Source organism: Phytohabitans aurantiacus (assembly GCF_027923225.1).
GTDB classification, from domain to species: Bacteria; Actinomycetota; Actinomycetes; order Mycobacteriales; family Micromonosporaceae; genus Phytohabitans; species Phytohabitans aurantiacus.
The window spans coordinates 262,989-318,703 of record NZ_BSDI01000001.1; the positions used below are offsets into that span (position 1 = coordinate 262,989).

The window sequence follows — 55,715 nt, forward strand, 5'->3', positions numbered from 1 at the left end:
ACCGTCACCGGTTCGAAGGCCCCGTCGTCGGCACCGAGCGCGGCGAGCCGTACCGGCCGGTCGGGGCGCCGGGCGTGCGCGTCGCGGATCGTGTCGGCGGCGATGGCCAGCAGGTCGACGGGGCGCCGCTGCGGCTGCCGCTGCCTGTCGAGCTTGGCGAGCAGCAGCAGGTCTTCGACGAGCAGCCCCATCCGGGCCGCCTCGGACTCGATCCGGGACATCGTCTCGTCGAGCACGGGTCCGGCCGGCGTGCCGCCCCGGCGGTACAGCTCAGCGAAGCCACGGATCGACGTGAGCGGTGTGCGCAGTTCGTGCGAAGCGTCGGCGACGAACTGCCGCAGCCGTTGCTCGGAGGTCGTCCGCGCCGCGACCTCGGTCTGGATGCGGTCGAGCATGGAGTTGAGCGCGATGCCCAGCCGGCCGGTCTCGGTGTGCGGGTCGGCGTCGACGCGCCGCGACAGGTCACCCGCGGTGATCTCGGCTGATGTGCGTTCGATGCGGGTGAGCGGCCGCAGCCCTATGCGCACGACGTACGCCGACACCAGCCCGAGCAGCAGGAGCACCGCCACCATGACCGCAAGCTCGATGGTGAGCAGCAGGTCGACGGTCGCCTCGACCTGCTGGAGCGAGATCGCGGCAACCGTGATCCCGCCGTCTTCGCGGCTCGTGACCTTCACCCGCCACGAGCTCTCGCCGTCTTCCGCGCTGACGGTGTATGGCTTGCCGCCGGCACGCTTGACCAGCTCGTCGAACGGTTCCAGGACCGGCGGCGACATGTCGGTGGTGTACGACGGCTGGACCGTGCCGTCGGCGTTGTAGCGGATCAACGTCTTGTACTGGTCGAAGCGCCCGGGCGGGAAGTACCTGGTATCGGGCGAGGGCGCGTTGGGGCGGTCGTCCCTGACGGAGGCGGGCGGGCGCGGCGCTTTGAGCTGCTGGTCGATCGAGTCGGTCAGGTACCGGCGCAGCACGATCACGCCAGCCGCGTTGGCGACGACGAGTGCCACCGCGGCCAGCGCCGCGACCGCGAGGACGAGTCGCGACCGCAGCGTCCAGTGCCGCCACCGGGGAACCTTCATTCGTCCGGCGACCTGGGAAGGCGCAGGGCGTACCCCACGCCGCGCACGGTGTGGATCAACGGCGGCTCCCAGCAGTCGATCTTCTTGCGCAGGTAGTAGACGTACGACTCGACGATCCGGCCGTCGCCGCCGAAGTCGTAGCTCCACACCCGGTCGAGGATCTGCGCCTTGCTGACCACCCGACCGGCGTTTACCAGCAGGTACCGCAGCAGGTTGAACTCGGTCGGCGACAGTTCGACCAGCTTATTGCCCCGGCGTACCTCGTGGGCGTCCTCGTCGAGCTCCAGGTCGGCGTAGCGCAGGACGCCGGTGTCCGGCTCACCGTCCGGCTCGATGCGGCTGCGGCGCAGGATGGCGCGGATGCGCAGCACCACCTCTTCGAGGCTGAACGGCTTGGTCACGTAGTCGTCGGCGCCGACAGTAAGGCCGGAGATCCGGTCTTCGACGGCGTCGCGCGCGGTGAGGAAGAGCACCGGCACGCCTGGGCCGCCGGTGGACCGCAGCTTCTGCGCGACCTGGAACCCGTCCAGATCGGGCAGCATCACGTCGAGCACCACCAGGTCCGGTTCGAACTCTTCGGCGGCTACCAGGGCCTCCTGGCCGCAGTTGGCCACCCGTACATCGAACTCGATGAGCCGCAGCGTCGCGGAGAGGAGGGCGCAGATGTTCGGCTCGTCGTCGACGACGAGGACCTTGGTCAGGCGGGACGTCACGCAGTATCTCTACGATCGCTAGCTCGGAATTAGCTGGGAGCGACCTAAGAAGCGCCTATGACAATTTCGTCACCTTCGATGAGTCCCGACGTCACCTCGGTGTACTGATCGCCGCGTATGCCCAGCTCAACGGCCTTTGACTGGTCTCCGGTGGCGGTGCGCACCAGCACGGTACCGTCATCGCGCACCGCGCCGCTGGGCACCCGGAGCACGTTCGCGACCGACGACGTCGTGACCTTCACGTTGGCGCTCTGCCCGACCAGCAGGTCACTTGGCACCTTCTCGAAAGCCAGCACCACGCCGTACTTCACCATCGTGCCGCCGTCTTCGGTCGTGCCGACCGGGTCGACCTGCACCAGCTTGGCCGGGAACTCCTCGCCCGGCCGGTCGGCCAGCGTCACGGTGCCGGTCAGGCCGGTCGCCAGCCGGGCGGCGTCCGCCTCCGGAAAGCTCGCCGAGATCTGCATACCTGCCACGTCGGCGAGCGTGACGAACGCGCTGCCGCCGCGGACCTCGCTGCCCACCGAGCCCGAGACGCTCAGCACCTTCCCGGCGATCGGCGCGGTGATCTTCGTACCGGCCAACTGCTCCTTGGCCTCCGCCAGCGCCTTCTTGGCGCTGATGACCCGCTGCTCGGCGCTCAAGATCGTGTCCCGGCCCGACGAACGCGCACAAGTAGCCGAGGCCGACGGTGCGGGAGAGCGAGAGGGCGAGGGCGAGGGAGACCGCGACGGCGCGACCGTGCAGACCTGCGTCGACTCCGCCTCGTCCAACGCGGACTGCGCCTCGTCCAGCGACTCCGTGGCATCGTCGACCTTCTCCTGCGCGTTGGCGGCGTCGATCGTCGCCAGTACCTGGCCGGACGTGACCTGATCGCCCGCCCGCACCTTGACCTCGGTGACGGTGCCAGCGGCGGCGAAGCTGAGGCTGCGGGTCTGCGCCGGCTCCAGCGTGCCGGTGGTCGCGACCGCCGTCGCCACCTCACCCCGGTCGACCTTGACGGTGCTGGTCGTCGGGGCGGCCGCCGGCTCGCCACCAGTGAGCGCGTACGCGCCGGCCGAGGTCAAACCCACCGCGGCCGCGACCGCCACGCCGGCCACCACCCACCGCCGCCCACGCATACCCATGGACGGCGAGTGTCACGGGTACTCCTCACCGCTCGCTCGGCCACGCCTCGGAGTTCGCTGGGAGTCGATTTGAAGCTTTCTCCGAGCTTGGCCTGACGTGTCGCCGAGGTCCCACCGCTTGGCTGAGCCGTCGTGCCGCGGAGCACCCCCAGGCCCCGCGGCACGACCCCAACGATTTGGAGGCCCAGTGAACCGTCGACTGCGACTGCCCCTGGCACTGGCCGCCGGGTCCGCGGCGCTGCTGTTCGCAGCCGCCTGCGGCTCCGATGGCGGCGACAGCGGCACGAGTACCGCCAACGGCGGCAACGGCTTCACCGCGTACCTGAATTGCCTGCGCGAGCAGGGCATCGACGTACCCGACACCGCGGCGTCCGGCCAGCCCCGCCCGGACGGGTCGAACGGCCCGACGGCGTTTCCGTCGGGCCGGCCCACGAACCGCCCGTCGGGTGACCCGTCCACTCGCCCGACGGGCGGTCCGGGCGGTGGGATGGGCGGACCGGGCGGCGGCAGGTTCCGTCCCGAAGGGGTCGACGACGCGACCTGGGAGAAGGCGCAGGCGGCGTGCCAGTCGGTCATGCCGACCGGTGGCCCCGGTGGCGGTCAGGGCGGTCCGGGCGGCCAGCGCGGTGGCGGCCGGGCCGACACCGCCTACCGCAACTGCCTCGCCGACGCGAAGACCACGGAGGCGACCAAGGCGTGCGAGGTCCTGAAGCCAACCCCGACGCCAACAGCGTGATCAGGGCTGTGAACAGTCCGAGTCGCATCCGCCGTCGTGCGCGAGCGCCGCGCAGCGACTCGGACCGTTCATCCCTCAAGTCGTTAGGGCGACTTGAGGGACGCCCTGATCAGGGGGTGGCGTCCTCGACGTAGCGCGGGCGTGCCACCGCCAGGCCGGCCGCCGTCTGGACCACCGCCGCCGCGATCAGCAGCGCGATCGGTACCGTCCAGCCGGCGGTCGCCTCGTAGAGGGCGCCGACGAGCAGCGGCCCCAGCGCGGCGATCAGGTAACCCGTGCTCTGTGTGAAGGCGGACAGTGCCACGGTGCCCTCGGCAGTGCGGGCACGCAGCCCGATCGCGACCAGCGCCAACGGGAACGCGCCCTGCCCGATCGCCAGCAGCACCACCCAGAACAGCGCGCCGCCGTGCGGTGCCACGGCCAGCCCCACGTACGACGCGATCATCGCGGCGGAGAGGGTCAGCACGAGCGGGCGCAGGCTGGGCAGCCTGGTCGCCAGCGTCGGCATGGCCAGCGCCACCGGTACCCCGACCGCGGTGACCCCGGCGAGCAGCAGTCCAGCCGTCTGTGGCGAGTACCCGGAGTCCCGGAAGAGCTGCGCCAGCCAGCCCATCGTGGCGTACCCGCTCAGCGACTGCGTGCCGAAGTAGAGCGCCATGGCCCAGCCGACCCGCGTGCGCCCCGGCTGTATCCGGCTGGCCGGCGCGGGCAGGGCGGCGGCCCGGCCGGGCCTGGAGCGGCGCACGATCGGCAGCCACGGCAGCACGGCGACCGCCGCGAGCACGGTCCACGCGCCGAGCCCGGCCCGCCACGAGCCGAAGGCGTCCGCGATCGGCACCGCCGACGCGGCGGCCACGGTGGCGCCGGCGGTCAGCGCGACCGTGTACGCACCGGTGACAAGCCCCGCACGGTCCGGGAAGTGCTGCTTGACCAGCAAAGGGAGCAGGACGTTCGCGACCGCGATGCCAGCGAGCGCGAGCGCGCTGGTGACCACGAAGACGACCGTGGAGCCGGTGACCACCCGGATCGCCTCGCCCGCGGCCAGCGCCACCATGGCGACGAAGAGCACCCGGCTCGGCGCGAACCGGCGTACCAGCACCGGGGTGAGCGCACCGAACGCCGCGAACGCGATCGTCGGCATCGTCGTGACAGCGCTCGCCATCGCGCCGGAGAGCTGCAGCCCGGTGCGTACCTCGTCGAGGAGTGCGCCGAGGCTGGTGATGGCGGTGCGCAGGTTGACGGCGACGAGCAGGATGCCGGCCAGGACCAGCGCGGTGCCTTGAGTGCGGGTGGCGGCGGGGGCAGTCATGATTGTTCGAGTCTAGAATCATGGGATGATTTATGGTCGGGTGATGTAACCAATGCCACGGGGTGGACAGACACTGCCACCGGGTGGACGGACACAGCCACGAGGTGGGCCGACGCTCGTGCGCCAGGTCATCGACCAGCTCCGCGAGCAGGTCAGCACCGGTGCGTGGCCGGTGGGCGGCCGCATCCCGACCGAGCCGCAGCTCGTCGAGGCGCTCGGCGTGGGGCGCAACACAGTCCGGGAGGCGGTGCGGGCGCTGGTGCACGCCGGGGTGCTGGAGTGCCGGCAGGGCTCGGGCACGTACGTCGTCTCCGCCGACGAGCTGTCCGGTGCGGTGTCCCGCCGGCTCGCCAGCGCGCAGGTGGCCGAGGCTGTCGAGGTGCGCCGGGCGTTCGAGGTCGAGGCGGCACGGCTGGCGGCGCAGCGGCGTACACGGGAAGACATGGCGGCGCTCGACGGCGCGCTCGCCGACCGCGAGGCCGCGTGGCGATCAGGCCGGGTCGCCGATTTTGTCGAGGCCGACGCCGTGCTGCACGCGGCGATCGTGGCCGCCGCGCACAACGCGATGCTGGCGGAGCTGTACGCGTCGTTCGGCGCCGCGACGAGGGCGACGATCGCCGAGGGCGTGGGCGCCACGCTGCACCAGGACAGATACGTGGACCACGGGCGGCTGGTCGCGGCCATCCGAGCGGGTGATCCCGAGCGGGCGGCAGCCGAAGCCGGGGCGTTCCTAGAGGTCTAGCCCGATTAGGCATAGGTTGCTGGGCATGCTTAAGGGCTTCAAAGACTTCATCATGCGCGGCAACGTCGTCGACCTGGCGGTCGGCATCGTCATCGGCGCTGCGTTCACCGCGGTCGTCGGCGCCTTCACCAAGGCATTCCTGGAGCCGCTGATCCGCCTCGTTTCAGGCGGAAAAGGCGTCAAAGCGGGCGGATTCACGATCCGCGGGATCTACTTCGACGTACCGCTCTTCATCAACGGCCTCATCACCTTCTTCCTCACCGCCGCCACGCTGTACTTCCTCGTCGTGCTCCCCATGAACAAGCTCGCCGAACGGCGCCGACGCGGCGAGGAGCCCCCGCCCGCCGCACCCAGCGAAGAGGTCCAGCTGCTGACCGAGATCCGCGACGCGCTCGTGGCGCGCCGCAGCGTTCCCGAGCAGGTGGACCCGCGCAGATAGTCGAACATCTGTTCTATACAGTGCTGCCATGGAGCAGCGAAAGCACTGGTGGAACGGCAAATGGGGGCGGCTCGCGCGCCGGGATGTGTACCTGCGCGCGGACGCCGACCAGTGGTTCGTCGAGCAACGTGCGGGCGGAGCCGAGGGCGTGTCCCGCTTCTACGAGTTCGACAGCGAAGACGAGGCGTACGAGGCCGTCCGGTTGATGCTGGACGGCCCGGACGACTGGCGGCAACTAGATGGCAGCGCTACCTAGGTACCTGTGCCATCTAGATAGCTGTGCTACCTTCTCCCGTGTGGATCAGGAACGGCGGGGCCAGTGGCTGCGCGGCGTCCTCGACGTCTGCGTGATGGCCCTGCTGGGCCGGCGGGAGTCCTACGGATACGAGCTGGCGCAGGCGCTCGACGAGGCCGGATTCGGCCAGATTCAGGGCGGCACGCTGTATCCCGTGCTGTTGCGCCTCCAGCGCACCGGCCTGATCGCGGCCGAGTGGCGCGAGGGTGGCTCGGGCCCCGCACGCAAGTACTACCGGCTCACGGAGGACGGCAAGCAGGCCGTTGCGCGGCTTTCCGCCGACTGGTCCGTGTTCGCTGGCCACGTCGACGCGGTAATCCGGAGGTGACCATGGACAACGACAGATGGTTGTGGACGCTCGGGCAGGAGATGGCCCGGCACCAGCTAGCACCGGACGCGGTCCGGCACGTCGTCGCGGAGGCGGCGGCACACCTGCGCGACAGCGGGCAGCCGGCGCTGCGAGCGTTCGGCACGCCGGAGGGGTACGCGGCAGCGGTCGCGGAGAGCCTGGCGGCGCGGTACGGCCGGCCGGCCCGTCCAGCGCCCGGCCGGGTACGCCTGTCGGCCCGCGGCATCACCAAGCGGTACCGCCGGCGCACGATCCTGCGCTCGGTCGACCTGACGGTACGGGCCGGCGAGGTGGCCGCCGTGGTCGGCGCGAACGGCGCTGGCAAGAGCACCTTCCTGCGCATCTGCGCCGGGCTGCTCGCACCGGACTCCGGTGAGGTGACGCTCGACGGCCGCCTCGGATACTGCCCGCAGGACGCCGGCACGTATGACTTCCTCCTCCCCGACGAACAGTTCGTGCTGATCGGGGCCGGTCGCGGGCTCGACCGCGAGCGCTCCAAGCAGATCGGCCGGGCCGGCGCGGCCTCGCTCCAGTGGCGGCCAGCGGCCGGAGTCCAGACGCGTCACCTGTCCGGGGGCACCCGGCAGAAGCTCAACCTCGTCATGGCGTCCATGGGCGAGCCCGACGTACTGCTGCTCGACGAGCCGTACCAGGGCTTCGACCGCGGCACGTACCTCGACTTCTGGCAGCACGTCTGGCGCTGGCGCGACGAGGGCCGGGCGGTCGTCGTGGTGACCCACCTACTGAGCCAGCTCGACCAGGTCGACCAGGTACTCGACCTGACACCCGCGTCTGAAGGAGCGGCCGCATGAAGATCCTGACCGTGGCCGAGATGGCGATCCGCGAGATGGTGCGCCGCCGCGCGGTACTCGCTCTGCTGCTCGCCCTACCGCTGGCCTTCTACCTGGTGCGCCGCGGCGACCAGGTCGGCCAGTCGATCCGGTTCCTGCTGATCGGCCTCGCGTGGGCGGTCAGCACGGCGGCGCTGTTCGCCAGCGGCACCAGCCGGCCGATCGAGCCGCGCCTGCGGCTGTCCGGGTACGCCAGCCACCACCTCTATCTCGGCCGGCTCGCCGCGATGTGGCTGCTCGGCCTCGTGGTCGCGGCGCCGTTCTTCGCGCTCGTCGCGATCGACCACGGCGACCAGGTGCGGCTCGGCGCGGTGGCGCTGGCGATGCTGTTCGCCGTGACGGTGGCCGCGCCGTTCGGGCTGCTCATCGGGGCGATCGTGCCGCGCGAGCTGGAGGGCACGCTGCTTCTGCTGGTGGTGGTCGGTGTGCAGATGATGATCGACCCAGCCGACGCGCTGACGAAGGTGACGCCGTTCTGGTCCAGCCGCGAGATCGGCACCTACGCCGTCGACCACACCGGCGACGAGTACCTCGTCAGGGGCCTCGTGCACGGCCTCATCTTCACCATCCTCGCGACGGCTGTGGTAGCACTACTGTCGACTCTGCGTCTGCGCGTGCGGATGCGGGCGGCAACGTCAGCGTAAACGTGGTGCCGACACCCACCTGGCTGGTGGCGACGATCGTGCCGTGGTGGTCGGTCACGATCTGGCGGACGATCGCCAGACCCAGCCCGCTGCCGCCGGTACGCCGGCCGCGCGCCTGGTCGCCCCGCCAGAACCGGTCGAACACGTTCGGCAGCGCCTCGGGGGGAATGCCGGTGCCGGTGTCGGCCACGCGCACCACCACTGAGCCGCCCATATGGCCGGCGGTCAGGGTCACGCTTCCACCCGCCGCCGTGGCCCGGATGGCGTTGGAGATGAGGTTGCCGAAAACCTGCCGCATCCGGTCCGGGTCGACGTTGACCAGCACCGCTTCGTGCACCGCCACCGCCAGCCGTACCCCGGCGGTCTCCGCCACCGCCAGATGCGCGGTCCGAGCCGTCTCCAGCAGCTCGGCGAGGTCGATGACGACCCGGTGGTACGCCAGCGTGCCCGCTTCGGCGAGCGCCAGGTCCTGCAGGTCGTTGACGATCCGCTGTTGGAGCACCGCCTCTTCGTGCAGCGACGCGAAGAGCTCGGTATCGGGCGCGATCACGCCGTCCTTGAGCGCCTCCAGGTAGCCGCGCAGGTTGGCAAGCGGCGTTCGCAGCTCGTGCGCCACGTCGGCCACCAGCCGGCGCTGGCGCTCCTCGGCCCGCTGGAGCGAGTCGGCCATCCGGTTGAACGAGCGGCCGAGTTCGGCCACCTCGTCGCCACCGGATACCGAGACCCGGCTCGCCAGGTCACCGCGGCCGAGCCGGCCCGCGGCATCGGTGAGGCGGGCGATCGGCCGCAGTACCCGCCGGCTCAGCAGCGCGGTGCCGGCGATCGCGAGAATCGCCACACCGACCGCGGCGAGGAGCATCGGTCCGGCCGAGAGCGGGCGCGACGGTTCGCCGCCGACGCCTAGCGTGACCCGCAGCGGCACCGCCGACACGTCGCCGACCTGCTCGTTGAAGACCCGCGCCAGGCACGTGGTGAGCGTCTCCTCCCCCGGCGTCACGATTGGCTCGGGACGCACCGCGTTCGCCTGCGGCCGGCCGGACGCCGAGTCCAGGCAGGCGTTGACCCGCTGCTGATCCTGGGCCGTATCGCGCTGGGACTCGCTGGCGAAGTCGATGCACTGCGGAAGCATCTCGGTCGTCCGATAGGAGGGGACGCCGTACGAGTCGACGGTCATGTCGATCGGCGCGCTGTTACGGGTCTGGCAGGCCGCGAGCCGCACCCCGTAGCGGTAGTTGCTGATCAACTTGAGCGTCACGAGCATCGCGTTCTTCGGGTCCTCGCCATCCCGAAACGTCAGCACGGGACGCGGGTCGACGAGGGTCACGGTGGTGCCGAGTTCACGGGCCGTACGCCCACTGAGCTGGTCGGTGTCCGCCACCACCTCGCCGTACTCGGTCGCGAGATTCAGGCGCTGGCCGGTTCGCTGGCCGAGGTCCGACACCAGCGACGGCACCGCTTCCCAGGTGCCGTGGGTCCGCGCGTAGTTGAGCAGTTCCTCGTGGACCAGGTCGGTGACCTCCTGGTCAGCGGTGGCCGACTCGGTGATCTGCTCGGACGCCTGGCGCAGGGTCAGCCATGCCGTCGCCCCGATCGCGGTGATCGCGACCAGCATGACGAGCCCCAGTACGCGCAGGCGAAAGCTCAAGACTCCGCCAGCCTGTATCCCCGGCCGTAGACCGTCTGCACGTAACGCGGCTCCGCGGCGTCGGCCTCGATCTTGCGCCGCAGGTTCATGACGTGCGCGTCCACGGTGCGCTCCAGCACATAATGGTCGAACCCGAACGCCCGGTCGATGATCTGAGCCCGGGTGAACACCCGCCCCGGCTCGGCCGCCAGCACCTCCAGGATCCCGAACTCCTTCGCCGTCAGGACGATCGGCCGCCCCTCCACGCGTACCTCGAACCGACCGGCATCGATCTCCAGCTCGCCGACGCGCAGAATTTTTTGGTTACCGGCGGTGACGGTGCCCGCACGGCGCAGCAGCGCGCGCACCCGCGCGGTCAGCTCACGGGGGCTGTAGGGCTTGGTGATGTAGTCGTCGGCGCCCACGTCGAGGCCGAGCAGCAGGTCGTCTTCCGTCGAACGGGCGGTCAGCAGCAGGATCGGCACCTTCGACTCCGACCGCAGGATCCGGCACACGTCCATGCCGTCGACGACCGGCATCATGACATCGAGCACCACCAGGTCCGGGCGGCGCGATCGGGCCTGCTCAAGCGCCGTCCGACCGTCGCCGACCAGTAACACGCTGTGGCCGTCACGCTCCAGGTACACCCGGACCAGGTTCGCCTGCTTGGGGTCGTCTTCTGCGACCAGGATGCGCGCGCTCATAGGACTCCTATAGTGCCCGGCACCATGATGAAGATCCTATGAAGAAATTGTTCGCTACCGATCGGGTCGGCCGACTGACAGCAAAATCATAGGTTCTTCATTGCCCCATACATACCGTCCGGGCATGAAACGGGAGCAGACCCGTGCGTAGCTCACTGGCGGCCGCAGCCGCCGTCGCGGGCGGGCTCCTCTTCGGAGCCGCCGGCTTCGCGATCCGAGACAGCGATGGTACGCAGGCAGCCTTGCCGCCCCCACCGTCAGTCACGCCTTCCGAATCTCCGACGCCGCCCCCGATTCCGCAGAGCGGCGAGGGCACGTTCCGGAAAGCCGGCGGCAGCGCGCCTCGCGTCGGCACCGGCAAGGTCCTGCGCTACCGGGTAGAGGTCGAACGGGGGATCGACGAAGACCCGGCGGAGTTCGCCGAGTGGGTCGACAAGATCCTGGCCGACCCCGGAGGCTGGACGGGACGCGGCCGATGGGCGTTCCAGCGCCCGCGCGCCGGATCGGTCGACTTCGTGGTGCGACTCGCCACCCCCGACACCGTCGACGAGGTGTGCGGCTCCTACGGCCTGGACACGGGCGGCGAAGTCTCCTGCCGAGGCGGCCCCAACGTGATGATCAACCTGAAACGGTGGGAACTGGCCATCCCCTCCTACAACGGCGACACCTACACGTACCGTCACTTGGTGGTAAACCACGAGGTAGGTCACTTCCTAGGTCACGGCCACGTGAACTGTCCCGGGGAAGGAAAACCCGCCCCCGTCATGCAGACCCAGATCTACGGCATGCACGGCTGCGTCCCCAACGGCTGGCCCTACCCCGACCTCCACTAACCCCCCGCCGCGCCCCCGCGCACTGCGCCCCGTACTCGCGCTGCGCCCCGCGCGGCGCGCCGGCGCTGCGTTACGGCGTGTCGCCACGCCCCTCGCGTCGATCAAGGGCGAATGCACGCGGTTGGATCTCTCTTCCGCGTGTATTCGCCCTTGATCCATGGAGATCTCCTTGATCGACGCCGCCGAGAGGGCGGCTCAGCGTCGCGTCGAGGTCCATCGCCGTCGGTCGGGCACCGCTGGCGCCCGACCGACGACCAGTTTGTCCCCTTCGCACCGCTGCCGCCTGGACAGAGTGCCGCAATGCTCAACTCAACGGCGTTGTCTCCTTGATCACGAAGACCACAGAGGCCGCTCGAGGGCGCATCTTCCCGGGATCGTGCCGGTACACATGGAGTTACCCGTCGTGTCGCCACGCCTGGCGACGTTGCGGCTTACGGCAGCCGTGAGACGGCGACTAGCCGGGGTCGCCGTGGGCCTCTATGCTCCGAAAACGTGTCAGGCGACGGCGGGGGGCCGGGCGCGGGCCCGAGAGGGCTGGGCGCTCGGTTAGTTGCGATACCGCTCCGGTGGCTGGGAGTCAGCACCGGTGCTGCTGCGTTGGCGGCTTCTGGGCTCTTCGGTGGCTTGGAAGTCGCCGAAAAGCCGGAGGTGCCACCGGCGGTAGTCAACGAGGTCAACCGCGGCGAGCCGTGGAACGTGACCGTGGTGCGCGCCCGCCTGCTCAGCGAGCTGGGCGATCTCCGGCTGGAGAAAGAAGGCGACCGCTGGTTCGCCATCGTGGCCGACATCGAGGTGACGGCTCCCGAGAGCCGCAACGACGTCAGCGACATCTTCAGCGTTTCCGGCGTGGAAGGGCTGCTCGGCGACAAGCCCCAGCACATCCTCAAGCCCCAGCACATCGTCGCGGTCCGTGACGCCAGCCGGGTCCAGTACCTCAACCCGAACATGCCGGAAAGAATCGGCTTTGTCTGGGAGCAGTCGGGCAATGCCCCGATACCGACAAACGTGACTATCACGATCTACAAGAAGACGTACCGGGCTTCCTCGCTCACCGACCACATGGAATGGCTCGACCATGAGCCGCGAGCCCAGCTCGAAGTACCCGTCGAAGACAAGCGGTCACCATGACGGAGACGCCGCAGCCGCCACCCGTCCCAGAAGAGGTACGCAGCCACCGGGCACCGCCCGGTCCCGTGCAGCGCGCCGGCACCAAGGCGAGCGTGGGAACCTTGCTCATCGCCGCGCTGGCGATCGGGGGACTCATCGCGAGTTGGCGCCCGCTCGGTGGCGGCGGCACTGACGACCGCGAGCGGCCGTTCATCCGCGCGGGACAGGCAGGCGAGACCGTGTCGGCCCGCGTCTTCGACGCGAAGGTGGTCGACGTCCGCGGTGCGGGCAAGGTCAGGCTCAGAGGCGCGGCGCTCGACACGGGCGGCGTCTGGATCCTGGTCCGGACCCGGATCACGGCCACCGACGAGGAGACCTCGGTCGGGTACGCCGCGCTGCGGGACGCCCGCGACCGAGTCTTCCTCGCGTCCACTCGGGTCGAGCAGGAGATGATCGGCGGCCGCTCCTTTCAGCCCAGCATCCCGGTCGAGGGTGTGTTCGTGTTCGAGGTACCGCGTGACGCGGCCACCAACCTCACGCTCGTACTCGCCAGGCAGTCGATAGACCAGCGAATGGACGCCGTGGCCGAAATCGAGCTGTCCACTTACGACAGTCCGACGATCGACAAGTGGGCCGCCACGGCAGAGCCCGTCACCATCGACGAGCCCCAGGTCGTCCCGTGAGCCAGCCACCGTCGCCATGGGCGCCACCGCCGGACGCCACCGCCGTGCCGCCTGGCCCGGATGGCACCGCGCCGCCGTCCAAGCCTGCGCCGCAGCCCGACGAGGCCGACACCGCCGTCTTCCAGCGGCTGGATCCGGACACCGCCGCTCTGCCCCGGGTAGCTCCGCCCACCGCACCCGCCTCCGCCGCCCCGCACGCGCCGGCGCTCCGGCCCACGCCTGTCCCGCCGGTCGCGGCGCCCCCACACGCGTCGCTGCATGCCGTCACCGCGCCGCACCCGGTCACACCACCGCCCCACCCCGCCGCCCCGTCGTCACCCCCACAGCCCCCACGGCTGCCGTCCACCGCGCCGCAGTCACCACCGTCCGCACCGCCGCCGCCACCGTCCGCCGCACCGCAGCCTCTGGGCATGGCGCAGCAGGCGTCGCCGCCACCCGGCGTGCCGCACGTGATGCCGCTGGCGTGGCCAGGCGCGCATCCGCGCTCAACCCCGCCAGCCACCACGCCCGCCGGGGCGCCTGGTCCCGGCGCGCCCTCCGTGTGGGCGCCGCCCGCCGCGCCGGCGCCGGGCGTGCCAGCTCCACCACCCGCAACGCCGCCCCAAGCCTCGCCGCCACCCGGATGGCCTCAGCCGCCGAGCACGCCGCCGCGCGCCGCGCCACACGCCGGCCCGCCGCCAAACGCCGCGCCACCGCTCGCGGCGCCGGGGCCCGCGACGTCCACGCCGGCCGCGACACCTCCGTTCGGCTCGCCATCCACCCCACCCATGCCGCCGGCAGCTTTCCAAACCACACCGCCACCCGCCGCACCCGCGCCGGCCGCGCCACAAGGCACGGCGCCGCAGGCCGCACCCGCGCCGGCCCTGGCACAGCAACCCGCGCCCATGCCGGCCGCAGCACAGCAGACTGCGCCATCCGCCGCGTCCACGCCGGCCTCGGCACCGCAAGGCGCAGCGCCATCTGGGTGGCCTCCGCCGCCCAGCACGCCGCAGGCCATGTCGCCGGACGGCACGCAGGCAATACTGATGCCGCCACCGGGAGCGACACCGCCAGCGCGGGCGCCGTCAGACGCCTCGCCGCAGACAGGCTGGACGCCGCCAGCCGGATCGCCACAGACCGGATGGGCCTCACCAGCCGGCTCACCGGCGGTCATCCCGCCGCAGGCAGGATGGCCCCCGCCGGCCGGCTCGCAACCAGATGCCTCGCCGCAGGCGGGGTGGGCGCAGACGGCTGGCTCGCCGCAGGCGGGGTGGCCCCCACCGGCCGGCTCGCCGCAGGCGGGGTTGGGAGCGACGGCCGGCTCGGCGCAGGGTGGGTGGGGGCCGGCGGCTGGTGTTGCTGGGGCGTCGGGCGCACCGGCGGTGCCGGGACAGGCGCCTCTGCCTGGGCAAGCGCCGACCGGGCAGGCGCCGGCAGGGCAGGTGCCGCTGGGAGGGGCGGCAGGACAAGCGGCGGGGTCGGTGCCGGCGGTGCGCGGGTGGTGGCGGCGGAATCTTTGGGGGCTGCTTGCGCTGGTACCGGTGTTTGCCCTCGCCGTCGGCCCGTCCGCCAAGGAGGGGATCGATCGCTTCAACCGCTTTGAAACGTACCGGCCGATCACTGTTGGCGCGGACGGGTGGGCGGATTTTGCCGGTGTGCGGATCAAGCTGGTGGAGGTGACGCCTACCACCGACGCTAAGACCTTTGGCGGCGATCCGTTCGTGCTGACCGGCGGGCTCACGCTGTGGCGGGTCACGATCACGATTGAGGCGCCAAGCACCAACGCGCTCGCCGGTTGCGCCGTCAAGCTCGAAGACAAGGAAGGCCGGATTTACGGTAGCGACCCCAGCGAGGTCGACGCCGCCCGCCTGCCGTACCCAGGGTGCATGCCGGAAGACGACAAGGCGCCGCCGCCGTTCCAGGTGCTCAACTACTTTGTCATGCCCGAGTCCGCGAGCCCGGCGGCGGTGCGGATCACGCGGTCGACCGAGACGCCGCGCTACATCCGGTTTCCAGTCGGAGGCTGAGCCTCCTCAACAGCCTCCTCGACAACGTCAGAGGAGGATGGCGGGGGCTGCAGGCGCAGTACCCGGTCGACCGCCGCACCGAGCAGGCAGGCGAGCAGCACGACGCCGACCGCGTCGTTGAGCAGCGACAGCGGCCCGGACAGCGGCCACCAGACGCTGTTCAGCTCGCGGGGTCCGATGAGGAACCGTTCCAGTTCCCACATCCACTGCTGCGCGGTCTGCGCGATCAGGAAGGACAGGCAGAACAGGAGCATCGGCGCCAGACCGGCACGGAACATCATCCGCAGGCTCTGCGCGAGGGGCGCGAACCGGTCGCGTACGTCGGTGGTGAGGTTGGTGCCGACGACGCGTACCGGCTTGGGGAGCCTCTGCCACCACGAGTTGGCGCGTTGGAGCAGCTCGGAGGCGGGCGGACCGGGTTCGACCAGCTTGTGGCCGTACACGACCGCGCCCACGGCCAGCCACGCCAGCGGTACGACGAGGACGGCGTCGGCGGACGAGATGGCGTTCACGAGCCACTCGCCGGCGCTGCGGACCACGTTGGTCAGCGGGCCGAGCGACGACACGAAGGTTTCCCAGGCGTCCAGCAGCCACTCGACGACCTTGCGGCCGCGTACCCAGTCGGTGACCGGGGTGCGCACGGAGTTGAGCGCCACGACCGTGATGAGGATCCAGATGACCTCGATGTAGGCACCGAAGATGGCCACTACGGGCCAGCGGCGGCCGCCCTGCCACCAGTTGAGCAGCCAGCGCAGTACGATCGCGAACCCGACGACGACGGCGAGCGTCACCGTGATGTCGAAGGGCAGGCGGTCGTTCACGCTCTCGCGGACCGCGCCGGGGTTCGTGAAGATGTCCGCGTTGTTGAAGGTGGCGTCTTCGAGGACCTCGTAGAAGTAGTTCGAGACGTCCGCCTTCAGGTAGCCCCAGGAGGCGTACACGGCGAGGAACGGGACCATCGCGCTGGCCAGGTAGTCGAGCAGCGTCTTTGGCCGGCGCTGCCCGTCAGCGGGCTCTTGCGCGGGTGACCGGGTCACGGCGGCCAGCCACGGCAGCGACGGCAGCACCGTCCGCAACATCAGCACCAGGGCCGCGAGGGTGGCGACCGGCCCGACGATCATGATCAGCATGCCGAGTACGGCGTTCAGCTTGCTGGCCTGTACGGCGGCGATGAAGGCGAACTCGCGCACGGCCGCGCCGGCGAAGTAGAGCGCGAACAGCACGGGCCAGTGCTTCCACAACAACCGTGCCGAGGTCACGAGCACGGCGCCGGTATCGGCCAGCGCGCCGCTCAGCGTCTTACGCCGGCGCGCACGCGGTTGCCGCGGTGGCGCCGTCACTCCCCCCGTGGCGGTCACGCGGCACAGGCTAACCCAGCCGCGCCGCCCGGCAAACCCCCTGTTCACGGCCAGTTAGCTGGGCAACCTCATACTTTCGGTTGACTTTTTTCTGGCTGTTCGGGTTACAGTAAGTCCACCTGTTGGGTATAAGGCGCGGACAAGGTGCAGGTGCAGGGAGGACCACCATGACCGCCACATACGCCCCCACGTGGGCCGACGTAGACGATCGACCGCTCTCCGAGAGCGCCAGCGACGTGCTCGCCGCTATGGCCGCACTGCCAGCCGGGCACCCCCGCCGCACGGCGCTTCGCGACCGGGCCATCGAGGCATGGCTGCCGCTGGCGCGCCACCTGGCGCAGCGCTTCGCCGGGCGAGCCGAGCCAATGGACGACCTGGTGCAGACCGCCACGGTCGGCCTCATCAAGGCCGTCGACAAGTTCGACCCCGAGCGCGGCGTCGACTTCACCGGGTACGCGATCCCGACCATCATCGGTGAGCTCAAGCGCCACTTCCGTGACCGGACCTGGGACGTACGCGTGCCGCGGCGCCTCCAAGAGCTGCGGATGAGCATCGCCGAGGCGGGCAGTGTGCTCAACCAGTCGCTGGGCCGCTCGCCGACGGTGGCCGACATCGCGGCACACCTGAAGATCTCCGAAGAGGACGTGCTGGAGGGCCTGGAGGGTGCTCGCGCGTACAACGCGGTGTCGCTCTCGATCCCCGCCGGCGACGGCGAGGGCGCGGTGCCGCTGGGAGATCTGCTCGGCGGGGAGGACCCCGAGTACGAGCTCGCCGAGCTGCGCGTGGCTCTCGGGCCGGCGCTGGCCGCCCTCGACGAGCGTGAGCAGCGCATTCTCACGCTGCGCTTCTACGGCAACATGACGCAGACGCAGATCGCCGAGCAGATCGGCGTATCGCAGATGCACGTGTCGCGGCTGCTCGCCCGCGCGCTCAACAAGCTGCGCGGCGAGCTCACCGACTTCTGATGTGTGGTGGGGGCGGCCATGGCCGCCCCCACCACGAGAGGCACGTCAGGCTAGGCGACCGAGCAGGCCGACCCGTTCAACGTGAACGCGGTCGGCTTGGCGTTCGTACCCGTCCAACTGCCAAGGAATCCGAACGTCACCGATCCGTTCGGGGCGATCGTGCCGGTGTAGCTGACGTTCTTGGCGGTGACGGTGGCACCGCTCTGGGTCTGCGTGGCGCCCCAGATCTGCGAGATCTGCTGCCCGTTCGCGTACGACCACACCAGCGTCCACCCGTTGACGGCTGAGGTGCTGGTGTTCTGGATGCGCACCTCGCCCTGGAAGCCGCCGGTCCACTGGCCGACCACCGAGTACGTCACCGCACACGTGCCCGTCGGGCTGGAGGTGGGCGGCGTGGTCGGAGGCGTCGTCGGCGGGGTGGTCGGAGGAGTGGTCGGCGGCGTGGTCGGTGGGGTCGTGGGCGGTGTCGTCGGAGGCGTTGTCGCCGGCGTCGTCGGGGGAGCCCCGGTGCGGTCCGCGTACAGGATGCCCCGCCCGTTGGTGCCGAGGTAGACGCGACCGTAGATGCGCGGGTCGCCAGCGAGCGCCTCACCCATGTTGCCGTACTGGTGAGCGTCGTCGTTGATGCGCAGCCACGTGGTGCCGGTGTTGTCCGACCGGTACACGCCCTTGACGCCGTCGACCGTGCCGGCCAGGAAGATCGCCTGGTACGACTGCCCCGGCGCCGCGCGTCCAAATGCGACGTTGACGCCCTCGGTGACGTTGGTCAGCTTGGTGAAGCTCGTGCCGGAGTTAGTGGAGCGGAACAGTCCGGTGCTGCCGGTCAGCCAGATGTCGCCTTCGCGTCCCGGTACCGCCTTGAACTTCACGCCCGTGGTCGGCAGGCCGGTGGCCGCGGCCGTGAACGTCTGGCCGCCGTTGGTGCTGACGTAGAACGTGCCGTTGCTGACGCCGTAGAACTTCTGCGGGTTGACCCGGTCGGACTCGACGACCGCGTTGGCCGGTATGCCCTGCGACTGCTGCCAGCTGTTGCCGAAGCCGACCGAGTAGTGCGCCTGGATGCCGGCGTCGCCCGGCGCCCACACGAACCGGCTGCCGTCGGCCGCCGCGGCGATGGTGCCGCCGGAGTTGATGCCACCCGGTTCGCCGCCCTGGAACCAGTTGGCTCCGCCGTCGGTGGAGAACGCGGCATGGCTGTCGTTGGGACGGTCGGCGTCGGTGAAGTTGCCGGACCGCACCATCACGCTCGGGTTCAGCTCGGCGTAGTCGAGGCTGGTGGTACTCGTGAAGTACGGCTGCTGGAACATCATCGACGGTACGGCGTCGAGGTTGGTGTGCCGGAATCCACCGATGTCACCGAGGCCGCTGATCAGGGAGGCGCCGGACGGCGGGCTGATCAGGTCGAGTACCGCGGTCTCCTCCAACCCCTTCACCATGGGCCGGATCGTGACCGTGGTGTTGGTGTCCCAGTTCTTCAGGTTCGTCGAGCCGTAGATGGTGGCGCCGGTGCCGTACATGAACCGGTTGCCGTCGAACGGGTCGATCTCCATGGACTCGGTCATCCAGCCCAGCTTCGGCGTCTCCTCCGGCGGCTGCGGGTTGGCGCCCAGAGACAGCCACGGTGCCGAGGAGATATCCATCGTGTAGCGCTTGGTCCTGTTTGGATAGCCGGCCCAGTCCCAGATACGGGTCCAGGTCGTGCCGCCGTCGGTACTGCGGAAGAAGATGACGTCCGGCCACCATGAGATCTGGGTCGCGACCATGATGGTGTTCGGCGCGGTGCGGTCGATCGTCAGGCCGCTGTACCCGAAGTAGTCGTCGGAGCTGCTCGACGGGATCGGGCTGATCTGCGTCCACGCGCCGGTGGCGGTGTTGTACTTCCACACGTCGCCCTTGGCGCCGTCGTACGGGCCGCCGGTGTCGCTGGTCGCGATGTAGAGGAAGCCGCCGGCCGTGTCCAACACTCCCTTGTGGGCGATGTACCCGGTCGGCTGCCCGGCCACCCGCTCCCACGTGGTGCCGCCGTTAGTGGTGCGGTAGACGGTGTTTTCCTTGTCGGCCACGCCCACGTAGATGGTCTGCGTGGCGTTTCCGGCGGTACCGGAACGCTTGTCGAACGTCACCCAGACGATGCCCTGGTTGTCGCCCTGGTACGCGTCGCCGGGCACGGCCACGTAGTTGCCCGCGTTGGGGAAGTTGGTGACCTTCGCCCAGGTCGCGCCGTAGTCGAGGCTGCGCCATAGGCCGTTTCCGCTCGGTGCGCCCAGGTACAGGGTGCTGTTGCGGTTGGGGTCGACCGCGAGCCGCTCACCCATCCCACGGCCGGGCATGTTGCCGCCGAGCTTGAAGGGCAACGCGGTGGCCTGCCAGGTGTTGCCCTTGTCGGAGGAGCGCAGGATGGCGCCGTTGTTGGGATCCCAGCTGTTCGTGTACATGCCGGCCGCGACGTACACCCGGTTGGTCTGCACGGGGTCGGTGGCCAGGCTGACCACGCCGTTGTACCCCCACCGGTCGTAACCCACCCAGTCGAGCAGCGGCGTCCAGGACTGGCCCGCCTGGTCCCACCGGTAGGCGCCGCCGATGTCGGTGCGGGAGTAGATCAGGTTGCGTTCGGTCGGGTTGAAGATGATCCCGGGTACGAACCCGCCGCCGTCGATCCGGACGTTCTTCCAGTTGTACGGGTCGGAGGCGGCGGCCGACGCTGGCGACGACGGGCTGAGGACGACCTGCGCCGCGACCGCCGTCACGCCGGCGGCCACGACCGCCGCGAGCGCGCCGACAAGAGTTCTTCGCATTAACGGCTCCTAGAGTGAGCAAGCGCTTTCCTAGACGACGACCGCCGCGCACAACGAAGATCAATGAGGGATCCCCTGCGCGGGTCTGGCTGTCGGAAGCTGCCCAATGCTTCCACTCCGGCTCCGTGGCAGAGATTCACACACGTAGCTGAGTCGTGTCAATAGTTTGACATGCCAACTAACTACCGGCGGCGTCCAGGCGCTCCTGTAGGCGGGCGCGGATCTCCTCCGGGGTGTACGCGCGACGGCGGCGCTCCGCCCGGACGATGACCGCTCCGGTGGCGGCCACTCCGACGAAGGCCGCCAATCCAAGTACCTTCCACCAGCGCATCCACATAGGGTAGTCGGGTGGCCGGCACAGCGATCACCCTTGACGAGGCCGTCAATCTGACCCGTTTGGGCGACCTGTGGCTGTTTCGGGGCCGTTCGGGGCCCGACCGGGCCATCCAGTTCACCACCAACAGCCCGGTCAACCACGTCGGGATGGCCGTCGTGCTCGAAGACATGCCGCCGATGATGTGGCACGCCGAGCTGGGCAAGTCGCTGCCCGACCTGTGGTCTGGCAACCACCATCGCGGCGTCCAGCTCCACGACCTGCGCTCGGCCGTGCTGGTGTGGGCCCGGAGGTACGGTCAGCGGGCCTGGCTGCGGCAGCTCGAGCCGCCGCCCGGCGCCGAGCAGGAAAACGCGGTGCTGCGCACGATCGCGCGGCTCGACGGCACGCCGTTTCCGTCGACCACGCAGCTCGCCTGGCGCTGGCTGCGCGGGCGGGCACCGGTCGGCACCCGCCCGCGAAAGCCCAGCAGCGCGGCTCTGGAGAGCGCGTACTGCGCCGAGGTCGTCGGGATCACGTACGAGTCGATGGGGTTGCTCCCCGAGGGGCGCGACTCCAACTGGTACGACCCCGGACGGTTCTGGAGCGGCGACGACCTGGGCCTCACCGGTGGATACCGGCTCGGCACCGAGATCGCCGTGGAGATACCGCCGGTCTAGCGCGACTGGAGCGCGTCGAGGCCGACCGCCATCGCGATGACGAGGCGCCGGTCGAGACGCGGGTCGTCGATCGAGACCACGTACTTGTCACGCAGGCCCCACTTCTTCACCACCGAGAACGCCGGCTGGCCGCCCTCGTAGACGAAGTCGAAGTGGTACGGCAGCCACGACAGCGAGTCGACGAACCGGCGCAGGATCGCCACCGGCATGCTCCGCTCCTGGCCGGTCGCCGGCGGCAGCCCCGGCTGCTCCACGATCCACGTCGAGCGCAGCAGGGACCGCTTGAAGTCCTTGCGGAACAAGCCAACGGCGGTGCCGGCCGAGTCGGTCACGTCGTAGGTGGCGCCGAGGTCCATCACCGAGCGGGCCTTGAAGGCGAGCACCGGGTACTGCTTGGTGTCGTCGGTGTAGAGCGTGACCTGCTCCTTGAAGGCCATCCGCTTCTGCTGCGCGAACGCGAGCAGCCCCGCCTCGGAACCGTCCGGCCCGGCCGCGTGCACCTCGTACTGGTTGACCATCATGCGGATGCGCTGCCGCACGACGAGCTGCTGCTGCGCCTGAAGCTGCTGCAGTTCCATATCTGTGTTTCCTCCCCTATGAGGCCGATCGAGATCTGCTGAATTTGATCGGGGCGCAGTCTGCCACAGCCGCACAACCTATGGTGAGGGCATGGCGAAGTCGCACGTCGTGGAGGTCGCCGACCGTGAGGTGACGATTACCAATCCGGACAAGCTGCTCTTCCCGTCCGGGGGCCACACCAAGCTTGACCTGGTCAATTACTACCTGGCGGTGGCCGACGGCGCGCTGCGCGGCGTCTCCGGTCGCCCGATGATCCTCAAGCGGTTCGTAAAGGGCATCGACGAGGAGGCGTTCTTCCAGAAGCGCGCCCCGTCCAACCGTCCAGAGTGGTTGGAGGTCGCCGAGCTGAACTACGCGTCCGGGCGGTCGGCCGACGAGATCGTGGTACGGGACGCGGCCGGGCTGGCATGGGTGATCAACCTGGGCTGTGTCGACCTCAACCCGCACCCGGTACGCGCCGAAGACCTCGATCACCCCGACGAGCTGCGCATCGACCTCGACCCGGTGCCTGGCGTCGACTGGCGACAGATCCTCGACGTCGCCGTGGTGGCCAAGGAGGTGCTGGAAGACCACGGCCTGACCGCGTGGCCGAAGACGTCCGGTTCGCGGGGTTTCCACATCTACACCCGCATCGACCCGCACTGGTCGTACCGGGACGTGCGGCTGGCCGCCGAGACGGTGGCGCGCGAGGTGGAAAACCGCGCCCCCGACCTGGCCACCAGCAAGTGGTGGAAGGAAGAGCGGGAGGGCGTCTTCGTCGACTTCAACCAGAACGCCAAGGACCGCACGGTCGCGTCGGCGTACTCGGTCAGGCCGAAGCCCGACGCCCGCGTCTCGACCACGTTGACCTGGGCGGAGGTGCCCACCTGCCAGCCGGAGGCGTTCACGTTGCCCGCGGTGCTGGAGCGGTACGCGGAGATCGGTGACCCCTGGAAGGGCATCGAGGACACGGGCGGGTCACTGGACCCCTTGCTGGAGCTGGCGAAGCGGCTCGGCCCGGCGGAGAAGCCACCGAAGGGCACGGGCCGGCGGCAGTCGACGATGCCGCTGATCGAGATCGCCCGCGCCAAGACGAAAGACGAGGCGATGGCGGGGCTGGCGCGCTGGCAGGAGCGGCACCCGTCGGTCGTGCGGCACCTGGAGGCCGCCGACACGCTGGTCGACGGGATGCGCGGCCGCAGCTCGATCTGGTACCGGATCCGGGTCAACCTGCAGCACGTCCCGGAAGCCGAGCGGCCCGAGCAGGAGCCGCTGGAGGTCGACTACAACCCTTGGGTGCGCGACGAATAGGTCGGTGAATTCGACCAGACTTCTAGCCACGCCGAGTACCGTCTATAGATATGCGCCGATCTACATTCGCCCGGGCGGCCGCCGCGCTGGTTGGCTGCCTCGCCGCCGTCACCTTTGTCCCCACGCCGGCCCACGCGGCATCGGCGACGTTCACCAAAGAGAGCCAGTGGTCCACCGGGTACGTCGGCAAGATGACCGTGCTCAACGACGCGACGTCGACCATCACGTCCTGGCGGGTGGAGTTCGACCTTCCCGCAGGCACCACGATCGCCAACCACTGGAGCGCCTCGCTCGTCCGCACGGGCAACCACTACGTCTTCACCAACCTGCCGTGGAACGGCACGCTGGCTCCGAACACGTCGACCTGGATCGGCTGGATCGCGAACGGCACCGGCATACCCTCGAACTGCACCGTCAACGGGTCTCCGTGCGCCGGAGGGCCGCCCCGGCTGGACGTCGAGCCACCCACCACACCGCCGAACGTTCGCGTCACCAGTAGCGGCGGCACCGTGACGATCGCCTGGGATCCGTCCACAGACGACACTGGCGTGGTCGCCTACGAGTTCTGGAGCTCGACCGGGCGGGTCACCTCGACGACCGGCACCTCCCACTCGATGCCGACGCCTCCGCCGGCGATCCTGACGTACGGCATCCGGGCGGTCGACGCGGCCGGCAACGCCTCCGTGGCCGCACCCGTCCACTTCGGACAGCTGCCCGACACGACGCCGCCCACCACTCCGACGAGCGGGCGCTTCACCAGCATGCACACCGCGCAGGGCCAGCTCGGCGTGGGATGGGAAGCCTCGCGCGACGGCACCTTCGTCCTCGGGTACGAGGTCACGCTGAACGGCCGGGTCATCCGCTCGGTCGGCGGCACCACCAGCTACGTCCCCTACACCGGCTACGGCACGTACTGGGTGTCGGTGCGGGCGTTCGACCCGTCCGGCAACTACTCGGCACCGCTCGCGTTCGGGATCGCCATCGACCCGCCGCCACCGACCCCGACGCCCACCCCCGCGACGCCATGAGAAGAGCGTCCTACCTGCTGATCCTCGGCCTGGTGGCGCTGGCCGTCGGCGCGCCCGCGCGCGCCGACGCCGGCCACCAGGGCGCCGAGACGGCGGCGGCGTGGAACGAGCTGGCACTTGATGCTGTACGGGTCACCCGTGCCACCGACGCGAACGCCACCCGGCTGTACGCGATCCTCAACGTGGCGATGTACGACGCCGTCAACGGGATCACCGGTGAGCGCTCGGCGGCCCTCGTGACCGGGTCCGGCCACGGCGACCCGCGGGCCGCGGCGGTGGCCGCCGCACACGCGGTGCTGGTCAGGCTCGACCCCGATCGCACAGCCGCCTACGACGCCCGGCGCGACGCCGACCTGGCCGGCATTCACCCGGCGCACCGGCGCAACGCGGGCGCCCGTTGGGGTGCACACGTCGGCGAGACCGTGGTGGCGGCGCGCGCCGATGACGGCTCGTCGCCTCCGCAGTCCCAGCCGGCTGGCGCGGGACCGGGCGTGTTCCGGGCGGAGTGGTCGGGCACCCAGTACCGCGACGTGCGGCCGTTCGCCGTCGCGGATCCGGGAGCACACGTGCCCGGGCCACCACCCGCCCTGGACAGCCTGGACTACGCGGCCGCCTTCGCCGAGGTCGCACTGCTGGGCAACGCGGCGATCCCCGCGCCCGACAAGCTCGCCACGTACCAGTACTGGTCGCTGCCGGCGGGTTCGGTGCAGCCCGCGGGCGAGTGGCTGCGCATCGCGCTGGGCGTCACCACCGACCGCCACCTGTCGCTTGACCGGACGGTGCGGCTGCTCGCACTGCTTGGCATGGCCTCGGCGGACACCACGGTGGCGACCGTGCGCACGAAGTACCAGTACCGGCACTGGCGTCCCACGACCGCCATCCGTGAGGCGGACACCGACGGCAACCCGTACACCCAGCCGGATCCGGCCTGGGCGGCACGCGCCGGCAGCGCGGGCGGTACGCCGGAGTACGTGTCGGGACACAGCTCGTACAGCGCGGCGGGGGCGACGGTCCTCGCCGGTTTCTTCTGCGCGGACGGGATCGGGTTCACGCACACCACCGACAGCGCACCGGGCGGCGTGCCCCGGTCGTACCCGGGGTTCGCGGCAGCCGCCGCCGAAGCCGGCCGGTCCCGGGTGTTCGGCGGTCAGCACTTCGAGTTCAGCAACCAGGTGGGGCTCGCGGTGGGCCGGGGCGTCGCCCGGGAGGTACTGGCCGGCAGCCTGCTCACGGTCGACGGCCCCACCCACATTGGCGAATGCCCTAGATAGTCACGCCCACTCGTCGCGGTGCTGGCTGAGCGCGGCCAGCGCCGCGTCGGAGTCACCACGCGGCCGGGACGAGTGCCGGCTGCGACGCTTGCCCGTGGCGGTCACCACCGCGGCGAGGGCGGTGGTGATCGGCACAGCGGCGATCAGCCCCATCGTCGCCACGACGCTGCGCACGATCTCCTGCGCCAGGAACTCGCTGGTCAAGGTGTCGGTGACCGCTCGGCCGGCCGCCACGATCAGCAGCAGCACGGGGAGCGACGCGCCCGCGTAGGCGAGCACGATCGTGTTGACGGTCGAGGCGATGTGCGCGCGGCCGACGCGGGTGGCGGCGCGGTAGAGCTCCAGGCGGCCCAGCGACGGGTTGGCCCGGGCCAGCTCGGTGACCGTCGCCGCCTGGGTCACGGTGACGTCGTCCAGTACACCCAGTGAGCCGATGATGATGCCGGCGAGCAGCAATCCGTGCAGGTCGACCCCGGACTGGACGAACGCCAGAGTCGTGGCATTTTCGTCCCCGTACCCGGTCAGGTGTGTGACCGCGGTCGCCACGGCACCCAGTACACCTGTCAGGACCAGGCTGGCGAGCGTGCCGAGCACCGCGACGGACGTCTGCGCGTTGACGCCATGGGTGAGGTAGAGCACCACGAACATGATCAACGCGGCCCCGACGACCGCGACCAGCAGCGGCGGCTCGCCGGCGCGGATCGCGGGCAGCACGAAGATCAGCAAGATCGCGAAGCTGGCCGCCAGGCCGCCGAGCGCGGCGAGGCCGCGCCAGCGGCCAAAGCCGACGATCGCGGCGGCGAAGAGCACCACCAGCCAGACCAGCGGCTGGCCACGCTGGTGGTCCGCGATGTTGTACGTGCTGATGGTCGGATCGTCCGGATCGCTGAGCACGACGAGGACCACGTCGTCGCCCACGCCAACCTTGGGCGCGCCGGGCCCGGCAGGTATCGGGGCGGTGACCTCCTTGCCCTTGTCGGGCCCGTCGTCGACCTTGACCGTCACCGTCCCGCACGGTCCGGCGGGCAAGCTGGACGGCACCTCCGACGCGGGCGGGCAGGCCTGCTCGACCACCTGCGTCACCGTGCCGTGGTGGCGCGCCACCTCATCGTCGGACTGCGCCGCCGGCGGTGTGTCGCGCGGCCACAGGATGGCCGTGGCCACCACCGTGACCGCGAAGAGCGGGATCACGGTGGCGGCGAGGATCTTGCGTACCCGCGGCGGTGCCGGTGCGGGGCTGTCGGCCGGGGTGTGCACGTGGTCGCTGCCCATGGGGTGAATCTATTTGACAACCAAAGCTAATGACATTAGCTTCTTAGCTATGTCTCGTAGGGTTGGTCTTTCCACCGCCGCGGTCGTCGACGCCGCCATCGAGGTGATCGACGAGAGCGGGCTCGAAGCCCTCACGCTCGCCGCCGTCGCCAGTCGCACGGGCGTAGCCGCCCCGTCCCTTTACAAGCACGTCGGCAGCCTGGGCGAGCTACGCACCCTGGTCGGCCTGCGTCTGCTTTCGGAGATGACCGAGCGCTTCACCGCCGTGGTCATGGGCCGCAGCGGCGCTGAGGCCATCGCGATCCTGATGAGGGAGTACAGGGCATACGTCATCGAGCACCCCGCGCGCTACGCGGCGATGCCCGCCGACCCCCTGCGCGACGCCGCACTGGCCGCCGCCGGCACCAAGCTCCTCAACGTCTTCCTGGCGGTGCTGCGCGGGCACGGCATCGAGGGCCCCGACGCCATCCACACCACGCGATGCGCCCGCGCCATCACGCACGGCTTCGCGTCGATCGAGGCGAGCGGCGGCTTCGGCCTGCCCGAAGACCTCGACGAGACCTACGAACGCCTCATCCAGATGTTCATCGCCAGCCTCTGAGGAAGCCTCATGTCGACACCCCTCGCCCGCCTCGGCGCGCCCACCCTCGCCCTCGCCGGTGCTCTCTTCATCCTGTACCCCGCCGTCCGCCCCTGGCACGACGAGTCCACAGTCGACGGCGCCATCGCCTCGATGTCCTCGGGCGCTTGGGTCGCCTCACACCTGTTCGCGATGATCGGCTTCATCCTGGTGCCGCTCGCACTGCTCGCCCTGCGCGGCGCGCTCGCCGGCACCCGGTCCGAGCGGCTCGCCCTCACCGCGGCGATCACCACCTGGATCGGCGCGGGCCTGACCCTGCCGTACTACGGCGCCGAAGACTTCGGCCTCCACGAGATCGCGTCCTCGCCCGACGCCTCCAAGATCGACCTGCTCGCCATGGTCGACGCGGTGCGCTTGAACCCGGTCGCCGCGACGACATTCATGATCGGGCTGCTCGCGTTGGGTGCTGGCGCGATCATGGCTGGCATGGCGGTCTGGCGCTCAGGTGTGCTGGCGCGTTACAGCGCGATCCCGTTCGCGGTCGGGTTCGCGCTGTTCATCCCGCAGTTCTGGGCACCGGCCGCTGTCCGGATCGCCCACGGCGTACTGGTCGGCGCGGGCTGCGCCTGGCTGGCGTGGGAGATCCGGAAAGCGGCTCTGCGCAAGTCCTAGCCCAGCAATTCCTAGCCGAGCAGGTCGTGGCGGACCACGTTCTCCTCGCGCCCCGGGCCGACACCGACGATCGAGACCCGGGTGCCGACCAGCTCCTCGATCCGCTCCACGTACGCGCGGGCGGCCGGGGGCAGGTCACTGAAGACACGAGCCTTCGTGATGTCTTCCCACCAGCCCTGGTGCTCCTCGTAGATCGGGCGGGCGTGGTGAAACGCGGTCTGCGTCATCGGCATCGTGTCGATCCGCTCGCCGTCGATCTCGTACCCGACGCAGATCGGCACCTTCTCCATGCCGGTCAGCACGTCGAGCTTCGTCACCACCAGGTCGGTGATGCCGTTGAGCCGGGTCGCGTACTTGGCCACCACCGCGTCGAACCAGCCGCAGCGGCGCTCCCGGCCGGTCGTCGTGCCGTACTCGGCACCGATCTTGCGAAGGTGGGCGCCGTTGTCGTCGAACAGCTCCGTCGGGAACGGCCCCGAACCCACCCGGGTCGTGTACGCCTTGGTGACCCCGATGACCTTGGAGATGGCGGTCGGGGGGATGCCCGCGCCGACGCACGCCCCGCCCGCCGACGGGTTGGACGAGGTCACGAACGGGTACGTGCCGTGGTCCATGTCGAGCATCGTGGCCTGGGCGCCCTCGAGCAGGACCGTGTCGCCGCGGTCGAGCGCGTCCCACAGGATCGTGCGCGTCTCCGCGATGTACGGCCGCAGCCGCTCCGCGTACGCCAGGTACTCCTCGACGACCGCCCCCGGGTCCTGCGCCTTGCGGTTGTACACCTTGAACATGATCTGGTTCTTCTCCCGAAGCACCAGCTCGAGCTTCTTGCGCAGGATGCCCGGGTCGAGCAGATCCTGCACGCGGATACCCATCCGCGCCACCTTGTCGCCGTACGCCGGGCCGATCCCGCGACCCGTCGTGCCGATCCGCGACGAACCCAGGTAGCGCTCCACCACCCGGTCGAGCGCCCGGTGATGCGGCATGATCAGGTGCGCGTCGCCCGAGATGCGGAGCCGCGACACGTCGACGCCACGCTCGGCGAGGCCGTCGATCTCCGCGATGAGCACCTTCGGGTCGACCACGACCCCGTTGCCGATCACAATCATCGCGTTGGGTGACAATGCGCCGGACGGCATCAGGTGCAGTGCGTACTTCTGCCCGTCCGGAGTGATCACAGTGTGGCCGGCGTTGTTACCGCCGGAGTAACGGACCACGTAGTGGACCCGCTCGCCCAGCAGGTCGGTAACCTTGCCTTTGCCCTCGTCGCCCCACTGCGCGCCGATGAGCACGATCGCTGGCATCTTTTCCCGCCTCCAGGGGCTCGGGTGCCAGGTGGCGACCGCGTGGCGAGCCCGAGGTGTCAGGCTAACAAGAAGTGACGGCCAGGTCAGAGCTGGCCACGGAGATCAGCAGGGGGTCACCGGCGGTGTACGACGTGGTGTTGCTCACCCTCGGTGCCGGATGCGGCTCCCCGCGGGTACCCGTGCTGGCCTGCGCCGACGCGCTGAGCGCGCAGGGCGCGAAGGTCGAGACCGTCACCGCCGACTCCGACGCCGAGATCGACGCCGTGCTCGACGGGCGCCGCGTGATCGTCGCCACTGCCGCCGACGGCCAGCTGCGGGCCGTCGTGCGCCGACTCGTGCGGCAGTACGCGCCAGCGCCCAGCAAGCGCCCCGCCGACCTGCCACCGAACCGCACCATCCCTGACCTGCCAGCCATCGGCGTCCTGTCCATGGACCCGAAGGGCGACGACCTGGCGTCCCGGCTCGGCCTGCCCCGCGATCCCGCCGACGTCGCGGCCGCGGTGCTCGGCGACAAGGTGCGCCGATTTGACCTGCTCCGCAACGATGGTGGCTCGGTGACGCTGGACGGCGCACTGGTGGGCGGCACCGGGCCGTCCTCGTGGCGCGGACGGGTGGAGGTCGACGACGCTGTGCTCAGCGACGGGCAGGACCCCATCCTCGCGTGCGTGGTGGGAAACTCGACGGGATACACGCAGTTCGACGGGTACCCCCTGCTCACCACGCCCGACCCGGCCGACGGCGTCGTCGAGGTCGCCGTCGCCGTCCCGGTGGTCACGCGCCGCCTGCTCCGGCAGCCACGCCTGCGGCTGGAGGTCCGCCGGGCGCGCGGCCGCGCCGTGGCCATCACGCCGCGCGACGAGGAGATCGGGTACGTCGACGACGGCGTCAAAGCCACACTGAGTCACAAGCGTTCGTGGTGGGTAGAGCCGGGCGCTTGGGCGGTGTACGTCCGCTGACCTCTGTGCGAGGCTGCGGGGGCGAGAGGAGGTTGTGAACGGTGGAGGAAAACCGGGGGCCCCGCCAGGTGCCCGTCGGGCCAAACCGCGGTGTGAAGCCGCTCTGGCCGACCGACGACTACGTCCCAGACGAAGAGCCCGCCGCACCTCCCACCCCACCACCTCCGCCCCCACCCCCGCCAGCCGACCATTCCCCGGTACTGGCACCCGCGGTCGAACTCCCACCGCCCGTTCCACACCCCGTCTCCCCCGCCTACCCACCACCCGCTTCGCCGGGTGTTTCGCAGGTGGCTTCGCCGGTCCATGAGCGGCAGCCCGCGCCGCGGGCCATGGCACCCGTGCCGGTCGCCGGCCCGGCCTGGGCGGAGCAGTCTGCCGTGCCGGACCCCGCGAGGTCCGCACACGCCGCCGGCTCGCAGGCGGTCGCTCCAGCCGACGAGCCACCACCGCAGCTGCCCCCTCCATCTCACTGGACCGGGGCAGGCGACAAGCTCCCGCCGGGAGTATGGCCGCTGACCGGCAGCACCGATCCGGAGCCGCCGACGCCGATCCACGCTGGCCAGCCGATCCTCACCACTCCGCCGGCCGGCATCCCGGTCTCCGGCCCGCTGGCAGGCGCCGGCCCGTTCGCGCCACCAGCCGAGCCCGCTTCCGCGCCCCCTTACGGCGGCTCACCGCCGCAGGCACCTACCTCCGGCTCGCCCTACCCCGTCCACCCGTCAGTGGCGCCCCTCTCGTCCGGACCCCCCTACGCCGATCCCGCACCCCACTACGGCGACCCGCCGCCTATGGATCGCGCGCCCTTGCCGGCGCAGCCTTCCTCCGCGCCCCCCTTCGCCGAGCCCGCCGCGCAGCCCTCGGCCCCGCCAGCACCATCGTCCGGCGCGCCCTACGCCGCACAGCCGTATGGCCCGCAGCCGTCGTCCGCGCCGCCGTTTGGTGGGCAGCCGCCGTTTGACGGGCCGCGTTACGCCGAGACCGCCGGGCAGCCGTCCTCTGCGCCGCCGTATGGCCCGCAGCCGTCGTCTGCGCCGCCGTATGGCGGACCGCCCTCCTCTGCGCCGCCCTACGCCGGGCCGCCGGTTGTGGAGGCCGCTGGCCAGCCGCCGGCGCAGGTGGCGCCGTTTGGCGAGCATGCGGGCTATGGCGCGGGACCGTATGGCGGACCGCCACAGCCCGCCAGCGGGTACGGCCCCGCGCTGCCGGACGGCGCACCACCCACGTACCCGGGGCAGGTCCACGCTCCGCAGCCGACCGCCCCGCCGGCTCCGCACTATGGCGCGCCGCCCGCTGAGCACGGGCAGGGCCTCCAGCCGCCGTCCGACCCGTGGGCCACGACGGCACCTTTCAACCACCCGCCCGCCTCGCCCTGGGCCACCCCGCCGACCTCCCATCAGCAGCAGGCACCACCCCAGCAACCGCCACCACCGGCTCCACCATCGACGCCGCCTCCCTCGCAGGCGTACACGGAGCCCTCATGGGCGCCGGAAGCCGGCGCGCCGACGGCGGAGGAGTTCGCCCGCCGTCGTGCCGCAAAGCCCGCCGATCCGGTCGCGCGCACTGGCGTACGGGCGGCCGTCAACAAGAGCACGCTGGGCCTCGTCAAGCTTGCACCCGGCCGGGACGAGATCGAGTTCCGGCAGGACATCGAGAAGGTACGGCGCAACTTCGGTGGCCTGCGCCAGGTCACGGTGGTCAACCCGAAGGGCGGCGCCGGCAAGACCGTGGCTGTGCTCCTGCTGGCGATGACATTCGGGCAGAAGCGCGGCGGCTACGTGCTGGCCTGGGACAACAACGAGACCCAGGGCACGCTCGGCATGCGGGCGCAGCAGGACTTCCACAGCCGCACGGTCCGCGACATGCTGCGCGACCTGTCAAACTTCCAGGGCGCTCGGGGTCGCGTCGGCGATCTGTCGCAGTATGTGCGGTCGCAGGGCGAGGGCATGTTCGACGTACTGGCGTCGGACGAGTCGGCAACCGCCGGCGAGATGCTGACCGCGCACGCGTTCGGCGAGATCCGCGAGGTGGTCAGCCGGTTCTACAAGCTGATCGTGGTGGACACCGGAAACAACGTCCGGGCGCAGAACTGGCAGGCCGCGATCGACGCCACCGACCAGCTCGTGGTGACGATGTCGGCCCGTAACGACTCCGCCGAGACCGCCGCCCGGATGCTGGATCACCTGGAGCAGAGTGGCCGCACTCGGCTTGTTCGGCAGGCCGTGACCGTGGTCTCGATGCCGCCGCGCGCCCGTGACATCGACCTGCCGCCGATCCAGCGCCACTTCGCCGCCCGCACCCGGGCGGTGCTGGTCGCGCCGTACGACCGCCTGATCGACACCGGCGAGCCGCTCCGGTACGGCCAGCTCTCCCCCGCCACCCTCGACGCCTGGCTGAAGGTGGCCGCAGCCGTCTCCGAAGGCCTCTAGAGATCTTCAGGCCGCGCGCAAACAAAGAAAGACGCGAGCTACCGCGATGTTCGCCGTGCTCCATGCCGTTGCTCCCGCGGCCTCACCCGCCGCCGTCGCACGACCAACCCCGACCAGGGCAGGTCGTGTGCCGCGGACGGTGAGGCCGCGGGAGCAACGGTCTCGCGCACGGCGGACGCCGCGGTAGCTCAAAGCCCGATCCCGCCGCGTGCCGTGCCCGGGTAGGGGACGGCTTTTCGGTACGATCGTCCGATCTGATGCGCTCTGGAGGTCGGTCGTGCTCGGCATCGAGGGGTACGAGCCGCAGTGGTGCCACAGCGCCAAGACGCTCGCGGCCGCCCATCGCTCCCGTTTCAGCCGGATCGTCGGGCGGCACCTGGACGGCGCCTGGCTCATGTGGGATCTGGATCGCCGCCGCTGGTTCGCCGACGGCCCGGTGATTCTCGGCTTCGGCGACGTGAACGTGGAGGTGACGCACCGCAAGTTCGACGAGTGCGCGATCACCTGGAACCACGTCGACATGTCCATGCCACTCGACTGGCCGGGGCTGGCGCTCGACTGGCGGGCCGACGCACACGAGGCTCTGCGGTCGGTGGAGGGACGGCGGCTCCGCGAGGTCAACGTGATCGAGCGGATCATGCCTTCGCACTGGCGGCCCCGGGTGCTGCACTCGATCGAGTTCCTCTTCGACGGTGCGCGGCTAGCGATCTACAACGCGCTCGACGAAAACGGCCTCACCGACGCCGACGAGATCGACATGCCCGTCGGCTTCTGGTGCCGCGTGCCGATCGCTTAAACCGTACCGTCGCCGGTGATCAGGGCGTCCCTCAAGTCGCTCTAACGACTTCAGGGACGCCCTGATCACTGTGCGGTTAGGACCCGCACAGCCTCGCGGACGTCGTCGGTCACGTGGATCGACGTCGACAGGTCACCCTGCGGAGACAGCGCGAGCAGCGGGCGCAGGAGCGCCTCGATTGGCAGCGTCTCCGTCCAGAACGCCCTGTCCAGGAACACGTACGCGCCGCTCGCCCCGTCGGTGCCGTAGAACGTCTTCGTCGCGGCCTGGAACACCTCCTGCACCGTGCCGGCCCGGCCAGCGGCGAAGACGATGCCGCCCCGTGCCAGCCGCAGGATCGTGTCTTCCCGGATCGCGTTCGAAAAGTACTTCGCGATACACCCGGCGAAGAGGTTCGCCGGCTCGTGCCCGTACAGCCAGGTCGGGATCGCGAGGCCGCCGCGGCGGGGCCACGACACCGACGCGTCGGGCGCAAACGCCGCGCGCACCCGCAGCGCGGCCGCCGTGTAGGGGTCGTGGTCGAGAAAATCGGGCGCGGGCGCCAGCATGTCGATCGCGGCCGCAAGGTCTTCCGGGGTACCGGTCGACAGGTACGCGCCGAGGTTGGCCGCCTCCATGACGCCCGGACCGCCGCCGGTCACCACCAGCCGCCCCGCCCGTGCCAGCTCCCAGCCGATGGTCGCGGCGAGCCGGTACGTGGACGTGCCGCGTGGCACCGCGTGACCGCCCATCACCCCGACGACCGAGTGGGCGCCGTGCCGAGCCAGCCAGGTGCGCGTCACGTCGGCCAGGGCGTTGTCGATGCCGTGGTCATGCAGCCGCTGGGCCAGCGCCTCCCGCACCTCGGGCAGCGCACCGCCGTGCGCCCGGAAGTGCTCGTAGACCAGCGTGTCGTACATGCCGGCGAAGCCAGCGGTGTCAAACCCGGCGGCCAGGTCGTCCGGCGTGTAGAGCACGCACGGGTGTGTCGGGTACGGGAGATCGTCCATGGGTGGCACGACGTGCGCACCGCGCCGGACGAGGTCGGCCTCGATCTCGGCCGACTCGAACGCGCACCCGATGAAGAAGGTGTCACGCAGGTCGACCGCGGACAGGTCGGGTATCGGGTCGACGTCGAGCCGCAGCCCCTGCACGGTCAGGCCGGCGAGGCTGCCGGTGTGCAGATGATGGTCGAGCTCCGCGCGGGACTCGATTTCGTCCGGCGTGGTGTCGTAGGGCTCGAGGACGTCGGTAGGCGGTGGGGAGGACACACCACTATCTTCTCGCAACGCACCAAACTGAGTGATGGCACAGTCAACCGGACAAGAGAGAGCCCGGTGGCACAAGGCCACCGGGCTCCCGTTACCGGGTCCTGGGGAGGCTCCGGACTTCTAATTTTGGTCTTCTCGGAGGTCGCGCGCACCGTCCGCACGCGTGACGAATCCCTCAGCCGTTCAGGCACAGTACGGGGGCGGTTGCGGGTTGAATGTGCCAATGCAGAACCTGATGCCCGAACCGCCCGCGACTTTGCTGCCCGCCGACGACAAGGCGGCCACCGCCCTGGCTGACGCGGAACGGGCGGGCTCGGCCGAGGCGTACGAGGCGGTCGCCGCCCGGTATCCGACCTACAGCGCCGCCTGGGCGGTACTCGCCAGCCGCGCCCTCGCCGAGGGCAAGTCCGTCACCGCGTACGCCTACGCTCGCACCGGATACCACCGGGGCCTCGATCAACTCCGCAAGAGCGGCTGGCGCGGCGCCGGCCCGGTGCCGTGGACGCACGAGCCGAACCGCGGGTTCCTCCGCTGCCTGCACGCGCTCTCCCGCGCCGCGGACGAGATCGGCGAGGCAGACGAGGCCGCCCGCTGCGCCCAGTTCCTCCGCGACTGCGACCCGGCCGCCGGCGACGCCATGTCCAGCGTCTAGCGATCGGACGAACAACCCGCGCGTGGGCGGCTTCCGCCTACCCGGAGCGCGCGGCGCCTCGGAGCGTGCGGTGCGCGCGGCGCCCTGAGCGCTCGGTGCGCGGTGCGCGCGTGCGCGGGGCGCCGGAGCGCGCCGCGGCCGGATCTCGACGCGGCGCCTGACCGCCTACGCCTCGCCGATCAAGGGCATCCGCATGGATCAAGGGCGAATGCACGCGGAAAAGAGATCCAACCACGTGCATTCGCCCTTGATCGGCGGGCAGGGCGCTGCCGCGGGCGCGGCCCGGCGGCGCGGCCGGGTGCGGGCCGGCGGGGGTGGGGTTACTTTGACAGGGACGTGCCTACCGAGCGCAGGTGCTCGCATGCCTCGACGACGCGCTTGCCCATGCCCTCCTCGGCGGCTTTGCCCCAGGCCCGCGGGTCGTAGGCCTTCTTGTTGCCGACCTCGCCGTCGATCTTGAGTACACCGTCGTACTGGGTGAACATGTGGCTCACGACCGGCCGGGTGAACGCGTACTGCGTGTCGGTGTCGATGTTCATCTTGACCACGCCGTAGTCGAGCGCCGCCCGGATCTCCTCCAGCAGCGAGCCCGAGCCGCCGTGGAAGACCAGGTCGAGCGGCTTCTCCTTGCCGTACTTGGCACCCACCGCGTCCTGGATCTCCTTGAGGATCTCGGGACGCAGCTTGACGTTGCCCGGCTTGTAGACGCCGTGCACGTTGCCGAAGGTGAGCGCCGCCATGTAGCGGCCCTTCTCGCCCAGGCCGAGCGCGGCGACGGTGGCGAGGCCGTCCTCGACGGTCGTGTACAGCTTCTCGTCGATCGCGCCGACGATGCCGTCCTCCTCGCCGCCGACCACGCCCACCTCGATCTCCAGTACGACGTGCGCGGCTGCCGCGTCGGCGAGCAGCTCCTCGGCGATCTGGAGGTTCTCGTCGAGCGGTACGGCCGAACCGTCCCACATGTGCGACTGGAACAGCGGGGCCTCACCGCGGGCCACCCGCTCCTTGGAGATGGCGAGCAGCGGGCGTACGAAGCCGTCGAGCTTGTTCTTCGGGCAGTGGTCGGTGTGCAGCGCGATGTTGACCGGGTAGTTCTTGGCGACCTCGGCGGCGAACGCGGCGAACGCGGCGGAACCGGTCACCATGTCCTTCACGGTGGGGCCGGAGAGATACTCGGCGCCGCCGGTGGAGACCTGGACGATGCCGTCGCTCTCGGCCTCGGCGAAGCCGCGCAGCGCCGCGTTGAGCGTCTGCGAGGACGTCACGTTGATCGCGGGGTACGCGAACGCGCCGGCCTTGGCGCGGTCGAGCATCTCGGCGTAGACCTCGGGGGAAGCGATAGGCATTTCAAACGCTCCTTGGTATGCAGGTTGAGTGCGCCGGACCGCGCTGTCCTCCAGCCCGAAGTATCCCGCAGCCCGGCAGGCGTCTGTCAGTCGGCCTTGCCTTCCCACCGGTCGGGCACCGCAAGGCTGATCAGCCAGCTGACGACGGCCATCACGATGGCGCCCCAGAAGGCGGACCAGAACCCGTCGATCGAGAAAGGCAGGTCGATCTTGTCGGCGATCCAGTCGGTCAGCAGGAACAGCAACGCGTTGACCACCAGCGCGAAGAGCCCCAGCGTCAAGATGTAGAAGACGCAGCCGACGACGTGGATGATGGGTTTTGAGCACCGCGTTCACGATGCCGAAGATGAGCGCCACCAGTAACACGGTCAGCACGTCTCGACCGGTCGTGCTGCCGGTCACGTCGATGCCGGACACCACCAGCGTGGTTATCCACAGCGCGATAGCGTTGATCACAAGCCGGATGAGGAATCCCACCATCATCACATCGTGACACCTAAGGAACTCCCGGACAGAAGATCAGCGGAAGGGCGGCACCATGACCGAGCCTGACGAAGACTTCGCGCACGGCGACCACCTCGCACCCGAAGAGCGCGACATCGAGGCGCCGGCGGACGACGCGGTGGAGCAGGCGACCCTCGCCCGCCCAGCCGACCAGGAACCCGAGGTCCACCGTGGCTTCGAGGTGAACGACTGGGACGCGCTGGAGCAGGCTCGGGTGGTCGACCTGGACGACGACTACCGGTAAAGACGGGTTCGCGCAGGGCACAGCCGTGACACAGTGTGCACCGGTACTCTGTGTGCCCGTGGACACCGCCGAGAAGACCCGCGCGCTCACGGAGCAGCTGGCCGTCAACCCGCTCGATCCGAAGGAACTGCTGCAGACCTTCGGTCTGGTAGGCGTGTGGGCGATCCTTTTTGCCGAAACGGGCCTGCTCGTCGGCTTCTTCTTCCCGGGCGACTCGCTGCTTTTCCTCGCTGGCGTCGCGGCTTCCCCGGTGGCCGACGCGATGTTCGGCGACGGCACGAAGATCTCGCTCGCCGGCCTGCTGATCGGAGCGCCGATCTGCGCCATCGTGGGAGCCCAACTGGGCCACTTCCTCGGCGCCCGGTACGGCCGGAAAATGTTCGAGCGGCCAAACTCGCGCCTGTTCAAGCGGGAGTACGTCGAGAAGGCCGAGTACTACTTCGAGAAGTTCGGCCCCGCCAAGGCTGTGGTGCTCGCACGCTTCATCCCGATCGTGCGCACGTTCCTGAACCCGGTGGCCGGCACGCTCGGCATGCCCGCGAAGAAGTTCTTCGTGTGGAACGTGGTCGGCGGCATCCTCTGGACCGACGGCATCCTGCTGATCGGCTACCTGCTGGCAGACAGCATCTACGACGCTGTTGGTGACCACATCGACCGGTACATCCTGCCGGTGGTGGCGCTGATCATCCTGATCTCAGTGATGCCGATCTTTATCGAGATCATCCGAGAGCGTCGGGCCAAGCGCCGGGCGCAGGAGGTCATGGAAGAGGTCGGGGCCACCAAGCCCCGGTAGGACCTCACCCGAAGGCAAGGGACATCGCCCGGTGTCGCGGAGCAGCGTTCAGAAACGGTGCTCCGCGATGCCGGGCGATTCGCTAATTCAGCGAGCCTTCTTGGTGGCTCGCTTACGCGGCGGGGTGAGCAGGTCCGCGATCGTTGCGATCGCGGTCGGCACCAGCCGGTAGTAAGCCCACACTCCGCGCTTCTCCCGCTCCAGCAAGCCGGCCTCGGTGAGGATACGCAGGTGGTGGCTCACGGTCGGCTGCGAGAGGCCGAGCGGTGCCGTGAGGTCGCAGACGCACGCCTCGCCTTCCGGAGCCGACTGGATGAGGCTCAAGAGCCGCAGCCGGGCCGGGTCGGCGAGTGCTTTCAGGACCCCAGCGAGTCGCTCAGCATCAGCGCGCTCGATCGGCTCGCCGCCAAGCGGCGAGATCTGAGGCATGGTTGTTTCAGCCAACGCAGTTCCCACGTACTCCATCCTTCCACCTACACCATCGATCCGCCTGCATATCAGCAGGTCCGAATCGGCAAACTTTTAGGCCTAAAGGCCGAGGTCGCCCAACGTGTAGGCCGCCCGATACGGGAGTCCCACGTCCCGCACCGTGTCGCCGGCACCGCGATCCACGATAACCGCTACACCCACTACCTCTGCCCCAGCCTCTGTCAGTGCCTCGACCGCGGTCAGCACGCTGCCGCCCGTGGTCGAGGTGTCTTCCACCGCGAGGACCCTGCGGCCGGCCACCCCTGGCCCTTCGATCCGCCGCTGGAGTCCATGCGTCTTTTCGGCCTTACGAACCACGAAGGCGTCGAGCGGACGCCCCGCCGCCGAAGCGGCGTGCAGCATCGCCGCCGCCACCGGGTCCGCACCCAACGTCAGGCCGCCGACCGCATCGAAATTCCAGTCTGCCGTGAGATCGAGCATGACCCGACCTACCAGCGGAGCCGCCGCATGATGCAGCGTCACCCGACGGAGATCGACGTACCAGTCGGCCTCACGACCCGATGACAGCACGACCCGGCCGTGGACCACGGCCAGTTCAGTGATGAATTTACGCAGGTCGTCATGGTCCCCCATGGCGCACAAGCGTACTTGTCAAATGGCGACGATGAACGGTGGACCCGGCACTACACGTCACGACCGATCCGGCCTCGGACATCTCGGGAGACTCCTTGGAGGATTCGCCGAGGCACGTGGCGCAGCCCGAAGACCGCCAACTTGTACTTCCAGTCCGGCACGCTCACGAGCTTGCCCCTGCCCAGGTCACGCAGAGCGTCGCGGACCACGTCATCGGCGCTCAGCCACATCCATTCAGGGGTTTTAGACATGTTGATGCCTGCCCGCTGGTGGAACTCGGTGCGCGTGTATCCAGGACAGAGCGCCATTACCCGAACACCGTACGGACGCACGGAATGCGCCACGGATTCACTGAAATTGGTGACCCAAGCCTTGGATGCCGGGTACGTAGAGCCAGGCATTAGGGTGGCGAACCCGGCAACGGAAGAGACATTTATCACTCCCCCGTGTCGCCTTTCCGTCATCCCTGGGAGAACGGCGAGTGTCAACCGCATCACCGCGTGCACGTTCAGCCGCAGCAGCCGTGCCTCATCGTCGGCCGTCGACTTCAAAAACGTCTGATTGAGACTGATGCCCGCGTTGTTCACCAACAGGTCGAGCGGCTCGGCAAGCCGCGCCTCCACAAGCGCGCAACCTTCGTCGGTCGCGAGGTCCGCGGGCAGTGGCGTCACGCTCACCCCGTGCCGCTCGGCTAGTTCGGAGGCGAGCGCCGCGAGCCGTTCCGCGTCGCGAGCGACCACGACGAGGGAGTACCCCTGCGCCGCCAGCGCCCGAGCGAAGGCGGCTCCGATACCGGCCGTCGCGCCGGTGATCAGCGCGGTCCGTGTGGTCGTTGCGGTCATGCGGGCCGCCCGCGGAAGTGCGGGTGCGCGGCCGGCAGGCCCAGGAGTACAGCCACGACCAGATAGCCGAGCGCCTGGCCGGTCGCGACCATCCCGCTGAGCGCGAACCACCACGCCGGGTAGGCGTCTGTCAGCGCCTGGGTGAGCTCCGCGGTGACGCGGTCGTCAGAGACGTTCCACGTCAGGGCGGCCTGTAGGAGCACGGTGAGGAGGCTGAAGAAGCCACAGAGCAGCCCGAGGCCGCTGACGAACCAGGTGGCGATCCGGGCGCCGGAACTGCCTCGCAGGTTTCCAAAAGCGAGCGCGGTCAGCAGCAGGCCCACGATCACGGCGAGCACTGCCGCGATGATCACGGTGCCCCAGGCGAGGTTCGCCAGTACGTCGATGACGCTGTCGCTCTCGCCGGTGGCGGCGGCCGCCCGCCGGTACCGGTCGACGACGCCGCCCGTGCCGGCGAGCCCGAATATCGCGTAGGCCAGCCCGGCGGCCGCCATGGAGATCATGATCGCGGCGGCCGCGGTGACGACCGCTGGGCGCCGGGACGGCTCGATGGTCTGAGCGCTACTCATGGCATACAGGACACCATGAGTAGCGCTCGGATCAGACAGCGGGCGGTGGGCTCGGCGGGTCGGACGGCCGGTTCTCCGACTGCGGCTGTGCCGGCGGCGCGGCGGCGTCTCCTGCCGAGGGCGGTGTCGACGGCGACGGCGGTGCAGCGTCGGGAGCCGGAGGCGCGTACGGGCTCGGACCCGCCGGCGGCACCTGCGGGTACGCCGGGTAGGCGCCACCCGGCACCGGCGGCTCCCACACCTGGGCCGGCTTGCGGAAGAACTCGTTCGACGGCGGCAGCGCCAGCAGGATCAGCGCGACGATCAGCGCCAGGAGCGTGATGATCGACGTCGTGATGCTCAGCGGCATGAGCCAGGGCAGCTCGCTGTTGATGCTGTCCTGGATCTCGGACGGGTCCGGACCGTCGCCTGTGGACACGTTCATCGAGTTGCTGAGCGCCTGGCCCGCGATGCCGAACCCCGTGCAGCAGAGCGAGATGCCGCCGACCACCCACGTGACGATCCGGGAGACGTTCTTGCCACGGTTGTTCAGGATCGCCAGCACGACGAAGCCCGCTGCGAAGAGCAGGCCGAGCACGGAGGCGACGACCACAGAGGCGGTCGCGATCCCTTCGGTCCCCTCGGCTGTGGTGCCCTCGTACGCGTCTTTGTAGACGTCACTCACGGTGCCGATGGTGGCGAGCTGAGTCACCGCACCGAGCACTCCGATGGCGGCGCACAGGTACAGCAGATAGCTGGAGATGGTGACACTCCCCGGGCGCACCCTGGCGTCCGGAGTCGTGGGATCGGACACGACACTCCTTCCCTAGATCGCAAATGAACACGGTATCGATACCCTGCCACGCTGCTTGCACAAACGGTGCCCCGGTCAGGGAAGGGTCAGCCGGGACGTGGCGTAGGCGGCCAGGGTGGTGCGGTCCATGACGCACCCCTGGAACGTGGTCAGCTCCGAGCTGTCGTGGCTCATCGCACCCCACGCCGCGCGGGCCGCCTCCGGGTCGAGGCTCTCCAGGAGCGTCGCCGCGTACACCTGGCCGGCGGGCGAGCCGTGCGCGAGCAGCCACGCCAGGTGTGGCCGCACGTCGTCGGCCCGCCCGGCCAGCGCCGCGTGGACGGTCTGGTACGCGCCGGTGGCGGGCAGGATCCGCGCGGCCAGGCCGACGCCGCCAAATGCGACGACGTCGGCGGCCGCCAGATCCCGTACCGCGGTGGCGATCGAATCAGTCATGAGATCACCCCGTATTCACAGACAGCCCGTCTTTCGTCTCCGCCAGGTCGACGCGCACCGTGTCGCCGTCCCGGATGCCACCGGAGAGCAGCGCCTTGGCCAGCCGGTCGCCGATCGCCGACTGGACGAGCCGGCGCAGCGGCCGGGCACCGTAAATAGGGTCGTACCCGTGCTCGGCCAGCCAAACCCGGGCCGCGTCGCTCACTTCCAGGGTGAGCCGGCGGTCGCTCAGCCGCCGCCGCATCCGCTCGAGCTGAATGTCCACGATGGAGGTGAGGTCGGAGCCGGTGAGCGAGTGGAACACCACGATGTCGTCGAGCCGGTTCAGAAACTCGGGCTTGAACTGTGACCGCACCACCGCGAGCACCGCCTCACGCCGCTCGTCTTCGCTGAGCGTCGGGTCGGCGATCACGGACGAACCCATGTTCGACGTGAGGATGAGGATCGCGTTGCGGAAGTCGACCGTGCGGCCCTGGCCATCGGTGAGCCGGCCGTCGTCGAGCACCTGGAGCAGCACGTCGAAGACGTCGGGGTGGGCCTTTTCGACCTCGTCGAGGAGCACGACCGAGTACGGCCGGCGCCGCACCGCCTCGGTCAGCTGACCGCCTTCCTCGTACCCGACGTAGCCGGGCGGGGCACCGACGAGCCGCGCCACCGAGTGCTTCTCGGCGTACTCGCTCATGTCGATGCGCACCATGGCCCGCTCGTCGTCGAAGAGGAACTCGGCGAGCGCCTTGGCCAGCTCGGTCTTGCCGACGCCGGTGGGGCCGAGGAAGAGGAACGAGCCAGTGGGCCGGTCGGGGTCGGCGACGCCCGCCCGCGCACGGCGTACCGCGTCGGCGACCGCGCCGACCGCCTCGGCCTGCCCGATCACCCGGGAGCCCAGCGACTCCTCCATGCGCAGCAGCTTGGCGGTCTCGCCCTCCATGAGGCGGCCGGCCGGGATGCCGGTCCACGAGGCGACCACGGCGGCGATGTCGTCGGCGCCCACCTCTTCCTTGAGGATCGCGCCGTCCGCCTGGAGTACCGCCAGCTCCGCCTCGGCCTTCGCCAGCTCGGCGCGCAGTTGCGGGATGCGGCCGTACCGCAGCTCGGCCGCGCGCTCCAGCTCGGAGTCGCGCTCCGCGCGGTCGGCCTCGCCACCGAGCCGCTCCAGCTCTTCCTTGGCCGTGGAGATCTTGGTGATGTGCTCCTTCTCCAGGCGCCACCGCTCGGAGAGCGCGGTGAGCTGCTCGCGCCGGTCGGCGAGCTCCTTTCGCAGCCGTTCGAGCCGCTGCGCGGAGGCCGGGTCGGGCTCCTTCGCCAGCGCCATCTCCTCGATCTCCAGCCGCCGGACGGCGCGCTCGATCTCATCGATCTCGACGGGTCGGGAGTCGATCTCCATGCGGAGCCGGGACGCCGACTCGTCGACCAGGTCGATCGCCTTGTCGGGCAGGAACCGATCGGTGATGTACCGGTCGGAGAGGGAGGCGGCGGCCACGAGGGCGGCGTCGGTGATCCGTACACCATGGTGCACCTCGTAGCGCTCCTTGAGGCCACGCAGGATGCCGATGGTGTCCTCGATCGTGGGTTCGCCTACCAGTACAGGCTGAAACCGCCGCTCGAAGGCCGGATCCTTCTCGATGTGCTCGCGGTATTCGTCGAGCGTCGTCGCACCGACCATGCGCAGCTCGCCGCGGGCGAGCATGGGCTTGAGCATGTTGCTCGCGTCCATCGAGCCTTCGCCCTTGCCCGCGCCCACGACGGTGTGCAGTTCGTCGATGAACGTGATCACGTGGCCGTCGGAGTTCTTGATCTCCTCCAGCACCGACTTGAGCCGCTCCTCGAACTGCCCGCGGTACTGCGCACCGGCCACCATCGCGGCCAGGTCGAGCGCGACCAGCCGCTTGTCGCGCAGCGACTCGGGCACGTCGCCGGCGACGATGCGCTGGGCGAGGCCCTCGACGATCGCGGTCTTGCCGACGCCGGGCTCGCCGATCAGGACGGGGTTGTTCTTGGTACGCCGGGAGAGCACCTGGATGACCCGGCGGATCTCCGAGTCGCGGCCGATGACCGGGTCGACCTTGCCGTCGCGGGCGCGCGTGGTCAGGTCGACGCCGTACTTCTCCAGCGCCTGATAGGTCTGCTCCGGATCGGCGGTGGTGACCCGCCGGTCGCCGCCCCGCACGGTGGGGAACGCGGCGACGAGGTTGTCTTCGGTGACGCCCGCCTCCTTGAGCGCCTGCGCGACCACGCCACCCACGCGGGCGAGGCCAGCGAGCAGGTGCTCGGTGGAGGTGTACTCGTCGCCGAGCGGCCGGGCGATCTGCTCAGCGGCCCCGACGGCGTTGACGAACTCGCGCGACAGGCTGGGCTCGGCGAGGCTCGACCCGCGGGCGGAGGGCAGGTTTTCGACGGCGCGGGCGGCGGCACGGCGGATGTCGGCGGGGTTGGCGCCGACCGCGCGCAACAGGCCACCCGCTGTGGATCCCCCAGTGTCGAGCAGCGAGAGCAGCAGGTGCCAGGGTTCGACGGTGGCGTGCCCGCGCTGGCTGGCGGTCGCGACCGCGCTAGTGATCACTTCCCGGCTCTTGGTGGTCAACCGTTCGGCGTTCAATATTGCTCCCAGAGTTGAGCGTGTCTCGCTCAACTCTAGCGCGAACGCGCTCGAATACCAGCGCGGCCCCGCGATTACCAGCGCCACCGCCAGAACCGGTACTGCCGCCGCACGACCAGGCTGCCCATCGACTGGCGACCGGTCACCACGAAGTGCGGCTGACCACCGCCCTCGGGCAGGTCACCGCGCACCTTCACCGTGCTCGCGACCGTCTGGACATCGGTGGCGTCGACCGAGGCGCCCGGCGGCAGCACCAGCGTCGTGCTGCCCGCGATCACATCGAGCGTGATCTCCACCACCGGATGGGTGATCACCGCGTCGGTGAAGTCCAGCTTGACCGAGCCGGCCTTGTTGCTCGCCACGATCCGCCGCGGCACCACCCAGCCGCCCTTGCGCTTGAGCTCCGAGGCGACCGACCGCAGCTCGACGATCTCGCGCGGCACCGGCGACCCCGGCGCCGCCGGTAGATCGGCGACGTACGGCTCGACCTCACCGAACGTGCGCGCGGCGAGCACGCCCGCGACCCGCTCCTCGAACTCGTCGAGCGTGATGCGACCGTCGCCGGCCGCCTGGTTGAGCCGCTGGACGACACGATCACGGTCCGCATCGGACATTCTGAGATCGCGATGCTGAGGGGAAAGCTCGCTCACGCCCAGAAGGTACCGTGTTCCGGGTGCGTGTACGGGTAGAGCAGACCGCGCTGCCGGGCATTGGGATACGTCACGATCTCGTGGCCACCTCGGGCCGCCGGGTAGGTGTGGTGACACATCGCAACGGTCAACGTGATCTCGTCCTCTACGACGACGACGATCCAGACGCGTGCATCGCATCGATCGCGCTCACCGACGACGAGGCCGAGGCTCTCGCCGACCTGCTTGGCGCCTCGCTGATGCTCGGCCAGCTCGCCGGTCTCCGGCAGCAGGCCGCCGGGCTGCTCACCGAGCAGATCGCGATTCCGGCCGGTTCCCAGTGGGTCGGACGGCGCCTCGGCGAGACCAAGGCGCGCACCCGCACGAGCGTCTCGATCGTGGCCGTCCTCAGGGACCGTGAGGTGATCGCCTCGCCCGGCCCCGAGTTCGGCTTCGAGGGCGGCGACGTCGTGGTGGCCGTCGGCACCCGGCGCGGGCTCGACGGCCTCACCGAGATCCTCGCCAACGGCGACCCGGACGGCTGACCGGATGCACGACACGACCGTCCTGCTCATCGAGGTCGGCGCCCTGCTCTTCGGCCTCGGGATGCTCGGTCGGCTCAGCCGCCGCTTCGGCCTGTCTCCCATCCCGCTGTACCTGTTCGCCGGGCTCGCCTTCGGGCACGGCGGGCTGGTGCCGCTGTCGGCGAGCGAGGAGTTCTTCGCCGTCGGCGCCGAAATCGGCGTGATCCTCCTGCTTCTGATGCTCGGCCTGGAGTACTCAGCCAGCGAACTCGTGGGCAACCTGCGCAGCAACGCGCCCGCCGGACTGCTCGACGGTGCGCTCAACGCCGTACCGGGCGCCCTCTTCGGGATGCTGCTCGGCTGGGGCTGGCAGGCGTCCCTGGTACTGGCCGGCATCACCTGGGTCTCCTCGTCCGGCGTCATCGCCAAGGTGCTCGCCGACCTGGGGCGCCTCGGTAACCGCGAGACGCCGGTCGTCCTGTCCGTGCTGGTGATCGAAGACCTCGCGATGGCGCTCTACCTGCCGCTGCTCACGGCGGTGCTGGCCGGCGCCGGCCTGGCGGCGGGCGCGCAGTCGCTCGCCATCGCGGTGGCCACGGTCGGCCTGGTGCTCGTGATCGCGATCCGGTGGGGGCACGTCATCTCGGCGTTCATCTCGGCGCGCGACCCCGAGGCGCTGCTGCTGGGCGTGCTCGGCCTCACGCTGCTGGTGGCCGGCGTCGCGGCGCAGCTCAAGGTCTCGGCGGCGGTGGGCGCGTTCCTCGTCGGAATCGCACTCTCCGGCCCGGTCGCCCACCACGCGACCCAGTTGCTCTCGCCGCTGCGCGACCTCTTCGCGGCCGTGTTCTTCGTGTTCTTCGGTCTGGCGACCGACCCCAAGGACATGCCGCCGGTGCTACTGCCCGCGCTGGCACTCGCGGCGGTCACCATGACAACCAAGATCATCACCGGGTACGTCGCCGCGCGTCGCGCCGGTATCGCGGTACCCGGCCGGGTGCGAGCCGGGTTGGCGCTGATGCCCCGAGGCGAGTTCTCGATCGTCATCGCCGGACTGGCGGTGGCGACCCCGGGCATCGAGTCGGAGCTCGCGCCGCTCGCGACGGCTTACGTTCTGATCACAGTCGTGACCGGCCCAATGCTGGCTCGATTGCCCGACTTTGCGTGGTTTAAGAGCCTTCTACGGGCCCGAAGGAGGCCCGTTACACAGCCGCAGCCGCTTCCCTCTACCGACTAATTCCGTCGGATGACACAATCCGCCACTTCCGTAAGTACCTCGTTACGCGTTACGGTGTCGCCGCATGCATCCGGGGGTCCGGCCCGGAGGGTGGTAACTCGCGAGGGGAGCGGGCGGGTGACCTTGCAGCAGTCGACGTTCCGAGGATTCGCCAACCCGGTCGACCCCTCGGCCGCCGAGTTGCGTGCCTGGGCGTATCAGCCTGATTCGGTGCCGTTGCAGTCCATGCCGCAAGACTGGGACCTGTTGGTCTCGGGCGACCGGCTGATCGGCACCCTCTTCGATTTGGCGATGGATCGCTCGTGCCCGGCTCGCCGGTTCGCCCTGCACTGCCTCTACATCTACGCCGCTGACGGCATCCGCACCAACTTCCGGGCGCATCCCAAGCGGCGGCTGCGCAAGCTGGTGGAGCAGGCCGAGGAGTACGGCGACGAGCTGATGGTCACCTGGGCGCACAACACCCGCGTGCTGCTCGCCCGGCCCGACCTCTTCGACTACCACGACTGGTGCGAGGGCGGCCTGGTGCGCCAGTCCCGCCGTCTCGGCTGACTTTTCCTCCGCACGTTCTTACGCACGCGAAGGGCGGGGACCCCCCGTGGATCCCCGCCCCGCCTGTGTCGCCATGTCGCTCCCACGCTGTCACTGCCGTGGGTCGTCGTCCATCCTGTCGATGTAGTCACTGGCCGCGTTCTGGCCCTTGTCGACGTGCTCGGCGTACTTGCCGCCGGTCGCGTCGTCAAGCTTGTCGCCGGCCTTCTCGACGCCGTCCTTCACGCGATCGGCGCCGATCTTGTCGACGGCCTGCTCGGCCTTTTCCCTGAACGAGTCGGCGATCCCCATCGATCCCTCCTTCGCTGACTGGTGGTCCGGAATGTGCCGTCCGAACCAAAAGTCAGGTTAGTCGACTGACAAGCTCAGCGGGCCGGAATCAAGATTGCGTACGTCTGGTGGGACGCCAGACGACCAGCGCGTTGGACGTCCTACTCATGGGTACGAGATCGCGGCGCGCGTAGCCGGTGGCTTCCATCTCGGCGATCCGCTGGTACGCGTCGGTGAGCGCGGCCTCCAACTCGCCGACGCGCTCCTGAAGCTCAGCGACGAGCTGCTCAAGACCGATGATCCGCTTGATGCCGGCCAGGTTGACGCCGTCTTCCTGGCTCAGCCGTTGCACCTCGCGAAGCAGCGCCACGTCGCGCTCGCTGTATCGCCGGCCACCGCCGCTCGCCCGGCCCGGCTGCACGAGCCCGAGCCGGTCGTACTGCCGGAGCGTCTGCGGGTGCATCCCGGCCAGCCTCGCCGCCACCGAAATGATCAGCACCTTGGCGTCGGAGGCAACCTCGACGGTGATCTGGAACTCCTCGTCCACCACGCTCACCTCCTGCTGACACTAACCATATCGACGCACCCGTGCTTCCAGCTGTTCCCGCGGTGCGGGTGCCATCTCGGTCGCCAGCGTCGCCAGCGCGTCCTTGGCCTTGTCGGACAGCTCGGTCGGCACCACGATCTCGACGGTCACCAGCAGGTCGCCGGTGGCGCCGTCGCGGCGGCTCACGCCCTTGCCGCGCGCCCGAAGCGTGCGGCCGCTCGGAGTGCCCGGCGGTACCCGCAGGGTCACCGCGCCGTCCATGGTCGGCACCCGAAGGTCGATGCCCAGGACGGCCTCGGAGATCGTGATCGGCACGGTCAGCGTCAGGTCGTCGCCGGACCGGCCGAACAGGTCGTCGCGACGCACGCGCACCAGCACGTACAGGTCACCGGCCGGACCACCACGCTCGCCCGGCTCGCCCCGTCCGGCCAGCCTGATCCGCTGGCCGTCGGCCACGCCCGCGGGGAAGCGGACGTTGATCGTGCGGGTCTTGGTGACCCCGCCGCTACCGCGGCACTCCGGGCACTTCTCGTCGACGATCGTGCCCACGCCCTGGCACTCCCGGCACGGCTCGGAGAAGCTGAACGACCCCTGATTGCGGGTCACCAGCCCCGAACCCATGCACACCGGGCAGGCCCGCGGCTGGGTGCCGGGCTTGGCGCCCGAACCGTGGCAGGTGTCGCAGACGCCCGGCGCGCGTATCGACAGGGGCAGCGTGACGCCCCGGATCGCGTCTTCGAAGTTGAGTACGACCTCGGTCTCGACGTCGCGACCGCGCGCCGGGCCGCGGGTGCGGGTCTGCGCGCCCCCGCCCGAGAAGATCGTGCTGAACAGGTCGGAGAAGCCCGCGCCACCGAACCGGCGGTCGCCGGCACCGGCATTGCCGCCACCGAAGCCGCCGAACAGGTCGGACGGGTCGAACCCGCCACGCGCGCCGCGCCGGAACGCGCCCGACCCGAAGAGGGCGCGCATCTCGTCGTACTCCTTGCGCTTGCGCTCGTCGGAGAGCACGTCATACGCCTCGGAGACGGCCTTGAAGCGATCTTCGGCTGCCGCGTTGCCCGGGTTGTGGTCCGGGTGCAGCTCGCGGGCGAGCTTCCGGTACGCCTTTTTGATCTCGTCGGAGGAGGCGGACTTCGGCACCCCGAGTACGGCGTAAAAATCCTTCTCCAGCCAGTCCTTGGAGCTCACGTCATCCACCTCCTCCCAGATCGATCGGCTTGCTACTCAGGGTCGGCGACCGCGACAAGAGCCGGGCGCAGCAGGCGGTCGCCGAGCAGGTAGCCCCGGCGCATGACCTGTACACAGGTCGGCTCTGTGACCTCCGCGGAGGTCTGGTGTGCGACGGCCTCGTGCCGCGTCGGGTCGAAGGGGTCGCCCTTCTCACCGAACGCCGTGAGCCCGAACTTCCCGAGTGCCGCCACCAACTGCTCGGACACCGCGGCGAACGGACCCACCAGGTCGCCGTGCTCGCGAGCACGGTCCAGATCATCGAGTACCGGCAGGAGCGCACCGAGCACCGTGCCGGTGGTCTGCTCAGCGGCGAGACCCCGGTCGCGGTCGACCCGCTTGCGGTAGTTCGCGTACTCCGCGGTCACTCGCTGGAGGTCGTTGGTGCGCTCCTCCAGCTCGGACCGCAGCGCCTCCAGCTCCGCGCCCAGCGGGCTGGCGTCCTTGCTGGGCGCCTCCGGCTCGGTGGGCTCGGTCGTCGTCTCGGCCTCCTCGACGATCTCGCCCTCGACCGCCTCATCCGGCGCCGCGTGGCTCGGCTTGTGCTCCTTGTCGGTGTCCCGCTCGGACTTCTCCGGTGCCTCGACCGGCTCGTCCTTGCTGTCGGCTTCCGACTTCACCTTGCCGCCGGTCGGGTCGATCCTCCGCTTGTCACGGATGACGACCCGCTCGGTGGGCTGGTCATCGTCTCGTGAAGTCACTTCTTGTCGTCCTCGTCGACGATCTCGGCGTCCACCACGTCATCCGGCTTGCCAGCGGAACCAGCCGGCCCGCCGGGGCCTGCCGCACCCGCGCCGCCCGTCGCGCCAGCGGCGCCGGCGGTCGGGTCCGGCTGCTCGGCCTGCTGCTGCGCGTACAGCAGAGAGCCGGCCTGCTGCGATACCGTCGCCAGCTTCTCGTGCGCGGACCGGATGTTTTCGATGTCGGTGCCGCCCAGCGCGCTGCGCAGCTCACCGAGCGCCTCGTTGATCTGGTCACGCGAGTCGGCCGGCAGCTTGTCGCCGCTCTCCGCGAGGAACTTCTCGGTCTGCCACTGGAGCTGCTCGGCGAGGTTGCGGGTCTCCGCCTCTTCGCGGCGGCGCTTGTCGTCGTCGGCGTGCTCCTGCGCGTCGCGCATCATCCGCTCGATGTCGTCCTTCGGCAGCGCCGAGCCGCCGGTGATCGTCATCGACTGCTCCTTGCCGGTGCCCAGGTCCTTCGCGTTGACGTGGACGATGCCGTTCGCGTCGATGTCGAAGGTGACCTCGATCTGCGGTACGCCGCGCGGCGCCGGCGGCAGGCCGGTCAGCTCGAACGTGCCGAGCTTCTTGTTGTACGCCGCGATGTCGCGCTCGCCCTGGAAGACCTGGATCAGCACGGACGGCTGGTTGTCATCGGCGGTGGTGAAGACCTCGGACCGCTTGGTCGGGATCGTCGTGTTGCGCTCGATGAGCTTGGTGAAGATGCCGCCCTTGGTCTCGATGCCCAGGCTCAGCGGGGTCACGTCGAGCAGCAGGACGTCCTTGACCTCACCCTTCAGCACACCGGCCTGCAGCGCGGCACCGACGGCCACGACCTCGTCCGGGTTGACGCCCTTGTTGGGCTCCTTGCCGGTGAGCTGCTTGACCAGGTCGGACACCGCGGGCATCCGGGTCGAGCCGCCGACCAGGATCACGTGGTCGATGTCGGCCAGCTTCACGCCGGCGTCCTTGATCGCCTGCTCGAACGGGCCCTTGCAGCGGTCGAGCAGGTCCTGCGTCATCCGCTGGAACTCGGCCCGGCTCAGGCTCACGTCGAGGTGCAGCGGCGCGGACGCGCTGCCGTCGGCACCCGACGGACCGGCCGTGATGTACGGCAGGTTGATGCTCGTCGTGGTCGCGGCGGACAGCTCGATCTTGGCCTTCTCCGCAGCCTCCCGGAGGCGCTGCATGGCCATCTTGTCCTCTGACAGGTCGACGCCGTGCTGGCCGCGGAACGTCTTGACCAGGTGGTCGATGATCCGCTCGTCCCAGTCGTCGCCGCCGAGGTGGTTGTCACCGCTCGCCGACTTCACCTCGATGACGCCCTCGGCCAACTCCAGCAGCGAGACGTCGAACGTGCCGCCGCCGAGGTCGAAGACCAGGACGGTCTGCTCCTTGGAGCCCTTGTCCAGCCCGTACGCCAGCGCGGCCGCGGTCGGCTCGCTGACCACCCGCAGGACGTTGAAGCCGGCGATCTCACCGGCCTCCTTGGTGGCCGTACGCTGGGCGTCGTTGAAGTACGCCGGTGTGGTGATCACCGCGTCGGTGATCCGCTCGCCAAGGTATGCCTCGGCGTCACGCTTGAGCTTCATCAGCACCCGCGCGGAAATCTCCTGCGGGGTGTACTTCTTCCCGTCGATGTCGACGGTCCAGTTGGTGCCCATCTCCCGCTTCACCGACCGGATCGTCCGGTCCGGGTTCGTCACCGCCTGGCGCTTGGCAACCTCGCCGACGAGCACCTCACCGTTACGGGCGAACGCGACGATCGACGGCGTAGTGCGCGATCCCTCGGCGTTCGCGATGACGGTGGGCTCGCCACCCTCGAGCACGCTGACCACGGAGTTCGTTGTGCCGAGGTCGATGCCGACCGCACGTGCCATGTTCGCTTCCTCGCTTCTCCTGGGAGACTCTGCGTTGGATCAATCTGAGTTGTCTGAGTCAACTTGAGTGGACCAGACTCAATACTGCCACGATCACCCCGACCGTCAAGCCAGAGTTGAGCCAATCACACGCAACCCACCTCGTTCCCCCCACCCCCACCCGCTCTCCCCCGATCCGCCGCACCCTGCCGCGCCCCGCCGCCCCGCCCCGCCGCCCCGCCCCGCCCCGCCGGGCCGGGCCGCACGCGCGCCGGGCCGCCTGCGCGCGGCGCGCCGCGCCTCATTCCGCCGATCAAGGGCAAACGCGCGTGATTCGATCTCTTTTCCGCGTGCATTCGCCCTTGATCGATGCAAATGCCCTTGATCCACGCCGTGAGCTAGGCGATCCGGCGCCAAGATCTATCGCTGCGGTCGGTCGGGCGCCGCTGGCGCCCCGCCGACGACCGGATTGCCCCATTCCGCGCCGCCGCCACTCGGGCTGTGAACATCTATTGCTGCTTGAGCAGCAATAGATGTTCACAGCCCTTCACGCAACGGCGACCTTGACCACCTCGCTCGCGCCCCTCGCTCAGCGGCGCGCTCCTTGATCGGCGCGCGCTGCGGCCGCTGAGATTAAGCACCGGGCTGTTCGGGCTGTTCGGGCTGTTCGGGCTGTTCGGGCGAGCCTGTCAGGACCGAGTGCGGGCGCCGAGGGCCCGCGGGCGCGCGGAGCCTGACCCAGGGCAGGCGGGGGGCGAGGGCCGGCGGGCGCGCGGCGCGCCTGACCGAGGGCAGGCGGGGCGAGGGCCGGGGTGCCGCGCGGAGCCTGGCAGGGTCCGCGCGAGGGCGGGGCCGGGTGGGACGCGGGGGATGCCGCGTTTTCCGGGAAATTGCGGGCTCAGACCCCGTCGGACACCGCGAAATCCCTGAACTTGCGGGATCCGAGGGCACCGAAACCGCACCCCCTGTAGCGCGGGGACGACGGTCAGGCACCATCGTGTCGGCGATCCACGGGCTTTTGCCCTTGATCAGGGAATCTGTCCTTGATCGGCGCAACCCGCACGGTTCCTGTTGTCTGCGATGCGTGGATCGGGCAGTCTTTACCCGTGAAGTCGCACGGTGACATGCCGGCGGGCAGATCTGGCACGCCCACCGTGACTCAGGAGGAGCCGCCGGCCGACCCGGAGTCGGAGTCCGACATGGACGCTCGGCCTGGTTCGCCTGCCCCAGAACCGCAGGGTGCTGCCGATGTGACGCCCGATCCCACCGTGGCGTCTCCATCAAAGACCGCCCCGGTCGCTCCCGCGAACGGCACCACGGCCCACGCCCCACGGTCCGCCTCCGCCGGCGAGACTGCCGAGGAGACTGAGGGGTCCGCCGCAAAAGCCCGTTCCGACGCGCCGTCCACGGACGCTACCGGCGCAGAACCGAACGCCACCAGCACGGAAAAGGGCGGCCAAGCCGGAGCGGAACCGAACGCCACCGGCGCGGAAAAGGCCGGCCAAGCCGGCGTAGAACCGGCAGCCACCTCTGATGAGAGCCCAACCGCCGCCCACACGGACGTGGATTCCACCGAGCCCAGCTCCGGCCCGGAGCCCAGGGACACCGAGCGTCCCGAAACAGCCGGCGCGGAAACGGGCGGCCCGGACCCGGACGAAACGGAAGCAATCAGCGATACTGCACTCGGAAATCGGGACGGACTAGGCGATATCGGGCGCGCCGATACGACCGAGGTCGAGTTCCCGGAGCTCCGTGCGACGCAGCGGGCAGCTGACGCGGAAACCGCCGATCTGGCCGCCACAGGCGCCGCCGAGCCCGAAGCTGGCACGACGCCCGAAAGCGACGCACCAACAACCGGCGACGCAGCGCGAGAAAGCGACACAACGACCACGGGCGACGCAGCGCCCGAAAGCGACACAACGACCACCGGCGACGTGGCGCGAGAGAGCGACCCAACGCTAGAGATCGACCCAGCACGTGACAGCGACCCAGCCGATAAAAGTGACCCAGCCGACGAAAGTGACCGGGCGCGTGAACGCGACACGGCGACCGGCAACGCCGAGTTGGGCGACACGATCACGGAAGCCAACCGTCGAGAACTGACCGATACGACGCTGACCGACGCGACAGCACCGACCGGCACAACGGCATCGATAGCCGCGGTGGCGGAGGCCGATGACGCCAAGGGTGCTCAGCCGCTCGGGCCGTTGTCTGAGGCGGCCGGTGCGCTCACGACGGCTCTGCAGAGTCTCCGTGCCGCCATCACCTCGGCTACCTACCCGCTGGCCGTACCGTCGGCTGAGGCGGCGCGCACCGTTGGTGGCTCGCTCGTGGGCCAGCTCGACGATTATCTTATTCCGCGGCTGGCACGGCTGGACGCTCCGCTTCTCGTGGTCGTGGGTGGCTCGACGGGCGCGGGTAAGTCCACATTGGTCAACAGCTTCGTGCGGGCGGCGGTGAGCCCGGCCGGTGTGCTGCGCCCGACCACCCGCACGCCGGTACTGGTCTGCAACCCGATCGACGCCCAATGGTTCCGCCGCGGCGAGTTGCTGCCGGGCCTGACGCGCACCGCCGAGGCGACCAACGACCCGCACAGCCTCCAGATTGTCGTCGCGCCCGCGCTCATGCCGGGGTTGGCGTTTCTCGACGCGCCCGACATCGACTCGGTCGTCGATCAAAATAGGGCGCTCGCCGCCCAGCTTCTCGCGGCGGCCGACCTGTGGCTCTTTGTCACGACGGCGGCCCGGTACGCGGACGCGGTGCCGTGGGACCTGCTGGAGACCGCACAGTTCCGTGGCACGGTGATCGCCCTCGTGCTCGACCGGGTGCCACCGGAGGCGGCCGTCGAGGTCACCGCTCATCTCGCGGAGATGCTGGCCGCGCACCACCTGGCGAACGCCCCGCTGTTCGTGCTGCCGGAGACCGAGATCGACCGGCAGGGGCTGCTGCCGGAACCGGTGACCGAGCCGCTGCGTGACTGGTTCGATCGGCTGGCGACCGACGTGGCCGCTCGGGCGACGGTGGTGCGGCAGACGCTCGACGGTGCGCTGGCGGCGCTCGTTCCGGTGGTCGGCGAGCTGGCCGGGGCGGCCGACGAGCAGGTGGAAGCCGCCACGGTGCTGCAGGACCGGGTGGGAGCGGCGTACCGCACCGCCCGCCGCACGGTGGAAAACGGCGTACAGGACGGCAGGCTGCTGCGCGGTGAAGTGCTGGCGCGGTGGCAGGAGTTCGTGGGCACCGGCGAGCTGATGCGCACCCTGGAGGCTCGCGTGGGCCGGGTACGCGACCGGGTGGTGGCGGTGCTGACCGGCCGGCCGGCACCGGGGCGGCAGCTGCAGTCGGCGATCGAGGCCAACCTGGTGACCTTGATCCGGGGCGCCGCCGCCGACGCCGCCGACCAGGCGTACACCGGATGGCTCGCGCACCCGGCCGGCTCCGCGCTGCTCGATCCGTCGTTGGGCCGGCCGTCGCCAGACCTGCCGGAGCGCGCGGAGCGGCTGGTACGTGACTGGCAGCGCGCGGTGCTGGAGTTGATCCGGACC

57 protein-coding genes and 1 pseudogene (2 of these 58 cut by a window edge) are annotated in these 55,715 nt (G+C 70.0%); 29 read left to right on the plus strand and 29 right to left on the minus strand.

Going from position 1 to position 55,715, the window contains the following annotated elements:
- The 3 genes in view from QMG73_RS01345 to QMG73_RS01355 are tightly spaced (at most 44 nt apart) and all read right to left on the minus strand, a layout consistent with a single transcriptional unit that may run on beyond the window.
- On the minus strand, positions 1-1,079 hold the 5' portion of the coding sequence (locus QMG73_RS01345) for a sensor histidine kinase (RefSeq protein ID WP_281891850.1). It extends 421 nt beyond the left edge of the window; 1,079 of the gene's 1,500 nt are visible here — the first part of the coding sequence; its start codon is at positions 1,077-1,079; its stop codon lies beyond the left edge, outside the window.
- The gene (locus tag QMG73_RS01350) at positions 1,076-1,792 is read right to left on the minus strand and encodes a response regulator transcription factor (protein WP_265247051.1); all 717 of its coding nucleotides are present in this window, start codon (positions 1,790-1,792) and stop codon (positions 1,076-1,078) included. The genes QMG73_RS01345 and QMG73_RS01350 overlap by 4 nt, the downstream gene beginning before the upstream one ends.
- A gap of 44 nt (positions 1,793-1,836) precedes the next feature.
- The gene (locus QMG73_RS01355; protein WP_281891853.1) at positions 1,837-2,919 is read right to left on the minus strand and encodes an efflux RND transporter periplasmic adaptor subunit; all 1,083 of its coding nucleotides are present in this window, start codon (positions 2,917-2,919) and stop codon (positions 1,837-1,839) included.
- 187 nt (positions 2,920-3,106) lie between these two features.
- Between QMG73_RS01355 and QMG73_RS01360 the strand changes: the two genes are divergently transcribed.
- Positions 3,107-3,655: a hypothetical protein gene (locus tag QMG73_RS01360; RefSeq protein ID WP_281891854.1), complete on the plus strand. Its 549-nt coding sequence runs from the start codon at positions 3,107-3,109 to the stop codon at positions 3,653-3,655.
- A gap of 109 nt (positions 3,656-3,764) precedes the next feature.
- Here QMG73_RS01360 and QMG73_RS01365 read toward each other — a convergent pair whose 3' ends face one another.
- Entirely contained in the window at positions 3,765-4,964 is a 1,200-nt protein-coding gene (locus tag QMG73_RS01365) for a CynX/NimT family MFS transporter (RefSeq protein WP_281891856.1), read from the minus strand.
- A 73-nt stretch (positions 4,965-5,037) separates the two neighbouring features.
- On the opposite strand from QMG73_RS01365, the gene QMG73_RS01370 reads away from it, so the two are divergent.
- Genes QMG73_RS01370 through QMG73_RS01395 form a run of 6 tightly spaced genes read left to right on the plus strand, consistent with a single transcriptional unit; the run spans position 5,038 to position 8,284 of the window.
- Entirely contained in the window at positions 5,038-5,706 is a 669-nt protein-coding gene (locus QMG73_RS01370; protein ID WP_407676733.1) for a FadR/GntR family transcriptional regulator, read from the plus strand.
- 25 nt (positions 5,707-5,731) lie between these two features.
- Positions 5,732-6,145 carry a large conductance mechanosensitive channel protein MscL gene (gene mscL, locus QMG73_RS01375; RefSeq protein ID WP_281891858.1) on the plus strand — a complete coding sequence of 138 codons (414 nt, stop codon included), beginning with the start codon at positions 5,732-5,734 and terminating at the stop codon, positions 6,143-6,145.
- A gap of 28 nt (positions 6,146-6,173) precedes the next feature.
- The gene (locus tag QMG73_RS01380; RefSeq protein ID WP_265247057.1) at positions 6,174-6,401 is read left to right on the plus strand and encodes a hypothetical protein; all 228 of its coding nucleotides are present in this window, start codon (positions 6,174-6,176) and stop codon (positions 6,399-6,401) included.
- A 40-nt stretch (positions 6,402-6,441) separates the two neighbouring features.
- A complete protein-coding gene (locus QMG73_RS01385; RefSeq protein ID WP_281891860.1) occupies positions 6,442-6,768 on the plus strand; it encodes a PadR family transcriptional regulator in 327 nt (108 codons plus the stop codon).
- 2 nt (positions 6,769-6,770) lie between these two features.
- Positions 6,771-7,601, plus strand: coding sequence for an ATP-binding cassette domain-containing protein (locus QMG73_RS01390; RefSeq protein WP_281891861.1), 831 nt, complete (start codon positions 6,771-6,773; stop codon positions 7,599-7,601).
- Entirely contained in the window at positions 7,598-8,284 is a 687-nt protein-coding gene (locus QMG73_RS01395) for a hypothetical protein (protein ID WP_281891862.1), read from the plus strand. Before QMG73_RS01390 ends, QMG73_RS01395 begins: the two co-directional genes overlap by 4 nt.
- Here the strand turns inward: QMG73_RS01395 and QMG73_RS01400 are convergent.
- Complete coding sequence (locus QMG73_RS01400; RefSeq protein WP_281891863.1) at positions 8,202-9,929, minus strand: sensor histidine kinase; 1,728 nt, start codon at positions 9,927-9,929, stop codon at positions 8,202-8,204. The two genes, QMG73_RS01395 and QMG73_RS01400, sit on opposite strands and share 83 nt — an antisense overlap.
- Positions 9,926-10,612, minus strand: a complete 687-nt coding sequence (locus tag QMG73_RS01405; RefSeq protein ID WP_281891864.1) for a response regulator transcription factor — start codon at positions 10,610-10,612, stop codon at positions 9,926-9,928. Before QMG73_RS01405 ends, QMG73_RS01400 begins: the two co-directional genes overlap by 4 nt.
- Before the next feature lie 143 nt (positions 10,613-10,755).
- Between QMG73_RS01405 and QMG73_RS01410 the strand changes: the two genes are divergently transcribed.
- From QMG73_RS01410 to QMG73_RS01420, 3 genes are all read left to right on the plus strand, one after another.
- Complete coding sequence (locus QMG73_RS01410; RefSeq protein ID WP_281891866.1) at positions 10,756-11,445, plus strand: DUF3152 domain-containing protein; 690 nt, start codon at positions 10,756-10,758, stop codon at positions 11,443-11,445.
- A gap of 624 nt (positions 11,446-12,069) precedes the next feature.
- Positions 12,070-12,573, plus strand: a complete 504-nt coding sequence (locus QMG73_RS01415; protein ID WP_281891868.1) for a hypothetical protein — start codon at positions 12,070-12,072, stop codon at positions 12,571-12,573.
- Positions 12,570-13,235: a hypothetical protein gene (locus tag QMG73_RS01420; RefSeq protein WP_281891870.1), complete on the plus strand. Its 666-nt coding sequence runs from the start codon at positions 12,570-12,572 to the stop codon at positions 13,233-13,235. The genes QMG73_RS01415 and QMG73_RS01420 overlap by 4 nt, the downstream gene beginning before the upstream one ends.
- Positions 13,236-13,863: 628 nt before the next feature.
- On the opposite strand, the gene QMG73_RS01425 is transcribed toward QMG73_RS01420, so the two are convergent.
- The gene (locus QMG73_RS01425; RefSeq protein WP_281891872.1) at positions 13,864-14,004 is read right to left on the minus strand and encodes a hypothetical protein; all 141 of its coding nucleotides are present in this window, start codon (positions 14,002-14,004) and stop codon (positions 13,864-13,866) included.
- A 751-nt stretch (positions 14,005-14,755) separates the two neighbouring features.
- On the opposite strand from QMG73_RS01425, the gene QMG73_RS01430 reads away from it, so the two are divergent.
- Positions 14,756-15,241, plus strand: a complete 486-nt coding sequence (locus tag QMG73_RS01430) for a hypothetical protein (protein ID WP_281891874.1) — start codon at positions 14,756-14,758, stop codon at positions 15,239-15,241.
- On the opposite strand, the gene QMG73_RS01435 is transcribed toward QMG73_RS01430, so the two are convergent.
- Entirely contained in the window at positions 15,214-16,599 is a 1,386-nt protein-coding gene (locus tag QMG73_RS01435) for a hypothetical protein (RefSeq protein WP_281891875.1), read from the minus strand. The genes QMG73_RS01430 and QMG73_RS01435 overlap by 28 nt on opposite strands.
- A gap of 167 nt (positions 16,600-16,766) precedes the next feature.
- Between QMG73_RS01435 and QMG73_RS01440 the strand changes: the two genes are divergently transcribed.
- The gene (locus tag QMG73_RS01440; protein ID WP_281891877.1) at positions 16,767-17,564 is read left to right on the plus strand and encodes an RNA polymerase sigma factor SigF; all 798 of its coding nucleotides are present in this window, start codon (positions 16,767-16,769) and stop codon (positions 17,562-17,564) included.
- Positions 17,565-17,614: 50 nt separating this feature from the next.
- On the opposite strand, the gene QMG73_RS01445 is transcribed toward QMG73_RS01440, so the two are convergent.
- The gene (locus QMG73_RS01445; RefSeq protein ID WP_281891878.1) at positions 17,615-20,359 is read right to left on the minus strand and encodes a cellulose binding domain-containing protein; all 2,745 of its coding nucleotides are present in this window, start codon (positions 20,357-20,359) and stop codon (positions 17,615-17,617) included.
- A 178-nt stretch (positions 20,360-20,537) separates the two neighbouring features.
- Positions 20,538-20,690 (minus strand): hypothetical protein, encoded by a 153-nt coding sequence (locus QMG73_RS01450; RefSeq protein WP_281891880.1) that lies wholly within the window; start codon positions 20,688-20,690, stop codon positions 20,538-20,540.
- A 17-nt stretch (positions 20,691-20,707) separates the two neighbouring features.
- On the opposite strand from QMG73_RS01450, the gene QMG73_RS01455 reads away from it, so the two are divergent.
- On the plus strand, positions 20,708-21,352 hold the full coding sequence (locus QMG73_RS01455) for a hypothetical protein (protein ID WP_281891882.1): 645 nt from the start codon (positions 20,708-20,710) through the stop codon (positions 21,350-21,352).
- Here QMG73_RS01455 and QMG73_RS01460 read toward each other — a convergent pair.
- A complete protein-coding gene (locus tag QMG73_RS01460; RefSeq protein ID WP_281891884.1) occupies positions 21,349-21,930 on the minus strand; it encodes an LURP-one-related/scramblase family protein in 582 nt (193 codons plus the stop codon). The genes QMG73_RS01455 and QMG73_RS01460 overlap by 4 nt on opposite strands.
- A 91-nt stretch (positions 21,931-22,021) precedes the next feature.
- Between QMG73_RS01460 and ligD the strand changes: the two genes are divergently transcribed.
- Genes ligD through QMG73_RS01475 form a run of 3 tightly spaced genes read left to right on the plus strand, consistent with a single transcriptional unit; the run spans position 22,022 to position 25,520 of the window.
- The gene (ligD, locus tag QMG73_RS01465; RefSeq protein ID WP_281891886.1) at positions 22,022-23,221 is read left to right on the plus strand and encodes a non-homologous end-joining DNA ligase; all 1,200 of its coding nucleotides are present in this window, start codon (positions 22,022-22,024) and stop codon (positions 23,219-23,221) included.
- A 50-nt stretch (positions 23,222-23,271) separates the two neighbouring features.
- Positions 23,272-24,249 carry a cellulose binding domain-containing protein gene (locus QMG73_RS01470; RefSeq protein WP_281891888.1) on the plus strand — a complete coding sequence of 326 codons (978 nt, stop codon included), beginning with the start codon at positions 23,272-23,274 and terminating at the stop codon, positions 24,247-24,249.
- Positions 24,246-25,520, plus strand: a complete 1,275-nt coding sequence (locus QMG73_RS01475) for a vanadium-dependent haloperoxidase (RefSeq protein ID WP_281891889.1) — start codon at positions 24,246-24,248, stop codon at positions 25,518-25,520. Before QMG73_RS01470 ends, QMG73_RS01475 begins: the two co-directional genes overlap by 4 nt.
- Here the strand turns inward: QMG73_RS01475 and QMG73_RS01480 are convergent, their stop codons facing one another.
- A complete protein-coding gene (locus tag QMG73_RS01480; RefSeq protein WP_309299412.1) occupies positions 25,521-26,792 on the minus strand; it encodes a YibE/F family protein in 1,272 nt (423 codons plus the stop codon).
- A 49-nt stretch (positions 26,793-26,841) separates the two neighbouring features.
- On the opposite strand from QMG73_RS01480, the gene QMG73_RS01485 reads away from it, so the two are divergent.
- Together QMG73_RS01485 and QMG73_RS01490 are read left to right on the plus strand one after the other, a co-directional pair.
- The gene (locus QMG73_RS01485) at positions 26,842-27,393 is read left to right on the plus strand and encodes a TetR/AcrR family transcriptional regulator (protein ID WP_281891890.1); all 552 of its coding nucleotides are present in this window, start codon (positions 26,842-26,844) and stop codon (positions 27,391-27,393) included.
- Between the two features lie 9 nt (positions 27,394-27,402).
- Positions 27,403-28,044, plus strand: a complete 642-nt coding sequence (locus QMG73_RS01490) for a hypothetical protein (protein ID WP_281891891.1) — start codon at positions 27,403-27,405, stop codon at positions 28,042-28,044.
- 11 nt (positions 28,045-28,055) lie between these two features.
- Here the strand turns inward: QMG73_RS01490 and QMG73_RS01495 are convergent, their stop codons facing one another.
- Positions 28,056-29,345 (minus strand): adenylosuccinate synthase, encoded by a 1,290-nt coding sequence (locus QMG73_RS01495; RefSeq protein WP_281891892.1) that lies wholly within the window; start codon positions 29,343-29,345, stop codon positions 28,056-28,058.
- Between the two features lie 125 nt (positions 29,346-29,470).
- On the opposite strand from QMG73_RS01495, the gene QMG73_RS01500 reads away from it, so the two are divergent.
- The 3 genes from QMG73_RS01500 to QMG73_RS01510 all read left to right on the plus strand — a co-directional run bounded on the left by QMG73_RS01500 (position 29,471) and on the right by QMG73_RS01510 (position 33,526).
- Positions 29,471-30,304, plus strand: a complete 834-nt coding sequence (locus QMG73_RS01500) for a diacylglycerol kinase family protein (RefSeq protein WP_281892191.1) — start codon at positions 29,471-29,473, stop codon at positions 30,302-30,304.
- Between the two features lie 287 nt (positions 30,305-30,591).
- A complete protein-coding gene (locus QMG73_RS01505) occupies positions 30,592-32,730 on the plus strand; it encodes a MinD/ParA family ATP-binding protein (RefSeq protein ID WP_281891893.1) in 2,139 nt (712 codons plus the stop codon).
- Positions 32,731-33,007: 277 nt separating this feature from the next.
- The gene (locus QMG73_RS01510; RefSeq protein WP_281891895.1) at positions 33,008-33,526 is read left to right on the plus strand and encodes a ubiquitin family protein; all 519 of its coding nucleotides are present in this window, start codon (positions 33,008-33,010) and stop codon (positions 33,524-33,526) included.
- 65 nt (positions 33,527-33,591) lie between these two features.
- On the opposite strand, the gene QMG73_RS01515 is transcribed toward QMG73_RS01510, so the two are convergent.
- On the minus strand, positions 33,592-34,776 hold the full coding sequence (locus tag QMG73_RS01515) for an LOG family protein (RefSeq protein ID WP_281891896.1): 1,185 nt from the start codon (positions 34,774-34,776) through the stop codon (positions 33,592-33,594).
- Between the two features lie 223 nt (positions 34,777-34,999).
- Between QMG73_RS01515 and QMG73_RS01520 the strand changes: the two genes are divergently transcribed.
- Positions 35,000-35,428: a DUF3151 domain-containing protein gene (locus tag QMG73_RS01520; protein WP_281891897.1), complete on the plus strand. Its 429-nt coding sequence runs from the start codon at positions 35,000-35,002 to the stop codon at positions 35,426-35,428.
- A 320-nt stretch (positions 35,429-35,748) separates the two neighbouring features.
- Here QMG73_RS01520 and fbaA read toward each other — a convergent pair whose 3' ends face one another.
- Entirely contained in the window at positions 35,749-36,774 is a 1,026-nt protein-coding gene (gene fbaA / locus QMG73_RS01525; RefSeq protein WP_281891899.1) for a class II fructose-bisphosphate aldolase, read from the minus strand.
- 86 nt (positions 36,775-36,860) lie between these two features.
- A pseudogene (locus QMG73_RS01530) lies at positions 36,861-37,191 on the minus strand (phage holin family protein).
- On the opposite strand from QMG73_RS01530, the gene QMG73_RS01535 reads away from it, so the two are divergent.
- The 3 genes from QMG73_RS01535 to QMG73_RS01545 are packed head-to-tail and all read left to right on the plus strand — an operon-like array spanning position 37,121 to position 38,315.
- Entirely contained in the window at positions 37,121-37,267 is a 147-nt protein-coding gene (locus QMG73_RS01535; protein WP_281892229.1) for a hypothetical protein, read from the plus strand. The pseudogene QMG73_RS01530 and the gene QMG73_RS01535 sit on opposite strands and share 71 nt — an antisense overlap.
- Before the next feature lie 45 nt (positions 37,268-37,312).
- Entirely contained in the window at positions 37,313-37,522 is a 210-nt protein-coding gene (locus QMG73_RS01540; RefSeq protein ID WP_265247084.1) for a hypothetical protein, read from the plus strand.
- 52 nt (positions 37,523-37,574) lie between these two features.
- The gene (locus QMG73_RS01545) at positions 37,575-38,315 is read left to right on the plus strand and encodes a DedA family protein (RefSeq protein WP_281891901.1); all 741 of its coding nucleotides are present in this window, start codon (positions 37,575-37,577) and stop codon (positions 38,313-38,315) included.
- A gap of 87 nt (positions 38,316-38,402) precedes the next feature.
- Here QMG73_RS01545 and QMG73_RS01550 read toward each other — a convergent pair whose 3' ends face one another.
- The 8 genes from QMG73_RS01550 to QMG73_RS01585 all read right to left on the minus strand — a co-directional run bounded on the left by QMG73_RS01550 (position 38,403) and on the right by QMG73_RS01585 (position 45,226).
- Positions 38,403-38,780, minus strand: coding sequence for an ArsR/SmtB family transcription factor (locus QMG73_RS01550; RefSeq protein ID WP_173040617.1), 378 nt, complete (start codon positions 38,778-38,780; stop codon positions 38,403-38,405).
- A gap of 63 nt (positions 38,781-38,843) precedes the next feature.
- Positions 38,844-39,377, minus strand: a complete 534-nt coding sequence (pyrE, locus tag QMG73_RS01555; RefSeq protein ID WP_281891903.1) for an orotate phosphoribosyltransferase — start codon at positions 39,375-39,377, stop codon at positions 38,844-38,846.
- Positions 39,378-39,427: 50 nt separating this feature from the next.
- Positions 39,428-40,219 carry an SDR family NAD(P)-dependent oxidoreductase gene (locus QMG73_RS01560; protein ID WP_281891905.1) on the minus strand — a complete coding sequence of 264 codons (792 nt, stop codon included), beginning with the start codon at positions 40,217-40,219 and terminating at the stop codon, positions 39,428-39,430.
- Positions 40,216-40,788: a hypothetical protein gene (locus QMG73_RS01565; protein WP_281891906.1), complete on the minus strand. Its 573-nt coding sequence runs from the start codon at positions 40,786-40,788 to the stop codon at positions 40,216-40,218. Before QMG73_RS01565 ends, QMG73_RS01560 begins: the two co-directional genes overlap by 4 nt.
- A 31-nt stretch (positions 40,789-40,819) precedes the next feature.
- Complete coding sequence (locus tag QMG73_RS01570) at positions 40,820-41,581, minus strand: hypothetical protein (RefSeq protein WP_281891907.1); 762 nt, start codon at positions 41,579-41,581, stop codon at positions 40,820-40,822.
- 75 nt (positions 41,582-41,656) lie between these two features.
- Complete coding sequence (locus QMG73_RS01575) at positions 41,657-42,016, minus strand: hypothetical protein (RefSeq protein WP_281891908.1); 360 nt, start codon at positions 42,014-42,016, stop codon at positions 41,657-41,659.
- Positions 42,017-42,020: 4 nt separating this feature from the next.
- Positions 42,021-44,612, minus strand: coding sequence for an ATP-dependent chaperone ClpB (clpB, locus tag QMG73_RS01580; protein ID WP_281891909.1), 2,592 nt, complete (start codon positions 44,610-44,612; stop codon positions 42,021-42,023).
- A gap of 74 nt (positions 44,613-44,686) precedes the next feature.
- A complete protein-coding gene (locus QMG73_RS01585) occupies positions 44,687-45,226 on the minus strand; it encodes a DUF1707 SHOCT-like domain-containing protein (protein WP_281891910.1) in 540 nt (179 codons plus the stop codon).
- A 59-nt stretch (positions 45,227-45,285) separates the two neighbouring features.
- On the opposite strand from QMG73_RS01585, the gene QMG73_RS01590 reads away from it, so the two are divergent.
- The 3 genes from QMG73_RS01590 to QMG73_RS01600 all read left to right on the plus strand — a co-directional run bounded on the left by QMG73_RS01590 (position 45,286) and on the right by QMG73_RS01600 (position 47,548).
- On the plus strand, positions 45,286-45,786 hold the full coding sequence (locus tag QMG73_RS01590) for a cation:proton antiporter regulatory subunit (protein ID WP_281891911.1): 501 nt from the start codon (positions 45,286-45,288) through the stop codon (positions 45,784-45,786).
- Positions 45,787-45,790: 4 nt separating this feature from the next.
- On the plus strand, positions 45,791-46,999 hold the full coding sequence (locus tag QMG73_RS01595; RefSeq protein ID WP_281891912.1) for a cation:proton antiporter: 1,209 nt from the start codon (positions 45,791-45,793) through the stop codon (positions 46,997-46,999).
- A gap of 117 nt (positions 47,000-47,116) precedes the next feature.
- Positions 47,117-47,548 carry a hypothetical protein gene (locus QMG73_RS01600; protein WP_281891913.1) on the plus strand — a complete coding sequence of 144 codons (432 nt, stop codon included), beginning with the start codon at positions 47,117-47,119 and terminating at the stop codon, positions 47,546-47,548.
- A gap of 90 nt (positions 47,549-47,638) precedes the next feature.
- Here QMG73_RS01600 and QMG73_RS01605 read toward each other — a convergent pair whose 3' ends face one another.
- The 5 genes from QMG73_RS01605 to dnaK form a co-directional block, all read right to left on the minus strand.
- Positions 47,639-47,839, minus strand: coding sequence for an antitoxin (locus QMG73_RS01605; protein WP_281891914.1), 201 nt, complete (start codon positions 47,837-47,839; stop codon positions 47,639-47,641).
- A gap of 88 nt (positions 47,840-47,927) precedes the next feature.
- A complete protein-coding gene (locus QMG73_RS01610; RefSeq protein ID WP_281892193.1) occupies positions 47,928-48,365 on the minus strand; it encodes a heat shock protein transcriptional repressor HspR in 438 nt (145 codons plus the stop codon).
- A gap of 21 nt (positions 48,366-48,386) precedes the next feature.
- Positions 48,387-49,556, minus strand: a complete 1,170-nt coding sequence (gene dnaJ / locus QMG73_RS01615) for a molecular chaperone DnaJ (RefSeq protein ID WP_281891915.1) — start codon at positions 49,554-49,556, stop codon at positions 48,387-48,389.
- Positions 49,557-49,588: 32 nt separating this feature from the next.
- Entirely contained in the window at positions 49,589-50,296 is a 708-nt protein-coding gene (gene grpE, locus QMG73_RS01620) for a nucleotide exchange factor GrpE (RefSeq protein ID WP_281891916.1), read from the minus strand.
- Positions 50,293-52,194: a molecular chaperone DnaK gene (gene dnaK / locus QMG73_RS01625; RefSeq protein WP_281891917.1), complete on the minus strand. Its 1,902-nt coding sequence runs from the start codon at positions 52,192-52,194 to the stop codon at positions 50,293-50,295. The genes grpE and dnaK overlap by 4 nt, the downstream gene beginning before the upstream one ends.
- A 2,141-nt stretch (positions 52,195-54,335) precedes the next feature.
- Here dnaK and QMG73_RS01630 point away from each other — a divergent pair.
- On the plus strand, positions 54,336-55,715 hold the 5' portion of the coding sequence (locus tag QMG73_RS01630; protein ID WP_407676734.1) for an ABC transporter. It continues 408 nt past the right edge of the window; only the first 1,380 of its 1,788 coding nucleotides appear in the window; the start codon lies at positions 54,336-54,338; the stop codon falls past the right edge of the window.

Excerpts from the sequence above, each read along its gene's own strand:
- QMG73_RS01355 (WP_281891853.1), bottom strand. The coding sequence starts at position 2,919 with ATGGGTATGCGTGGGCGGCGGTGGGTGGTGGCCGGCGTGGCGGTCGCG.
- QMG73_RS01365 (WP_281891856.1), bottom strand. The coding sequence starts at position 4,964 with ATGACTGCCCCCGCCGCCACCCGCACTCAAGGCACCGCGCTGGTCCTG.
- mscL (WP_281891858.1), top strand. The coding sequence starts at position 5,732 with ATGCTTAAGGGCTTCAAAGACTTCATCATGCGCGGCAACGTCGTCGAC.
- QMG73_RS01380 (WP_265247057.1), top strand. The coding sequence starts at position 6,174 with ATGGAGCAGCGAAAGCACTGGTGGAACGGCAAATGGGGGCGGCTCGCG.
- QMG73_RS01390 (WP_281891861.1), top strand. The coding sequence starts at position 6,771 with ATGGACAACGACAGATGGTTGTGGACGCTCGGGCAGGAGATGGCCCGG.
- QMG73_RS01395 (WP_281891862.1), top strand. The coding sequence starts at position 7,598 with ATGAAGATCCTGACCGTGGCCGAGATGGCGATCCGCGAGATGGTGCGC.
- QMG73_RS01405 (WP_281891864.1), bottom strand. The coding sequence starts at position 10,612 with ATGAGCGCGCGCATCCTGGTCGCAGAAGACGACCCCAAGCAGGCGAAC.
- QMG73_RS01420 (WP_281891870.1), top strand. The coding sequence starts at position 12,570 with ATGACGGAGACGCCGCAGCCGCCACCCGTCCCAGAAGAGGTACGCAGC.
- QMG73_RS01425 (WP_281891872.1), bottom strand. The coding sequence starts at position 14,004 with ATGGGTGGGGTGGATGGCGAGCCGAACGGAGGTGTCGCGGCCGGCGTG.
- QMG73_RS01440 (WP_281891877.1), top strand. The coding sequence starts at position 16,767 with ATGACCGCCACATACGCCCCCACGTGGGCCGACGTAGACGATCGACCG.
- QMG73_RS01445 (WP_281891878.1), bottom strand. The coding sequence starts at position 20,359 with ATGCGAAGAACTCTTGTCGGCGCGCTCGCGGCGGTCGTGGCCGCCGGC.
- QMG73_RS01450 (WP_281891880.1), bottom strand. The coding sequence starts at position 20,690 with ATGCGCTGGTGGAAGGTACTTGGATTGGCGGCCTTCGTCGGAGTGGCC.
- QMG73_RS01460 (WP_281891884.1), bottom strand. The coding sequence starts at position 21,930 with ATGGAACTGCAGCAGCTTCAGGCGCAGCAGCAGCTCGTCGTGCGGCAG.
- ligD (WP_281891886.1), top strand. The coding sequence starts at position 22,022 with ATGGCGAAGTCGCACGTCGTGGAGGTCGCCGACCGTGAGGTGACGATT.
- QMG73_RS01470 (WP_281891888.1), top strand. The coding sequence starts at position 23,272 with ATGCGCCGATCTACATTCGCCCGGGCGGCCGCCGCGCTGGTTGGCTGC.
- QMG73_RS01475 (WP_281891889.1), top strand. The coding sequence starts at position 24,246 with ATGAGAAGAGCGTCCTACCTGCTGATCCTCGGCCTGGTGGCGCTGGCC.
- QMG73_RS01480 (WP_309299412.1), bottom strand. The coding sequence starts at position 26,792 with ATGGGCAGCGACCACGTGCACACCCCGGCCGACAGCCCCGCACCGGCA.
- QMG73_RS01485 (WP_281891890.1), top strand. The coding sequence starts at position 26,842 with ATGTCTCGTAGGGTTGGTCTTTCCACCGCCGCGGTCGTCGACGCCGCC.
- QMG73_RS01490 (WP_281891891.1), top strand. The coding sequence starts at position 27,403 with ATGTCGACACCCCTCGCCCGCCTCGGCGCGCCCACCCTCGCCCTCGCC.
- QMG73_RS01495 (WP_281891892.1), bottom strand. The coding sequence starts at position 29,345 with ATGCCAGCGATCGTGCTCATCGGCGCGCAGTGGGGCGACGAGGGCAAA.
- QMG73_RS01520 (WP_281891897.1), top strand. The coding sequence starts at position 35,000 with ATGCAGAACCTGATGCCCGAACCGCCCGCGACTTTGCTGCCCGCCGAC.
- fbaA (WP_281891899.1), bottom strand. The coding sequence starts at position 36,774 with ATGCCTATCGCTTCCCCCGAGGTCTACGCCGAGATGCTCGACCGCGCC.
- QMG73_RS01535 (WP_281892229.1), top strand. The coding sequence starts at position 37,121 with ATGAGCGCCACCAGTAACACGGTCAGCACGTCTCGACCGGTCGTGCTG.
- QMG73_RS01540 (WP_265247084.1), top strand. The coding sequence starts at position 37,313 with ATGACCGAGCCTGACGAAGACTTCGCGCACGGCGACCACCTCGCACCC.
- QMG73_RS01550 (WP_173040617.1), bottom strand. The coding sequence starts at position 38,780 with ATGGAGTACGTGGGAACTGCGTTGGCTGAAACAACCATGCCTCAGATC.
- pyrE (WP_281891903.1), bottom strand. The coding sequence starts at position 39,377 with ATGGGGGACCATGACGACCTGCGTAAATTCATCACTGAACTGGCCGTG.
- QMG73_RS01560 (WP_281891905.1), bottom strand. The coding sequence starts at position 40,219 with ATGACCGCAACGACCACACGGACCGCGCTGATCACCGGCGCGACGGCC.
- QMG73_RS01565 (WP_281891906.1), bottom strand. The coding sequence starts at position 40,788 with ATGAGTAGCGCTCAGACCATCGAGCCGTCCCGGCGCCCAGCGGTCGTC.
- QMG73_RS01575 (WP_281891908.1), bottom strand. The coding sequence starts at position 42,016 with ATGACTGATTCGATCGCCACCGCGGTACGGGATCTGGCGGCCGCCGAC.
- QMG73_RS01585 (WP_281891910.1), bottom strand. The coding sequence starts at position 45,226 with ATGTCCGATGCGGACCGTGATCGTGTCGTCCAGCGGCTCAACCAGGCG.
- QMG73_RS01595 (WP_281891912.1), top strand. The coding sequence starts at position 45,791 with ATGCACGACACGACCGTCCTGCTCATCGAGGTCGGCGCCCTGCTCTTC.
- QMG73_RS01605 (WP_281891914.1), bottom strand. The coding sequence starts at position 47,839 with ATGGGGATCGCCGACTCGTTCAGGGAAAAGGCCGAGCAGGCCGTCGAC.
- dnaK (WP_281891917.1), bottom strand. The coding sequence starts at position 52,194 with ATGGCACGTGCGGTCGGCATCGACCTCGGCACAACGAACTCCGTGGTC.